Below are 55,207 nucleotides of genomic sequence, written 5' to 3'. Positions count from 1 at the left end.
TCGCCACGGTCGAGGGCATTGGCGGCGATGGCCTGCTGGCGGTTCGCGACCTGGGTGGCGAGTATTTTCGCTATGACGAGTCGGCCCGGACGCTGACCGGGGAGGATAGCGGCGACCAGTATACGCTGGGCCAGCGCCTGTCGCTGCGACTGGCGGAGGCCAATCCGGTATCCGGTGCGCTGCGCTTCGAACTGCCCGAAGGCGGCGGGGGCGGCGCGCCACCGGAACGCGACGGCAGGCGCGGGCGCGGCCATCCCCGCGTGCTGAAGCGGCGCGGACGCCCCGGCAATATCCGGCACAACGGGCGCCGGCGTTAATAGCCTCTTTGCCCCGGCGATGCTATCGGCAGGCCGGGGCATCGGGGGCGTGATGAGCAAGGCGAAACATTCGAGACGCAGGATCGTGCAGGCACTGGTCGGGGCCGGCGCGACGCTGCCGGCGCGAGCGGTCGCGCTGGATGGCGGGGCGGATGCGCGGATGCTGCGGCGCATGGTGCGTTTCGGCGCCGTGGTGGAGGCCAAGCCCGGCCTCTATTATCTCGACGCGCAGCGACTGGAAGGCTTTCGTGGCGCATTGCGGCGGCGAAGGGCCGCGCTCTGGGCGGCGCTGTCGGGCATGATCGGCACGATCATGACGGTGTTGCTGATGTCCGCGATTGCGGAATAGCCGCACCGGCGAAGGCCCGGAGGACAAGGCGTTTTCCGATAATCAAGCGCGGTCGCCCTCACCCTTCCGCGGCTGTGCCGCTCCCTCCAGCATCGGGTCGGTCATGCCCCCGGCATGACCTGAACAGTGCGGGGCACTGTTCACCCGATGCTCCCACCGGGAGAGGGAAAGACGCCGAAGGCGGCAAAGGGTCAGAGCAATCAGGCCCGAATTTCGCCGGGGCCGGTTTGCCGATCAGTAAGCGCGACCGATCAGGATGCGCTCCACCGCAGGCGCGCCGGTGAAGATGCACGGGCCGTCATCGCATCCCGTCTGACCCGCGGGCGCATTGCGGATCGTCAGCTTCAGCGCCTTCAGCCGCTCCACCACGGTATCGAGTGCGGCGCCGGTCGGCTTGGACCAGCGCACGTCGACCCAGCCGGGGTTCTTCGCCGCCTCGGCGAAATGCGCCTCGACGCCGGCCCAGTCGTCGATGGGGACGATATTCGCGCGCAGCTTCTCGACCGACTGGGCATGCAGCGTCGCCTGGATATCCTCCAGCATCGCCGCGGCATCGCCGACAAAGGCGTCGCGCGCGACGACCTGCGAGTCGAGCTTGCCATCCTCGCGGTACAGGCGATCGCGGCGGATGACCGAGACGTTGCCGCCGGCCACGTCGCGGCCACCGATCTCGATGACGATCGGCGCGCCCTTCTTCACCCAGCCCCAGCGCTTGGTCGCTGCCTTGGCAGGCCGTGCATCGACCATCGCGCGGATCGGCTCGCCCAGTGCGGACTGCTTCACCAGTTGCGCCTGCAATTCGCGGGCATAGTCGACGATCGCGGCATCCTCGGGCTGGTCGCGCAGCATCGGAACGATCACGACCTGCCACGGCGCGATCATCGGCGGCACGCGCAATCCGTCATCGTCGCCGTGCACCATGATGACCGCACCGATCATCCGGGTCGACACGCCCCAGCTCGTCGTGTTCGCCAGTTCCAGCTGCCCTTCGGCATTCTGGAAACGGATGTTCTGCGCGTGCGCGAAGTTGGTGCCCAGGAAGTGGCTGGTACCCGCCTGCAGCGCCTTGCCGTCCTGCATCATCGCCTCGATCGACCAGGTCTCGATCGCACCGGGGAAGCGTTCATTCTCCGGCTTCTCACCGGCGATGACATGGACGCCCAGGCAATCCTCCGCAAAGGAGCGGTAGACCTCCAGCATCTTCAGCGTCTCGCCCTTCGCTTCCTCGGCGGAGGCGTGGGCGGTATGCCCCTCCTGCCACAGAAATTCGGCGGTGCGCAGGAACATGCGGGTGCGCATTTCCCAGCGCACGACGTTCGCCCACTGGTTGATGAGCACGGGCAGGTCGCGCCACGACTGCACCCAACGCGAAAAGGCGGTGCCGATCACCGTTTCGGAGGTGGGGCGCACGACCAGCGGCTCCTCCAGCTTCGCCTCCGGATCGGGCATCAACCCGCCCTTGCCGTCCGGGATCAGGCGGTGGTGCGTGACGACCGCCATCTCCTTGGCGAAACCCTCGACATGCTCGGCCTCCTTTTCGAAATAGGAGAGCGGGATGAAGAGCGGGAAATAGCAATTCTCGTGCCCCGTCGCCTTGATCCGGTCGTCGAGCAGGCGCTGGATACGCTCCCAGATGCCATAGCCCCAGGGCCGGATGACCATGCAGCCGCGCACGCCTGAATCCTCGGCCATGTCGGCCTCGGTGATGACGGATTGATACCAGGCGGCGAAATCCTGCTCGCGGGTGACGGAAAGCGCGTGTTTCATGGGGGTGCCCCTATATCAACCGCGGTATTTCGCAACCGGGGTTCCTTCCTCCTGCCCCCACGGCTAGGGCACCGCCATGCCCGGCGATCGAGTTCTTGCTGGCATCGCATTGCGGTTGCTCGCCATCTTCTTCCTGTCCACCATGTCTGCGCTGGTAAAGCTGGCGGAAAGCCGCGGCGCGACGCTGTTCGAGACCATGTTCTGGCGACAGGCGTGCGCCCTGCCCGTTGTGCTCGCCTTCGTCGCGCGCGGCCCGGGCGGGCTGGGGTCGCTGCGCACCACGCGGCTGCGCGGGCATCTCGCGCGATCGATGGTCGGCGTCGTCGGCATGGTCTTCACCTTTGGCGCGGTGCTGCTGCTGCCGCTGGCGGAGGCGACGACCTTTCAGTTCACTGTGCCGATCTTCGCCACGATCCTGGGGGCGCTGGTGCTGCGCGAGCGGACCGGCATCCAGCGCTGGAGCGCGGTGCTGGTCGGCTTTGCCGGCGTGCTGGTGGTGGTGCAGCCGGGCAGCAACGATGTGCCGGTGGGCGGCGCGATCGTGGGGTTGCTCGCCGCATTGTTCGTCGCGCTGGTCGCGATCCTGCTGCGCCAGTTGCGCGACGAGCCATCGGGAACCACGGTCTTCTGGTTCTCGACGCTGACGCTGCCGCTGATCGCCATCCCCTATGCCTTCCATCTGAAGGCGCATGATCTGCTGACCTGGGCCAATCTCGCCGCGATCGGCATCGTCGGCGGCATGGGCCAGTTGGCGCTGACCGGCGCGGCGAAGATGGCGCCCGTCTCCAGCGTGGTGCCGATGGATTATTCGGGGCTGATCTGGGCGACGCTCTATGGCTGGCTGCTGTTCGGCATGTTGCCGACGCCGATGACCTGGGTGGGCGCGCCGATCATCATCGCCAGCGGCCTGTTTATCGTGTGGCGCGAGCAGCGTCTGGGCAAGCAGCAGACGGCCACGGCCGCGCCGGAGGATTGAGGGATCCCCGCGCCGCCGCCCACGAGGGACGGCGGCGCCGGCTCCTTATTCCGCGGCCTTGGCGAGCGTTTCCTTCCAGACCAGCACCGGCTTGCGGGCGGCCTGCGTCTCGTCGAGCCGGGCACGCGGCGCGAAGTGCGGCGCGGTCTTCAGCGAGGCGTCGCCCGCCTTGGCCCGCTCCGCCACCGAGCGCAGCGCGCCGATGAACTGGTCGAGCGCGGCCTTCGACTCGGTCTCGGTCGGCTCCACCAGCATCGCACCGTGCACCACCAGCGGGAAGTACATGGTCATCGGGTGGAAACCCTCGTCGATCAGCGCCTTGGCGATGTCGATCGTCGAAAAGCCGTCCGCCAGCCCTTCGTCGGAGAAGATCGCCTCATGCATGCACGGACCGCTGTTCGCGAAGGGCGCGTCCAGCGTGTTCTCCAGGCTGCGCAGCACGTAATTGGCGTTCAGCACCGCGTCCTCGGCGACCTGGCGCAGACCGTCCGCGCCGTGGCTGAGGATATAGGTCAGCGCGCGGGTGAACATGCCCATCTGGCCGTGGAAGGCGACCATGCGGCCGAAGCTGTCGGCATGATGCTCGTCCGCCGTCTCCTCCTCGACCAGGCGGAAGCCTTCGCCGGTCTTCTCGACAAAGGGCAGCGGGGCGAACGGGGTCAGCGCTTCGGAGAACACCACCGGCCCCGAACCCGGCCCGCCGCCACCATGCGGGGTGGAAAAGGTCTTGTGCAGGTTGATGTGCATCGCATCGACGCCGAGGTCGCCCGGGCGCACGCGCCCGACGATCGCGTTGAAGTTCGCCCCGTCGCAATAGACATAGCCGCCCGCGGCATGGACCGCGTCGGAAATGTCCTTCAGGTCGCGCTCGAATAGGCCGCAGGTGTTCGGGTTGGTGATCATCACGCCCGCCACGTCGGGGCCGAGGCGAGCCTTGAGCGCCTCGCTGTCGACCCGGCCATCGGCGGTCGCGGGAATATCCTCGACCTTGAAGCCCGCGAACGCCGCGGTCGCCGGATTGGTGCCGTGCGCCGATTCGGGAACCAGGATGACCTTGCGATGCCCCTCGCCCCGCTTCTCCAGCGCCGCCTTGATCGCCAATATGCCGCACAGTTCGCCATGTGCGCCCGCCTTGGGGCTCATCGCGACCGAGGTCATGCCGGTCAGCGTCACCAGCCAGTGGGCGAGCTGATGGATCACCTCCAGCGCGCCCTGCACCGTGTCGACCGGTGCCAGCGGGTGCACGTCGGAGAAGCCGGGCAGGCGCGCCATCTTCTCGTTCAGCCGCGGATTGTGCTTCATCGTGCACGATCCCAGCGGGAACAGGCCGAGATCGATCGCGTAGTTCTGGCGCGACAGGCGCGTATAATGGCGCACCGTTTCCGGCTCGGACAGGCCGGGCAGGCCGATCGCGGCGTCGCGCGTCAGGCCGCCGAGGCGGCTCGCCGCCTTGGGCGCGGGCACGATATCGACGCCCGTCGTGTCGGTGGACCCGATCTCGAAGATCAGCGCCTCTTCGAGCATCAGCGCCTTATTGCCGGTGAAGGTGGCAGGCGCGCCGCCGTCCTTGGCCTCGGGTGCGCTGGGCTTCCAGCCGCTCTGGTTGATCGTCATGCCAGCACCTCCTGCAGCGCGGTGGCCAGGGTTTCGATATCCTCCGCGGTCGTCGTCTCGGTGACCGCGATCACCAGGCCGTTCGCCAGCGCGTCTTCGCCCGGATACAGCCGGCCGAGCGACACGCCGGCCAGCACGCCGCGCTCCGCCAGCGTGCGGACCACGGGGCGCGCCTCGACCGGCAGCGTCACGGTGAATTCGTTGAAGAACGCATCGTTGACGAGCGACACGCCCGGCACCTGCGCCAGCCGCTCCGCCGCGTGTACCGCCAGGGCATGGTTGAGGCCGGCCAGATCGCGCAGCCCCTTCTCGCCCAGCAGCGTCATGTGGATCGAGAAGGCAAGCGCACACAGCCCCGAGTTGGTGCAGATGTTCGACGTCGCCTTTTCCCGGCGGATATGCTGCTCGCGCGTGGACAGCGTCAGCACGAAGCCGCGCTTGCCGTCCGCATCCACCGTCTCGCCGCACAGCCGCCCGGGCATCTGGCGGACATATTTGTCCTTGCACCCGAACAGCCCGACATAGGGTCCGCCGAATTGCAGGCCGACGCCCAGCGACTGGCCTTCGCCTACGACGATATCGGCGTCCATCTCGCCGGGCGAGCGGATCGCCCCCAGCGCGACGGGCTCGGTAACGACCGCGATCAGCAGCGCCTTGTTCGCATGGCACGCATCGGCCAGCGGCGTCAGGTCGGCGATGCGCCCCAGAATGTCCGGATACTGCACGACGACGCACGACGTATCGCCGTCGATCGCCGCGATCAGCGCGTCGATATCGGTCTCGGCGGTCAGCGTCGGCGCGGACGTTTCCAGCGCGTCGCCAGTATATTTCGCCATGGTCTTCGCGACCGAGACATAGTGCGGATGCAGCCCCGAGGACAGGATCGCCTTGCCGCGCTTGGTGATGCGGCGCGCCATGCCGATCGCCTCCCAGCAGGCGGTCGAGCCGTCATACATCGAGGCGTTGGCGACGTCGGTGCCGAGCAGGCGTGCGACCTGCGTCTGGAACTCGAACAGCATCTGCAACGTGCCCTGCGCGATTTCCGGCTGATAGGGCGTATAGGCGGTCAGGAACTCGCCGCGCTGGATCATGTGGTCGACGCTGGCGGGCACATGGTGCCGGTATGCACCGCAACCCAGGAAGAAGGGCACCTCGCCGGCCACCGTGTTCTTGCGGGCCAGCGCGGTCATGTGACGCTCGACCGCGAGTTCGGAGGCGTGGTTCGGCAGGCCCGCGATCGGGCCGGACAGGCGCGCGGCTTCGGGTACGTCGACGAACAGATCGTCGACCGAGGACGCGCCGATGACCGACAGCATCGCGCCGCGGTCGGTATCGGTAAGGGGCAGGTAGCGCATCGATGGACTCCTCCCCTCCCAAATGCGGGAGGGGTCGGGGGAGGGCATGGCGGCGGGGGTGGAAGGGCCTTGATCCCCCCTCCCCCGGCCCCTCCCGCAAGCGGGAGGGGGGATCAGGAATTACAGCTTGGCGACGAAGTCGGCGTAGGCGGATTCGTTCATCAGCGCGTCCAGCTCCGACGGATCGGACAGCGTGATCTTGAAGAACCATCCCTCGCCCTCGGGATCGCTGTTCACCAGCGCGGGCTCGTCGGCGAGCGCGGGATTGCCCTCGACCACCGTGCCGGAAACCGGCGCATACACGTCCGACGCGGCCTTGACCGACTCGACCGTCGCGGCCTCGTCACCCTTGGAGAGCGCACGGCCTTCCTCGGGCACGTCGACGAACACGATATCGCCCAGCGCACCCTGCGCATAGTCGCTGATCCCGACGATGCCGGTCTCGCCGTCGACGTCGATCCACTCATGATCCTGCGTGAAATAACGGCTCATCTTACTTGGCTCCTGCACGAACGTAGCGATGGGGGACGAAGGGCATCGCCGCGACGGTCGCGTCGTGCAGCTTGCCCCGCTGGATCAGCTTCACCGCCGTACCGGGCGCGGCCAGTTCGGCTGGAACATAGGCCATGGCGATCGGGGCACCCAGCGTCGGCGCGAACCCGCCGGAGGTGACGCGGCCGATCACCGATCCGTCCTCGGCCACCACGCTGGCCCCTTCGCGCACCGGCTGGCGGCCGGCAACGGTCAGGCCGACGCGGCGGACGGCCGCGCCGTTCTCGCGCTCGGCCAGGATACGCTGCGCCCCTGCGAAATCGGCGGCCTCGCGGCGACGCTTGGAAAGCGCAAAGCCCAGATCGGCCATCACCGGCGTCGTTTCCGGATCGAGGTCGTGGCCGTAAAGCGGCAGGCCCGCCTCAAGGCGTAGCGAGTCGCGGGCGCCAAGGCCGATCGGCTTCACCTCCGGCTCGGCGCACAGCGCATCGGCCAGCGCCGCGACCGCCTCGGCCGGCACCGAAATCTCGAATCCGTCCTCGCCGGTATAGCCCGAACGGCTGATCCACAGCGGCGTGCCGTTCCAGTCAAAGGCACCGGCGGTCATGAACACCAGCCGCTCGACACCCGGCACCAGACGCGCCAGCGCATCGACCGCCTTCGGCCCCTGCAGCGCCAGCAGCGCCTGTTCGTCGAGCAGGTTCAGCGTCGCATCGTCGGGCATCTGGTCGAGCAGATAGGCGATGTCGTCATATTTGGTCGCGCCGTTGACGACGATGTACAGTTCCTCGCCATCCTCGCCGGTGCGGCGCGTGACCATCAGGTCGTCGAGAATGCCGCCTTCTTCGTTCAGCAGCAGCGAATAGCGCATCTTCGACTCGCCCAGCCCGGTCAGGTCGCCCGGCAGCACGGTCTCCAGCGCCTGCACCACGCCTTCGCCGGTGAAGACCAGCTGGCCCATATGGCTGACGTCGAACAGGCCGGCGGACTGACGCGTCCACAGATGCTCGGCCATGATGCCTTCATACTGGATGGGCATTTCGTAGCCGGCAAAGGCGACCATGCGGCCGCCCTTTGCCCGATGCCAGCCGTCCAGCGGCAATGTCTGGATGATGTCGACGCCCTCGGGCGCGTCCTCGACGTTCAGGTCCTGCGTGTCGGTCACGGGCCGTCTCCAAAAGGGGCGATACGGCGCAGCCCCGATGGCGGCGCCCGATCCGATCCCCCTCTGTCACGGAACCTGAGAGCTTTCCCCCGGTTCTGCGACCGGAGTTACCCCTTCGGTGGCGACATGCCAATGACGGGCTGCCGCGCTTTCCAGAGTATCGATGGCCCGCGCGGTCCTTTGGCCTGAGAGATTCCGGGGTGGTTGCTCCTTCGGCGGCCTCGCACCGGCCTGAAAGGCCGAGAGGCGCTCTCCCGCGCGTACCCATGCCGGTTGCCCGACATCGACGCCGCCGCTCTGGCAACGGCGCCGATTCAAGTCAATCGCGTTTCGCCAAGAGGCTGTTTCTTTGAAAACGCGTCAAAGCACGTTTCGCCGGTGCCGGTCAGCGCGTCGCGTTGTAGCGCAACTGGTCGTCGGTAAGCTGGAAACCGACCAGCGCCTCGAACGAGGAACGCAGCACCGCCGCGCGCACCTCGGGCTGGGTCAGCGGATCGACGGCGGCATCCTCGTCGCCCGCCTTGCGCCGCCGGGTCAGCTTGTCGCGCACGTCCTGCGGAAGGGTGGCGGCGGCGCGCGACACGGTGGTCGTCGCCTGCCCGGCGACCGATCCGCGCGGCTGGCCTGCGTCGAAATGCACGTTCACCCGCCCGATCCGCTTGGCGACGACGTTGCTGCCGCCGCGCACCACGGTGATGAAATAGGGCAGCGTCACGTCACGCGCGCCATCGGTGGCGGTGCGCCGTGCATCCACCTGGAAGGTGACGGTGGTGACGATATCGTCGCCGACATCGGCGCAGGTGGAGCGGACGTTGGTCATGTTCGCCACCACGTCGATCGCGCCGGCGTCCCGCGCATTGGCGGAGGTGAACAGCGTCACGTCGCCGGTGCCGGCCGGCACGCCCACCACCGGGCAGGCGGAGCGCACCGCGGTGATGCCGCCCGAGGCGTCGATCTCCCCGGTACGGGCGCAGCCGCCAAGCACGAGCGCCAAGGCCGCAGAAACGAGGATCGATGCTTTCACGAGGGGAACGCCTAAGCTGTGGAACCGGGATGGGCCCTGATAACCGGCTTGGAGGCACGCAAGCAATGGCGTAGAGCGCTTGGCCATGACCGACACGATTTCCCAGGACACGGGCAAGCCGGCGCTGGCGCTGCTGATCGCTGCCCCGCGAGGCTTTTGCGCAGGCGTGGACCGCGCGATCCGCATCGTGGAACTCGCCATCGAGAAGCATGGCGCGCCCGTCTATGTCCGGCACGAAATCGTCCACAACAAGTTCGTGGTCGACAGCCTGAAGGCCAAGGGCGCGGTATTCGTGGAGGAGTTGCACGAGGTGCCGGACGGCGCGCACGTCGTCTTCTCCGCGCACGGGGTGCCCAAATCGGTGCCGGCCGACGCGCAAGGCCGTGGCCTCGACTATTTCGACGCGACCTGCCCGCTCGTCTCCAAGGTCCATCGTCAGGCCGAACGGCTGGTCGATCATGGCCGCCACATCGTGTTCATCGGCCATGCCGGCCATCCCGAAGTCATCGGCACCTTCGGGCAGGTGCCGCCGGGATCGATGTCGCTGATCGAGACGGTGGCAGATGCGGAGGTCTTTGCGCCTGCCGACCCAGCGAATCTCGCCTTCCTTACGCAGACGACGCTTTCGGTCGACGACACCGCCGCGGTCGTCGCGGTGCTGCAACGCCGTTTCCCGATGATCCAGGCGCCGCGTGGCGAGGATATCTGCTATGCCACCTCCAACCGGCAGGCGGCGGTAAAGGCGATCGCGGCATCCTGCGATGCGATGCTGGTGATCGGCGCACCCAATTCGTCCAACTCGGTACGCCTTGTCGAGGTCGCCGAGCGCGAGGGCACGCCCGCCATGCTGATCCAGCGCGCCAACGAGCTGGACTGGACCTTCCTCTACGGCGTCGGCACGCTTGGCATCACCGCCGGCGCCTCCGCCCCCGAACTGCTGGTCCGCGAACTGGTCGAACGCCTGTCGACCCGCTTCGACGTCACCGAGCAGGAGGTGGAGACGAACCGCGAGACGATCGCGTTCAAGCTGCCGCGCGCCCTCGACGCCGCCTGACTCCATGGCAGTCTATACGACGGTATCCGCCGAGGCGCTGACCGCGTTTCTGGCGAAGTTCGACCACGGCGCGCTCGTCTCCGCCAAGGGGATCGCCGAAGGGGTGGAGAATTCCAACTATCTGGTCGACACCACCACCGGCCGCTTCATCCTGACGCTGTACGAGAAGCGGGTTTCGGCCGACGACCTGCCCTTCTTCCTGGCGCTGCTCGACCATCTGGCCGATGACGGCAATCCGGTGCCCCGCGCCCTGCCCGATCGCAGCGGCGTGGCCATTCACGAGCTGGCGGGTCGTCCGGCCTGCCTGATCGAATTCCTGCCCGGCGTGTCGGTGACGCAGCCGACGCCGGTCCAGGCGCGCGCCGCCGGTGCCGCGATGGGGGCGATGCATGACAGCCTGTCGGGCTTCGCCGCGACGCGGCCCAACACGCTGGGCCCGGATGGCTGGCGCGACCTGCATGCGCGGTGCGGTGCTGATCTGGATGCGATCCATCCCGGCCTGTTCACCGATACGGCCGCCGCGCTGGAGACGGTGATCGCCCGCTGGCCGACCGCGTTGCCCGTCGCCGCGATCCATGGCGACCTGTTTCCCGACAATGTGCTGATGCTGGACGACCGGGTGACCGGGCTGATCGACTTTTATTTCGCCTGCACTGATATCCGCGCCTATGACCTGGCCGTCATGCACACCGCCTGGGCCTTTGACGGCACCGGTGCGCGCTTCGATGCGGATGTCGGCACGGCACTGGTCGAGGGCTATGCCAGCCGCTTCGCCCTGTCGGGTGCCGAGCGTGCCGCGTTGCCGGTGCTGGCACAGGGCGCCTGCCTGCGCTTCATGCTGACCCGCGCCTGGGACTGGCTGAACACGCCGGCCGATGCACTGGTGACGCGCAAGGACCCGCTCGCCTATTGGCGGCGCTATCAGGCCTATGCGGCGGGTGCGCTGTGAGCGAGGCAGCCCTGACCGCGGTCGAGATCGCCACGGACGGCGCGTGCAAGGGCAATCCCGGCCCCGGCGGCTGGGGCGCGCTGATCCGCTCCGGCACCCATGAAAAGGAATTGTCGGGCGGCGAGCCGAACACGACCAACAACCGCATGGAATTGATGGCGGCGATCGAGGCGCTGAACGCGCTGAAGCGCCCCTGCGCGGTGACGCTGTCCACCGACAGCCGCTACGTCATGGACGGCCTGACCAAGTGGATCCACGGCTGGAAGCGCAATGGCTGGCGCACCGCCGACAAGAAGCCGGTGAAGAACGCCGAGCTGTGGCAGGCGCTGGTCGCGGCGGCCGAACGGCACGAGATCAAGTGGCTGTGGGTGAAGGGCCATGCCGGCCACCCGGACAATGAACGCGCCGACAAGCTGGCCAGCGACGCCGCCAGGGCGATCGGCGGCCGCTAACCCCCGAACCGGCGGGCGGCGTAGCGGTCCGCATCCAGATCGTCCGGCACCGCGCCACCCATCAGCACCGCCGCCGCCAGCGCGGCGCCCGCAGGCGCGGTCTGGATGCCGAAGCCGCCCTGCCCCGCGCACCAGAAGAAGCCCGGCACGCCCGCATCGAAGCCATAGACCGGCAGGCGATCGGGCGCGAAGCTGCGCAACCCGGCCCAGCGCCGCTCCACCGCCTCGACCCGCCAGTCCACCGCCCCCTCCAACCGGTCGATCGCCACCGCCACATCCATATCCTCCGGCGCAGCATCGCACGGCTCGCTCGGTATCTCGTCATGCGGGCTCAGCCACAATCGTCCGACGGGCTCCGGCTTGAAGTAGAAGCCGCCGTTCACGTCCACCACATGCGGCAGGCCGGCGGGCACGGGCGGCGCGGTGCGCAATTGCACCATCGTCCGGCGATAGGGCGCGATGCCGATCGGCCGCGCACCGGCCACCCGTGCGACCTGGTCCGCCCAGGCGCCGGCCGCGTTCACCAGCACGCGCGCCGCATGGGTGCCGCCCGGCGTCTCGATCGTCCACACCCCGCCCCGACGTTCGGCACCGCGCACCGCCGCGTCGGTCGCCAGCGTGACACCCGCATGGCGTGCCTGCGCCAGATACAGGGCATGCAGCCCGCCCACATCGATATAGGCGCAGCTCGGCTCGATCACCCCCAGCGTCCAGTCGGGGCGAAGGCCCGGCACCCGCGTCGCCGGATCGACGCGGTGGAGTTCGACGCCGCTGCCCTCGAAGGACGCGAGGAACCGGTCGATCGCCGCGCCGTCCTGCGTGCGGCCGATATGCAGCGATCCCAGCGGCTGGAGGAAACCGCCCGCCTGCAGCGCCGGGCCGGACGCGGTGGTCAGCGGCTGGATGCCGGGTCCGCCATAGGTTTCCGACCAGAACGCCGCCGAGCGCCCGGTCGCATGACGGCCGGGCATATCCTCCGCCTCCAGCAGCAGCACACGCGCACCGCCGCCGATCGTCGCGGCCAGGCTGGCCCCCGCGATGCCCGCGCCCGCAATCGCGATGTCGTAGATCACGGTGCCACCCGATCGAGAAAACCGTCGATCGCGGCATAGGCGCGCGCACGGACGGGAGCGATCTCGCGCAGGATCTCATGCGCCGACTCAGGCCCGAAACGCACCACCTCGGCATGCGGCAGGCGGGTCGCGACGGCCGCCGCCATGCGCGCATCGACCAGCCGGTCGGCATCGGCCAGCACGAATTGCACCGGCGTCGTGATCGCCGACAGCCGCGGATCGGCGCGCAGCGCGGCGGTGGCGGCGAAAGCCTGCGCCACCCAGGACCAGCTCGGCGACCCCAGGCAGAGTTGCGGATTGTCCCGCCGCCAAGCCTGTTGCTCGGCGAAACAGGTGATGTCGTGGGTCAGCCGCTGCTGGCGTTGTCGCGCAGCGCGCGCACTCTCTCCGCGGCGCCATGCCGGGCGGCGCGGGTCGCCCCACCCCGCCATCCATGTCGCCAGCCGGTGGCCCAGCACCGCCCCCATCGGCGCACGCAGGCCCAGCATCGGCGCGACCAGCACCGCGGCATCGGGCGCGAATCGCCCCTCGGCCAGTGCGCGCAGGGTCAGGAACCCGCCCATCGAATGCCCCAGCACGGCGTGCCGGGCGCCCGGCCGGTGCCAATCCCGCCAGAAGGCGGCCAGATCGTCGACCAGTGTCCCGAAATCCTCGATATGCCCGGTATCATCCTCGGCAAGCCGCCCCGATCCGCCCTGCCCGCGCCAGTCGAACGCCGTGATGCTCCACCCTTGCGCGTGGAAATGTTCGAACGCGTCCAGATACTTTTCGAACATGTCCGCCCGGCCGGTCTGAAACAGCAAACGGCGGCGATCGTCGGCGGCCGGCCAGTCGAAGCGGCGATGGCGCCAACCGTCCGGCGCGGTCCATTCGCCGACGCGTGCGTTCGGATCGAGCTTTCGGCGGGGGGCAACCGGCATCATCCGCCCCGGTTACGTTTTCGAAAGCCCGCCCGTCTATACCCCTGATCCATGGGGTGGGATTTACCACGGGTCGCGCTGATCGCGCTTCTGGCGCTGCTGCTGCTGGCAGCGGGCATCCAGGATGCGCGTACGCGCGAGATCGGCAACGGCAAGAACGCCGCGATCGCACTGCTCGCGCCCTTGTGGTGGTGGGCATGCGGGCTGTCGCCCTGGCCCGACATGGCCGCGCAACTGGCGATCGGGCTCGGCCTGTTCATCGTGTTCGCGCTGGCCTTCCGCTTTGGCATGATGGGAGGCGGCGACGTCAAGATGATCGCCGCCTTGGGCCTGTGGCTGCCGGTGCAACCGCTGGTCCGGATGCTGGTGGTGATGGCGCTGGCGGGCGGCGTGGTGACGCTGCTGATGCTGATCGAACATCGCTGGCTGCGCCCGCGCGATACCGGCGGTCCGGTCGAGGTTCCGTACGGCGTGGCCATCGCCATTGCCGGCCTGCTCACCCTTCGCGAACCGATATTTAACCAGTTTCCGGGTACTTAAATCCTAATCCTCACGCGAACCCGTCGCGGCCACGCGTCCGAAAAGGCTCAAAGAGAATATGGACAGCCGTAAGATCATTCTGTTGGTGGGCGCGCTGGTGGTGGCCGCCGTCACCGCCTTCTTCGCCCGCACGCTGATCGCCGGCAGCGCCGCGCCACAGGCGACCGCAGCCGCCGCCGCGCCGGTGATCGACGGCCCCGAAGTGCTGGTCGCCACCCGCGCCCTGCCGGTGGGCACGATCCTTGACGCCAGCGCGCTGCGCTTCCAGCCCTGGCCCAAGGAGCTGGTCGACGGCGCCTATTACCTGAAGGCACAGACCGACCTGAAGGCGTTGCAGGGCACCGTCGTGCGCAACGCGATCACCGCCGGCCAGCCGGTCACGCAGGGCGCCCTGGTGAAGCCCGGCGACCGCGGCTTCCTGGCGGCGGCGCTCGGCCCCGGCATGCGTGCGGTCACCGTGCCGGTATCCGCGCAAGGGTCGGTCGCCGGCTTCGTCTTCCCCGGCGACCGCATCGATCTGGTGCTGACGCAGGAAGTGGCAGGCGGCGGCGATGGTCCCGCGCTGAAAGTGTCGGAAACCGTGATGCGCAACGTCCGCGTCCTCGCCACCGACCAGCGCACCGACAATCAGGTGGGCGAGGACGGCAAGACCGAGGTCCGCACCTTCTCCACCGTCACCGTCGAATCGACGCCCAAGATGGCCGAGCAGATCGCGGTCGCGCAGACGCTGGGCACCTTGTCGCTGTCGCTGCGCTCGATCGCGGACAATCCCGCCGAGCTGGAAGAGGCGATCGCCTCGGGCGCGGTGAAGGTGCCCGACGGCGCCGATCCGGCCGCCGAAAAGGCGATGATGCTGCGCGTCGCCAGCCAGCCACAGGCCGGCAGCAGCAGCTATGCCACCGGGGCGGACGTGTCGCGCTACCAGCGCAGCACCGTGCCCGGCCGCGCAGCCGGCCAGATGGGTGGCGACGCGCCGGCCGTCGGCGTGGGGGGCGGAACGGGCGGCGGCACCGTCGCCACCACCGGTATCCCGAGCGGCCCGGTCATCCGCGTCGCCCGCGGCAACAACGTGACCGCCGTGCCGGTCCTGGGGAAGTAATCCGATGCGTGCTTGCCTGAACGCCCCGATGTTGAGACCCGCGATGTTCGCGCTGGCGGCAACCCTGCCCGCTGTCGCACAGGCGCGCCCGGCCGACCCCGCTCCTGCTGCTGCGGCGGCCGGGAGTGGCGGCGCCGTCATGCAGGTGAACACCGGCCGTGGCCGGCTCATCACCCTGTCCCGGCCGATGAGCGACCTGTTCGTCGCCGACGACTCGATCGCGGACGTGCAGGTCCGCTCGCCTACCCAGCTCTATGTCTTCGGCAAGAAGCCGGGCGAGACGACGATCTCCGCCACCGCGCGCGGCGGCGCGGTCGTCTATGCGACCACGGTGCGTGTCGGCAACAATCTGGACTCGGTCGGGCAGATGCTGCGCCTGACCATGCCGGAGGCGAACATCGTCGCCACCCCGATGAACGGCCTGATCCTGCTGACCGGCACCGTCGCCGCGCCGGAGGACGCCGCGGAAGCGGAGCGGCTGGTACAGGGCTTTGTCGGCGATACCACCAAGGTGCTGTCGCGCCTGAAGACCGCGACGCCGCTACAGGTGAACCTGCAGGTGCGCATCGCGGAGGTCAGCCGCAGCTTCGTCAAGAATATCGGCGTGAACCTGCTCAACCGTCACAGCACCAGCGGCGGCCTGCTGTTCGGGATCGACTCGGGACGGACGACGGGATCGTCGATCGCGAACGCCACCAACGCGGCCGGCCAGATCACCGGAACCACCTATACCGTCGCCAGGGGCCCAGACCGCACCACCTTGGGTCTCGGCGGCCGTATTCTGGGCATGGACCTGCTCGCCGCAATCGACCTGGGCGAAACATTGGGCCAGGTGACGACGCTTGCCAATCCCAATCTGACCGCGCTGTCGGGCGAGACCGCAACCTTCCTGGCCGGCGGCGAGATCCCGATCCCGCTCGCCTCCGGCTTCGGCGCCGTGAACGTCGAGTTCAAGCAATATGGCGTCAGCCTCGCCTATACGCCGACGGTGCTGTCCGACGGGCGCATCTCGCTGCGCGTCCGGCCGGAGGTGTCGCAGCTTTCGTCCGCCGGTGCGGTGACGATCGGCGGTACCACCATCCCCGGCCTCACCACCCGCCGCGCCGAGACGACGCTGGAACTCGGCTCGGGCCAGAGCATGATGATCGGCGGGCTGCTGTCGAACAGCAACGACAACTCGGTCGACAAGACGCCGTGGCTCGGCGACCTGCCGCTGATCGGCAGCCTGTTCCGCTCGAACGCGTTCCGCCGCAGCGAAACCGAACTGGTCATCGTCATCACCCCCTATCTGGTGAAGCCGGTGAACAACCAGGCCGACATCGCGCTGCCCACCGACGGCGCGCGCACCCCGCGCGACATCGACCGGGTCATCAAGGGCGAGCTTGGCACCGGCGCCAGCGGCGAGCGCCGCCCGGTGCCGACCATGGCGCCGCCGCGCCAGTCCGCGCCCGCCATCGGCCTGTCCGCCCCCGCCACGGTGGCACCGCCCGCCGCCAAGCCTTCCAAGCCGGCCAAGGGCGTCCCCGCCCCCGGCTTTTCCAACTGATCGGTCCGGGATGCGACACGCCATGACCCACACCCTTACCCTGACATCCACGCTGGCCGCGGCGCTGCTGCTCGCCGGCTGCACCGGCACGCAGAATCGCGGCGTCGAATCGGTCCACCAGCCGGTGGTCGACCGCAGCGATTATGCGCTCGACCTGGGCGTGATCGGCGGACGGCTGGCGGCTGGCGAGGAAGAGCGGCTGGACGGCTGGGCGCGCACCCTGCGCCTGGGCTATGGCGACCATGTCGCGATCGACGATCCCGCGACCGAGGCGCCGGGCGCCCGCGCCGAGGTGGCCGAACTGGTCGCACGCTACGGCCTGCTGCTCGACGAGGCGGCAGCCTCCTCGCAGGCACCGGTCACGCCCGCCACGATCCGCGTCGTGGTCAGCCGGACGCGCGCGGCGGTGCCGGGCTGCCCCGACTGGTCGCGCGACAGCAGCCTGGACTGGAACCAGAACACCTCGTCCAACTATGGCTGCGCGACCAATGCCACGCTGGCCGCGATGGTCGCCAACCCCGCCGATCTGGTCCGGGGCCATGCCGGCCGTGAAACCGCGGACCCGGCGCAGGTCTTCAAGAGCATCGACCTGTATCGCAAGGCCGTGCCCACCGGCGGCGGCGGCACCACGGTGGGCAGTGCCGGCGGCGCTGGTGGCGGTGGCGGCGGTGCCAGCGCGGGGGGCAGCCGCTGATGAACGCTCCCTGGAAACCCGGCGCCATCACCGGGCGCGATCCCTTTGTCGCCTATGTCTGCGACGAGGCCACCGCCGATGCGGTGCGCCCGATCGTGACCGAACAGGGCTGGTCGCCGGACAAGGTGCACAAGGGCGGCCTGCGCAACGCGATCCAGTCGCTGTCCGTGTCGGCCAGCCCGCAGATCCTGCTGGTCGACCTGTCCGAATCAGGCGATCCGCTCAACGACATCAATGCCCTGGCCGAGGTGTGCGAGCCGGGCACAGTGGTGATCGCCGCCGGTCAGGTGAACGACGTCCGCCTCTACCGCGACCTGCTGGCCAGCGGCATCCAGGATTATCTGCTGAAGCCGTTGCACCGCGACATGCTGCGCGACGCCTTCGCCCATGCCCAGGCCCTGCTCAGCGCCCCCAAGCATGTCGAGGGGGGGAGCGAGCATCCGCATTGTGCGGTGGCGGTGATCGGCGCGCGCGGCGGGGTCGGCGCCTCCACCGTCGCCACGTCGCTCTCCTGGCTCCTCGCCGAGAAGGAAAAGCGCTCCACCGCGCTTCTCGACCTGGACGTGCATTTCGGCACCGGCGCGCTGGCGCTCGATCTGGAGCCGGGCCGCGGCCTGACCGATGCCATCGAAAATCCCAGCCGCATCGACGGCCTGTTCATCGAGCGCGCCATGGTGCGCGCCTCGGAAAAGCTCGCCGTGCTGTCGGCGGAGGCGCCGATCAACAGCCCGATCATCACCGACGGATCGGCCTTTCGCGCGCTGGAAGAGGAAATGCGCGGCGCCTTTGAATGCATGGTGATCGATCTGCCGCGCGGCATGCTGGTCCAGCATCCGCAACTGCTCGCCGACGTGCAGACCGTGGTGCTGGTCACCGAACTGACGCTGGCGGCGGCGCGCGACACCATCCGCCTGCTGTCCTGGCTGAAGGCGAACGCAACCCAGACGCAGGTCGTCGTGCTGGCCAACCGCATGCACCCCGCCGCGCAGGCGGAGATCAGTCGCAAGGACTTCGAAACCTCGATCGAGCGGCGCATCGACCATGTCATGCCCTTCGACCAAAAGCTGGCGGCGCAGGCGGCCAAGCTGGGCAAGACGCTGGCGGAGGCGGGCAAGGCGAGCAAGACCATCGCTCCGCTCGCCGAGATCGCGGGCAATCTATGCTTTGCGGCGGCGGAAAGCGCCGCGCCGGGCACGGCCAAGGGGATGAAGGGCGGCCGCGGGCCATCGCTGATGGCGCGGTTCGACTTCAAGGGCCTGATGGCCAAGCGCCCGCCGCGCAAATGATCCGTTCCTGCCCCCAGTCCCGGTTCCCTGGTGGAGCGCCGCGATGACCGACATGCTGCCTTTCATCATGGTCATGGTCGGCATGGCGATCGTCCTGGCGATGATCGTGATGGCCTTTGCCGGCCCCTCCCCGGCCCGCGCGCAGGCGCGCCGCATGGCGCAGCTGCGCGAGCGGCATTCGGAGGTGGCGGTGATCTCCTCCACCCAGATGCGCCGCATCACCAATGCGCGCGACACGCGGATGGACGAGGCGTTCGGCCGCATCCTGCCCAACCCCGCGCTCCTCGCCAAGCGGCTGGCGATGACGGGCAAGGACTGGACGGTGGGCCAATATGGCATGGTCAATGCCGGCGTGACGCTCGCCATCGCGGTGTTGATGCTGGTGGAGGGGATGCCCTTCCTGCTGGCGCTGTTCGCCGCGATCTTCATCGGCGTGGGCATTCCGCATTTCGTCATCGGCAAGCTGATCCAGCGCCGGGTCGGCCAGTTCACCGCCAAGTTTCCCGACGCGATCGAGCTGCTGGTCCGCGGCCTGCGCTCGGGGCTTCCCATCACCGAGACGATGAGCGTCGTCGCGCAGGAGGTCGAGGGCCCGGTGGGGGAGGAATTCCGCACCATCACCGACAAGATGAAGATCGGCCGCTCGATGGACGTGGCGCTTCAGGAAACCGCCGACCGGCTCGGCACGCCCGAGTTCCAGTTCTTCGTCATCACCATCGCCATCCAGCGCGAGACCGGCGGCAACCTGGCCGAAACCCTGTCCAATCTCGCCGACGTGCTGCGCAAGCGCGCGCAGATGAAGCTGAAGATCCGGGCGATGTCGTCGGAATCCAAGGCATCGGCCTATATCGTCGGCTCGCTGCCGTTCATCGTCTTCGGCCTGATCTTCATGGTCAATTCGGCCTATCTGATGAACTTCTTCACCGACGAGCGGCTGATGATCGCGGGGCTTGGCGGCCTGCTGTGGATGGGCATCGGCGTCTTCATCATGGCCAAGATGGTCAGCTTCGAGATCTGAGGGACGATCATGGCCCCCACCACCCCCACCATCCTGGGCATCGACGTGCTCTGGGTCGCGACGATCCTGTCGGGCGTCGCCGCCTTTGCGGTGATGGTCGCGATCTACGCGGTCACCACCTCGCGCGATCCGATGACCAAGCGCGTCAAGGCGCTGAACGACCGGCGCGAACAGTTGAAGGCGGGCATCACCGCCTCCACCAAGCGCCGCGCCAAGCTCGTCCAGCGCAACGACACCGCCGACCGGATGCGCGCCGTGCTGCAATCCCTGTCGGTGTTGCAGGAGGAACAGGTCAAGGCCGCGCAGATCAAGCTGCTGCAGGCCGGCATCCGTTCCAAGGAATGGGCCGTCGCCGTCATCTTCGGCCGGCTGGTCATGCCCATCGTGTTCGGTGGCCTCGCCCTGCTCTGGGTGTACGGCACCGAAGGCTTTGCCGACTGGTCGCCCTTGAAGAAATACATGCTGGTCGCCGGCACCTTCATCCTGTCGTACAAGGCGCCCGACCTGTTCCTGAAGAACAAGATCACCAAGCGGTCCGATGCGATCCGCAAAGGCCTGCCCGACGCGCTCGACCTGCTGGTGATCTGTGCGGAGGCGGGCCTGACCGTCGATGCTGCCTTTCACCGCGTCGCGCGCGAGCTTGGCCGCGCCTATCCCGAACTGGGCGAGGAATTCTCGCTGACCGCGATCGAGCTCGGCTTCCTGACCGACCGGCGTCAGGCGTTCGAGAATCTGGCGATGCGCGTCGATCTGGATGCGGTGAAGGGCGTGGTCACCACCATGATCCAGACCGAGAAATACGGCACGCCGCTGGCCTCCGCGCTGCGCGTGCTCTCCGCCGAGTTTCGCAACGAGCGGATGATGCGCGCCGAGGAAAAGGCCGCCCGCCTGCCGGCGATCATGACGGTGCCGCTGATCCTGTTCATCCTGCCGACGCTGTTCGTCGTCATCCTCGGGCCGGCCGCCTGTTCGATCAAGGACTCGCTGATCAGCGGAAGCTGAAACCGACGCGCGTCCGGGTCGTTGACCACCCGTAACAGGAGGTTGGCGATGCTGTTTTCGACACCCACGCAATATGCGGTGCTGGCACTGCTCTTCGTCGGCGGCTGGCTGCTGGGGCTGGCCAGCCATCCCGGCGGCCGCAAATGGCGCGAACGCTACACCGCAGAGCGCGATGCCCATGCCACGGTCCGCAAGGAACACGACGCCCGCCTCGACGCGGCCAACGCACGCATCGCGGAACTGGAGCGGGAGAATAACCGCCTCGCCCATGCCGCGCCCGCGGCAACGGCGGCACCGATAGCGCCGGCGGCCGGCGCCCCCATCTCCACCGCGCACGTACCGCCCCGCCCCGTCGCCGCCAGCGCAGCCCGCCCGGCCTTTGGCGGAGAACGCCGCGGCTGGTTCGATTTCGGCGACCGCACCCGCCGCTAGTCCCCCCTCGCCCCTCCGGGGAGCATCAGGTAAACAGCGCCCCGCGCTGTTTAGTCCATGCCGGGGGCATGGACGACCTGATGCTGGAGGGGCCCACCGCGCAAGCGGTGGGAGGGTGAGGGGCCGCCAAGCAGCGCTGCACTGCTGGTATACCCCTCACCCTTCCCACTGCCTTTGGCAGCGGGCCCCTTCCCTCTCCCCGGAGGGGAGAGGGAGATCAGCCCTACTTCTGCAACGCCGCCTGCGCCGCCGCCAGGCGCGCGATCGGCACCCGGTACGGGCTGGCCGAAACGTAATCGAGCCCCACCTGCTCGCAGAACGCGATCGACGCCGGATCGCCACCATGTTCGCCGCAGATACCCAGCTTGATGTCGCCGCGCGTCGCCCGGCCACGTTCGGCGGCCAGGCTGACCAGTTCGCCCACGCCCTCCACGTCCAAGCTGACGAACGGGTCCTTGGCGTAGATGCCCTGCTCGACATAGGTGCTGAGGAAGCGCGCGGCATCGTCGCGGCTGACGCCCAGCGTCGTCTGAGTCAGGTCGTTGGTCCCGAACGAGAAGAACTCGCCCACCTCGGCGATTTCACCCGCCTTCAGCGCGGCGCGCGGCAGCTCGATCATTGTGCCGACCAGATAGTCGACCTCGCGCCCCCGCTCGGCAAAGACCAGCTTGGCCGCCTTGTCGACCACCGCCTTCATCAATTCCAGCTCGCGCCGCGTCGCGACCAGGGGGATCATCACCTCCGGGATCGGCGCCTCTCCGGACTTCTCGGCCACGTCGATCGCCGCCTCGAAAATCGCCCGCGCCTGCATCTCGTAGATTTCCGGATAGGTCACGCCCAGCCGGCAACCGCGATGCCCCAGCATCGGATTGAACTCGTGCAGTTCGTTCGCGCGGCGCTTCAGCGTATCGATGTCCAGCCCGGCGGCCTGCGCCACCTCCGCGAACTCGGCTTCCTCATGCGGCAGGAACTCGTGCAGCGGCGGATCGAGCAGGCGGACGGTGACCGGCAGGCCCGCCATCACCTCGAAGATCGCGGTGAAATCGCTGCGCTGTTCGGGCAGCAGCCGGTCCAGCGCGACCCGCCGCCCCTGCTCGTCCGATGCCAGGATCATCTGGCGCACCGCGGTGATGCGGTCTGCCTCGAAGAACATGTGCTCGGTGCGGCACAGCCCGACGCCCTCCGCGCCGAACTCGCGCGCGGTCTTGCAGTCGAGCGGCGTTTCCGCGTTCGCGCGCACCTTCAGGCGGCGAACCGCGTCGGCCCATTCCATCAGCGTGCCGAAATCGCCGGCCAGTTCGGGCTGCACGGTCGCGACCTCGCCCACCATCACCTCGCCGCTGGCGCCGTCGATGGTCAGCGTGTCGCCCTCGCGCACTTCACGGCCGGCGCAGCGCAGCACCTTGTCCTTGGCCGAGATCGCCAGCGATCCTGCGCCGGACACGCATGGCCGCCCCATGCCGCGCGCCACCACCGCGGCGTGGCTGGTCATGCCGCCCCGCGCGGTCAGGATGCCCTTGGCGGCATGCATGCCGTGGATATCCTCCGGGCTGGTCTCGACGCGGACCAGGATCACCGACTCGCCCGCCGCCGCGCGCTTTTCCGCCGTGTCGGCGTCGAACACCACCTTGCCCGATGCCGCGCCCGGCGATGCCGGCAGCCCCTTGGTCAGCACGTCGCGCTTCGCCTCGGGGTCCAGCGTCGGGTGCAGCAACTGGTCGAGGGCCGCCGGGTCGACGCGGGCGATCGCCTCCTCGCGGGTGATCAGCCCTTCGTTCGCCATGTCGACCGCGATCTTCAGCGCCGCCTTGGCGGTGCGCTTGCCCGACCGGGTCTGGAGCATCCACAGCTTGGCCTGCTCCACCGTGAACTCGATGTCCTGCATGTCCCGGTAATGGGTTTCGAGCTGGTCGAACACCGCGGCCAGTTCGCGGTAGACCTCCGGCATCGCTTCTTCCATCGATGCGGGCTTGGCGCCGGCTTCCTCGCGCGCGGCCTTGGTCAGATATTGCGGCGTGCGGATGCCCGCCACCACGTCCTCGCCCTGCGCGTTGATCAGGAACTCGCCATAATAGGCGCGGTCGCCCTTGGACGGATCGCGCGTGAACGCCACGCCCGTCGCCGAGGTGTCGCCCATGTTGCCGAACACCATCGCCTGCACGTTGACCGCGGTACCCCAATTGGCGGGGATGTCGTTCAGCCGGCGATAGACCTTGGCACGTTCCGACTGCCACGAACCGAACACCGCGCCGACCGCACCCCACAACTGATCGTGCACGTCCTGTGGGAAGGGCTTGCCCCACTGCTCCTCGACCAGCGCCTTGTACTGCGCGACCAGCGCCTTCCAGTCGGCGGCGCTCATTTCGGTATCGAGGGTGAAGCCGTTATCTTCCTTGGCGATCTCTAGCGCTTCCTCGAACGCGCCATGATCCAGTTCCAGCACCACATCGGCATACATCTGGATGAAGCGGCGATAGCTGTCCCACGCGAACCGCTCATCATCCGCCGCCTTCGCCAGACCCTCGACGGTGTCGTCGTTCAAGCCGAGGTTCAGCACCGTGTCCATCATGCCCGGCATCGACACCCGCGCACCCGACCGCACCGACACGAGCAGCGGGTTGGCCGGATCGCCAAAGCGCTTCTCGGTCACCGCCTCGATATGCGCGATCCCCGCCGCAACCTCGTCACGAAGCTCCTGCGGAAACTGCTCGCCTTCCTCGTAATAGCGCGTGCACATCTCGGTCGAGATGGTGAACCCCGGCGGCACCGGCAGGCCGATCGACGCCATTTCGGCCAGATTGGCGCCCTTGCCGCCCAGCAGGTTCTTGTCCCCCTTGCCGCCATCCGAAACACCGCCGCCGAACCTGTAGACGTAGGTCATTGTCTTTCCCCTGTTTCGTTTCGTGGTCGCCCAAGAGGGGGCGTATCAGCCTTCAATCCGTGAGAAGTCGGCAACATTGTGCACCGCGGCACGCACCCGCGCCAGCAGGTTCAGGCGAGCCGCCCGGCGCGCAGGATCGGCGTCGTTGACCGTCACCTGGTCGAAGAACGCATCGATCGGCGCACGCAAGGTGGCAAGGGCCGCCATCGCCCCCTCGAAATCCTCCCGCGCCACCGCCTCGCCGGCGCGCGGCTCGGCGGCATCGAGCGCGGCGATCAGGTCGCCCTCGGCCTGTTCGGGTGCGTAGGACAGCGCGGTCGCCTCGACACCGGTCACACCTTCCTTCTTCAGGATGTTGGCCGCGCGCTTGTACCCGGCCAGCAGGTTCGCGCCGTCCTCCGTCCCGACAAACGCCTGCAACGCCTGCACGCGGGCGAGCAGCCGGACCAGATCGTCCTCACCGCCCAGCGCGAACACCGCATCGATCAGGTCATGCCGCACGCCCGCCTCGCGCTGCTGCACCTTCAGGCGGTCGGCGAAGAAGTCGAGCACATCCCGGCTCACCGCGCTCGCCAAGCGAAAACGAAGTCCGTTGTCGAGGATCAGCGCGATCACGCCCAGGGCCGAACGGCGAAGCGCGAACGGATCCTTGGAACCGCTGGGCTTCAGATCGGCACCGAAGAAGCCGGTGATGCTGTCCAGCTTGTCCGCAAGGCTGACCGCCACCGTCACCGGTGCGGTCGGCACGTCGTCGCCCTGCCCGACCGGCTTGTAATGGTCGCGCACCGCCTCGGCGACGCGGGCGTCCTCGCCCTGTGCGGCGGCGTAATAGCCGCCCATCAGGCCCTGCAATTCCGGAAACTCGCCGACCATGCCGGTGACGAGATCGGCCTTGGCAAGCCGCGCCGCACGCTCGGCCAGCGCCGCCAACTGCTCCCTCCCCCCTGCGGGGAGAGAGGGCGTTTCGGCACCCACAATGCCCTCTTCCACCAGCCAGCGCGCGAGCTTCGCCACCCGCTCCACCTTGTCGGCGACGGTGCCCAGCTTCTCGTGGAAAACGATCTTTTCCAGCTTCTCCGCCTGCTCGGCAAGCGGCGTCTTCAGATCCGTTTCGTAGAAGAACCGCGCATCCGACAGGCGCGCGGCGAGCACCTTGCGGTTGCCCTCGACGATCTTGGCGCCGCCGTCGCTCGCCTCGATATTGGCGGTGCAGACGAACGCATTGGCCAGCTTGCCCGCGCCGTCACGACAGACGAAATATTTCTGGTTCACCCGCGCGGTGAGCTGGATCACCTCGGGCGGCACGTCGAGGAACGCCTCGTCGAAGCGGCCGAGCAGCGGCACCGGCCATTCGGTCAGGCCAGCATTTTCGGCCACCAGTCCCTCATCCTCGACCAGTTCCAGCCCGGCGTCGCGCGCCAGCGCCGCGGCACGGCTGCGGATCAGCGCCGCCCGCTCGTCCTGATCGACCAGCACATGCGCCGCGCGCAGTTGCTCGACATAGCCGTCCGACCCGGTCAGCGTGATCGCCGCCGGCGCATGAAAGCGGTGGCCGCGCGTCTCGGCGCCGCTGACAATCCCGGCGATCTCGACCGGCACCACCTGTTCGCCGAACAGCGCGACCAGCCCGTGGAGCGGCCGCACCCAGCGCAGCGACTCGGTGGATTGCGAGGCATCGCCCCAGCGCATCGACTTGGGCCATGGAAAGGCGCGGATGATCGCCGGGATCGCCTCGGCCAGCACCTCCGCGGTCGCGCGGCCCGGCTTCTCGGTGATCGCGAACAGCACGCCGTCGCGCTCCACCAGTTGCTCGCGCGTCAGCCCGGTCTTGCGCAGGAAGCCCTCCAGCGCCTGCGGCGGCGCCGCGGCACGCGGCCCCTTCACCTCCTCCGACACCGCCTCCGTCGCATCGGGCAGCCCCTTCGCGATCAGCGCCAGCCGGCGCGGCGTGGCGTAGGTGATCGTCTCGCCCGCGCTCAAGCCGGCCTTGGCCAGTTCGGCGGCGAACAGGCGGGCGAGATCCTCGCGCGCCTTGGCCTGCATGCGGGCGGGAATTTCCTCGGAGCGAAGTTCGAGAAGAAAGTCGCTCATGCCGCCCACCCGTTCTTCTCCATCCATGCGCCGCACGCGCCCTTCGCCAGATCGCGGACCCGCCCGATATAGGCCTGCCGTTCCGCCACCGAGATCACGCCGCGCGCTTGCAGCAGGTTGAAGGTGTGGCTGGCTTTGATCGCCTGTTCGTATGCCGGGATCGGCAAACCGCGCGCTAGGCTGTTCTCGCACTCGGCCGCCGCCTTGCGAAAGGCGTCGAACAGCGTGTCGGTGTCCGCCACCTCGAAGTTCCACGTGCTCATCTGGCGCTCATTCTCCAGGAAGACGTCACCGTAGGTCACGCCCGCATCGTTGAACGCCAGGTCGTACACATTGTCGACGTCCTGGATGTACATCGCCAGACGCTCCAGCCCATAGGTCAGCTCGCCCGCCACCGGCTTCATGTCGAAACCGCCCATCTGCTGGAAATAGGTGAACTGCGTCACCTCCATGCCGTCGCACCAGACTTCCCAGCCTAGCCCCCAGGCGCCCAGCGTCGGGCTTTCCCAGTCATCCTCGACGAAGCGGATATCGTGCTTGCCCATGTCCACGCCGATCGCGGCCAGACTGCCCAGATACAGGTCCTGCAGATCGCTCGGGCTCGGCTTCAGGATCACCTGATACTGGTAATAATGCTGCAACCGATTGGGGTTCTCGCCATAGCGGCCATCGGTCGGCCGGCGGCACGGCTGGACAAAGGCGGCGTTCCACGCATCCGGCCCCAGCGCGCGCAGCGTGGTGGCGGGATGAAACGTGCCGGCGCCCATCTCCATGTCATAGGGTTGCAGGATCACGCATCCGCGGTCGCTCCAATAGTCATGGAGGGTAAGGATCATGCGCTGGAAGGATAGAGGCTGGGTCACGAGCGTGGCTTTGGCGGATGGGTCCACAAGGGTCAAGCGAGTGGCACCGCGCGCGCGGAAGGGCTAGATACCGCTGCCACGACCCACCCGAGGAGACCCGGTTTGCTACTGCGTTCGTTCCGCGCGACCCTGACCTCGATCGCCCTGCTGCTCGCGCTGCCGGCCTGCGCACAGTCCAGTCCCACCCAAGCCAAAGCCGCCAACGACGCCGATCCGGCGCTGTGGATGGTCAAGGATGCGGACACCACCGTTTATCTGTTCGGCACCATCCATGTGCTGAAGCCCGGCCTGTCCTGGTTCGACGAGGCGGTGAAGACGGCGTTCGATAAATCCGGCGAGCTGGTGCTGGAGATGGTGCAGCCCGATCCCGCCGCCATGCAGCAGATCGTCGCCACCACCGGCATCAACCCCACCGGCCCCACGCTGACCGAGCAACTGCCCGAGGCCAAGCGTCCCGCCTATCTGAAGGCGCTGACCGAGGCGGGCCTGCCTTCCGCCGCGTTCGACCGGATGAAGCCCTGGCTGGCCGCGGTCAGCCTGTCGCTGATGCCGATTCAGAAGCTCGGCTATGACGCGTCGAACGGCCCGGAAACCGTGCTGGCAAGCGCCGCCAAGTCCGCGAACAAGCCGGTGATCGGCCTGGAAACCGCCGAACAGCAGATCGGCTATTTCAACGGCCTGTCGCAGCCGGCCCAGATGCAGTTCCTGGTGTCCACCGTCGATGAACTGCCCGAAGCGGGCAAGACGATGGCGACGATGGTCGACAACTGGTCGCATGGTGACCCGGAGGCCCTCGCCAAGACGATGAACGAAAGCCTGAAGGACTCGCCCGAGGTCGCAAAGGTGCTGCTCACCGAGCGCAATGCACGCTGGGCGAAGTGGATCGCGAACCGCATGAACAAGCCCGGCACCGTCTTCGTCGCGGTCGGTGCCGGGCACCTCGCCGGGCCCGACAGCGTCCAGGCGCAACTGGCCAGGGCAGGCGTGAAGGCGGAACGCGTCGCCTATTGAGGCCCCGCGATTGCCAGCGCGCGTGGTTTCGGCTATGCGCGCCGGCTTCCGGCCATGGTCATCCCTGGAGGCGTGGGCGGAAAAGCACATCCATTCGTTTTCGGAGCATATCGCATGAGCGACACCATTACGCTCGCAGCCGAGACGCGTGACCGGGCTGGCAAGGGAGCCTCCCGTTCGCTGCGCCGTGAAGGCCGCGTCCCCGCCGTGATCTACGGCCAGAACAAGGAGCCTGCCGGCATCCATCTCGAAGAGAAGGAACTGGTCAAGGCTCTCATGACCGGTCACTTCTTCAACTCGGTCGTGATGCTGAACGGCGAGCGTACCCTGCCCAAGGACGTCGCGTTCCACCCGGTCACCGACCGTCCGCTGCACGTCGACTTCCTGCGTATCGGCGAGCATTCGACCGTCACCGTCGCGGTGCCGGTGGTGTTCACCGACGAGGACGAGTCGCGCGGCCTGAAGCAGGGCGGCGTGCTCAACATCACCCGTCACGAGGTCGAGCTGGTCGTCGACGCCGCCAACATCCCGGCGGAACTGACCATCTCGCTCAAGGGTCGCGAGATCGGCGATTCGATCCACATCTCCGACGTGGCGCTGCCCAAGGGCGCGCAGCCGGCGATCGAGGATCGCGACTTCGCGATCGCCACGATCGTGCCGCCGACGGTTCCGACCGCCGCCGACGAGGCCGCGGATGCCGATGCCGGTGCCGCTGGCGACGATACGGCCGAGGGCTGATCGTCCCGGTCCCTCCGGGGGTCGCCGACGGAAAGGGGGGCAGGTGGCGGCAACGCCCCTGCCCCTTTTTCGTTCTACCCGTTTGTCTAGAGTAGCCGTCGAGTAGCAGCAAAGCTGCGTATCGAGACGGCGTATCGAGAGACAGGTTGGCGCTCGGAACGGTACCTCGATACGAGTTCTCGATACGTCCCTGCGGGACTACTCGATCTCTACTCGGCACGAACGGGGGAGAAATGGCGTCATCTCAGGCGACCGCCCACCAACCAAGGAGATCGCAGCGTGCAAATCTGGGTCGGACTCGGCAATCCGGGGCCGCAATATGCGATGCACCGGCACAATATCGGCTTCATGATGCTGGACGCGATGGCCGAGATCCACGGCTTCGGCGCGGTCAAGAAGCAGTTCCAGGGCTGGACGCAGGAAGGCCGCATCGGCACGCACAAGGTGCTGCTGCTGAAGCCTGCCACCTTCATGAACGAAAGCGGCCGCTCGGTGGGCGAGGCGCTGCGCTTCTATAAACTCGGGCCCGACGCGCTTACCGTCTTTCATGACGAACTCGATCTCGCCCCCTTCAAGGTGAAGGTGAAGACCGGCGGCGGGACCGCGGGCCATAACGGCCTGCGCTCGATCGACCAGCATCTCGGACCCGATTTCCGCCGCGTCCGCCTCGGCATCGGCCATCCCGGCCACAAGGACCGGGTGACCGGCTACGTCCTCGGCAACTATGCCAAGACCGAGATCGAGCCGCTGTCTGACCTGCTCGGCGCCGTCTCGGCGGAGGCCGGCTGGCTGGCGGATGGCGACGACACCCGTTTCATGAACGATGTCGCGCTTAGGATGGGTCAGGCATGAGCACTCCCGGGACGATACGCCGCCTGTTCGCCTCGCTGCTCTATGAGGGCCGGATCGACGATGCCGATCTGATGGCAGATCTGGAGGATAGCTGCCTCGCTCTTGCCAAGGACGACCGCGCCGGGCGCCGCTGGTCGAAGGAGCATGGCTATCGCGGCTATACCAGCTATGCCTCGCTGAACGACCTGCCGGTCCGCGATCCGGTGTTCGCGGACCTGAAGAAGAAGCTCGACCGCCACGTCGCGGCCTTTGCGCAGGAATGTGCCTTCGATCTCGGCGGGCGCAAGCTGAAGCTGGACAGCCTGTGGGTCAACGTCCTGAAGCCGGGCGGGCATCATTCCGCGCACATCCACCCGCACAGCGTCGTCTCGGGCACGCTTTATGTCGCGATGCCGCCGGGTTCGGGCGCGTTGAAGCTGGAGGATCCGCGCCTGCCCATGCTGATGGCCGCCCCGCCGCGCCGCCCGGACGCACCCGACGATCTCGCCACCTTTGCCACTGCGCAGCCGGAGCCCGGCACGGTCCTGCTCTGGGAAAGCTGGCTGCGCCACGAGGTCGTGTCCAACGCCGCCAGAGGCGAGCGGATCAGCGTCAGCTTCAACTACAGGTAGTTACGCAGGCGAAAAGGTTCCATCGATTCGGCGTTGATATGCCACGTTTCGTCGCGGCCTACTCGTCTCCTTAGCATCTGGCATGATTAACGGGCGCCACGCATGGCGCCCTGCCGTGCGGACCAGCGCAGAGAAATCGCACGACATGTTGGAAGCCGTTGTTTTCACCTATGGAATGCTCGCCAGTTTCGTCCTGTCGGGCGCGACTCGCAATGCCAAGGCGCGCCGCGCCAATCCGCGTATGCTGCAATATGTCGGTTATGTGCTGATGAGCTTCTCCGCCGCGCTCGGCATCATGCTGCTCGGCTATGCAGCGATGATGAGCCTGTCCGGCTAAGCATTGAGGTGAGGCGCCGGCGTCGCTAGAGCGGCGCTTTCGCCTCTCTCCACAGGAACGACGCATGGGTTTCCGCTGCGGCATCGTGGGCCTGCCGAATGTCGGCAAGTCCACCCTCTTCAACGCGCTTACCGAGACGGCCGCTGCGCAGGCCGCCAATTATCCCTTCTGCACGATCGAACCGAATGTCGGCAACGTCGCGGTTCCCGATCCGCGTCTCTACACGCTGGCCGAGATCGCCGGCTCGGCCAAGATCATCGAAACGCAGCTCGCCTTTGTCGACATCGCCGGGCTGGTTCGCGGTGCGTCCAAGGGTGAAGGGCTCGGCAATCAGTTTCTCGGCAACATCCGCGAGGTGGACGCGATCGTCCATGTGCTGCGCTGTTTCGAGGATGGCGACGTCACCCATGTCGAGGGCAAGGTCGATCCCATCGCCGACGCCGAGACGGTCGAGACCGAGCTGATGCTCGCCGATCTCGAAAGCCTGGAGAAGCGCGTCCCCAATCTCGTCAAGAAGGGACAGCAGGGCGACAAGGAGGCCAAGATCGGCGCCGCCGTGCTCGGCCAGGCGCTGGAGCTGCTCCGCGACGGCAAGCCCGCCCGCCTGACCCAGCCCAAGGATGCCGAGGAGGAGCGCGTCTTCGCCCAGGCGCAACTGCTCACCGCCAAGCCCGTTCTTTACGTCTGCAATGTCGAGGAAGCGAACGCGGCGAACGGCAATGCCCATTCGCAGGCCGTCTTTGCGAAGGCCGCGGCAGAAGGCGCGCAGGCCGTCGTCGTCTCCGCCGCGATCGAGGCCGATATCGCCACCATGCCGCCCGAGGATCGCCCCGAATTTCTCGGCGAGCTCGGCCTGTCGGAAACCGGTCTCGCCCGCGTCATCCGCGCCGGCTACACGCTGCTCAACCTGCTGACCTTCTTCACCGTCGGTCCCAAGGAAGCGCGCGCCTGGACCGTCCATGCCGGCGCCAAGGCGCCGCAGGCGGCAGGCGAGATCCACACCGATTTCGAACGCGGCTTCATTCGTGCCGAAACCATCGCCTTTGACGACTATGTCGCCTGCAAGGGCGAGGCGGGCGCCCGCGACGCTGGCAAGCTGCGCCAGGAAGGTAAGGAATATGTCGTCCATGACGGCGACGTGATGCTCTTCCGCTTCAACGTCTGACGAACCTCTCCTCTCCGAGAAGAGGGGCGTTGGCGCGCCCCCTACATCTGCTGTTCTGCCTAACCCCCTCTCCCCTCCGGGGAGAGGGAGGGGCCCGCTGCCGCGAGGCAGTGGGAGGGTGAGGGGCCGCCCAGCAGTGCAACGCTGCGTACCCTGCTCCCTCTCCCCTCCGCCCAGCAACGCAACGCTGCCAGGCAACCCCGCTTCCGCCTGTCACATTTCCCCGCTACGCGCTTGCGCCATCATGCGGAAAATCCTCCCCCTTCTCGCCAGCCTCGCCCTCGGCGCCTGCGCCTACCCGGCACACCCGCCCGCCCTCGCGTCGGTGACGCAGCCTGCCCCGCCCCCCGCGGCGAACGAACAGCGCAGCCCCGTCACCATCCTCGTCTCCATCGACGGCTTCCGCCCGGATTATCTGAACCGCGGCGTCACCCCTCACCTCTCCGACCTGGCCAGAACCGGCGTGTCCGCATCGATGCGCCCGTCCTTCCCGTCCAAGACCTTTCCCAATCACTGGACGCTCGTTACCGGCATGGTTCCCGATCGCCACGGTATCGTCGCCAACGGCTTTACCGATCCCGCGCGGCTGACCGAACCCTTCACCATGGCCTCGGACGATCCTTTCTGGTGGAACGCCGCCGAGCCGATCTGGGTCACCGCCGAGAAGGCCGGCATCCGCACCGCGACGATGTTCTGGCCTGGCTCCAACGTCGCCTGGGGCGGCACGGCGGCGCAAGCATGGCCGCATCGCATCACCGGCGGCACCCGCCCGACCGATTGGCAGCAATTCAACCAGCAAGTGAACGACCGCCAGCGCGTCGACGCCGTGATCGACTGGCTGCGTCGCCCGGCCGAAACCCGCCCACGCCTGCTCACGCTCTATTTCGACGAGGTCGATACCGCCGGCCACCAGAACGGCCCCGATGCGGCCGAAACGACCCAGGCGATCGCCGCCGTCGATCGGGCGATCGGCCAGCTGGTCGAGGGGCTGGCCCGCCTGAACCAGCCCGCCAACCTCGTCATCGTCGCGGATCACGGCATGGCCGCGACCAGCAGCACGCGCACGATCGCGCTCGATACGCTTCTTGACCCGGCCGATTACGTCCTGAACGACAGCGGCCCCTACGCCACCTTCACGCCTGCGCCGGGCCATGAGGCGGCGCTTGCCGCCCGCCTGCTCGCCCGGCATCCCCATATGCAGTGCTGGCGCAAGGAGGCGATGCCGGCCCGCTTCCGCTATGGCCGCAACCGCCGGATCCCGCCCTTCCTGTGCCTCGCCGAGACCGGCTGGACGATCAGCGCCAAGGCGCCCGATCGCCCCACCAGTGGCGGCACGCACGGCTATGACCCGGCCGATCCGACCATGGCGGCACTGTTCATCGCCCACGGCCCCGCCTTCATCCCCGGACGACGCCTCGCCCCCTTCGACAACCCGGCGGTCGCCCCCCTCCTGCGCGACCTCATCGGCCTGCCCCCCGGCCAGGGACTCGACGGAACCGACGCCCCGTTCCAAAAGGTGTTGCGGCAATAAGCGAGGGAGGTGTGGATGCAGTATTTCGAGGACATCGCGGTCGGCGACCGCGCCAGCTTCGGTCGTTACCCCGTCCAGCGCGACGAGGTGATCGCCTTTGCCGAAAAATATGATCCGCAACCCTTCCACCTGTCGGACGAGGCCGCCGCCAAAACCCATTTCGGGCGGCTGGCCGCCAGCGGCTGGCACAGCTGCGCGATGATGATGGCGATGATCGTCGAACATGGCAGGGACCATCGCCAGGCCGGGCTCGGCTCCCCCGGCCTTGACGAGCTTCGCTGGCTGAAGCCCGTTTATCCCGGCGACACGCTACGCTGCGAAAGCGAGGTGCTGGCGGCCCGCGCCTCCGAGAGCCGCCCTGCCATCGGGCTGCTCAAGACGCGGGTGACGGTGTTCAATCAGGACGATATTGCTGTGCTGTCCTGCATGTCCAACATCATGATCGCCCGCCGCCCGGACTAATCGGCTCAGCGGCGGCCCCGCCAGTTACGGCCACGATCCCCGCGATAGCCGCCGCGATTCACCGCACGGTTCTCGCGGCGCAATTCGCGGCGATCCTGCCGCACGTCGCTGCGATATTCGCGCCGGGCATCGCGGCGTCCCTGCTGGAACTGATCGCGCGTGATCAGCCCGTTACGATAGGCCTGACGATTCTGCCGCAGGTCGCCGCGATAGTCGCGGCGTTCGCGGCGGACGTCGCGGCCGAAATCGGCCCAGTTGTCGCGAATGGCATCGTTGCGGAACCCGCGGCGCTGGCCCTGCCAGTAATTGCGCTGACGATCGTTCCAGCGGAACGGCCGGCGGTCGCGATCATAGACGTAGATGCCGGTGCCCGGATAATAGAAGTCGTTGTACCAGCCATAATAGGACGGCACGTAACCGCCGCCGAAGCCGCCGCCATAGGGATAGGCGTCGTAATAGCCCCGGCCATACCCCAGCGACGTGCCGCCATAGCCATAGCCGTCGGCACAGCCCGACAATGCCGCCACGAACCCCATGGCCAGACCGGCCAAGCCCAGACGCTTCAACACCATCGAACCTCTCCCGAACACGAGGATGCGGCCAGGATACGCGCCGCCTATGGCGATGCAACTCGGCGCACTTCGATGTTGTTCCGGAAAGCCCGCGTCTACCCTCGCGCGATCGCGACCAGCGCGTCGATCACGCTGCTCCCGGCCAGTGGTCCGAACAACAGCATCAACAGGTTGAAGCCGATGACCCAGGTCAACACCTTCTCCTCGCGCCGGCTGATACGGCGCGGCGGCGGCGCCGGGGGCCAGGGCGGTGGTGGCGGCTGATCGCGAAAATCGACGAACATGGGGCAACTCCCGGCGGCCAGTCCTCTGCCCGCTGCGGGATCAACGCATCGTCGCGCGCGTCAGTGCCCGGGAAATGCGATCAGCGACGCCACCGCCACGCCGTCCGCCCGCAGCGCATCGGCCCCGCCCAGATCGGGCAGGTCGACCAGGAACTGCGCCTGCACCAACTCGGCCCCTGCCTTGGCCAGCAACCGCACCGCCGCCCGCGCCGTCCCCCCGGTCGCGATCAGATCATCGACCAGCAGCACCCGTGCACCCGGCGCACAGGCATCGGCATGGATCGCGATCCGATCCTGTCCATATTCCAGTGCATAATCCTCGGCGATCGTCGCCCCGGGCAGCTTGCCGTCCTTGCGGATCAGCAGCACGCCGGCGCGCAAAGGCGCCGCCAGCGCCGCGGCAAACAGGAAGCCGCGCGCCTCGATCCCCGCGACGAGGTCGATCGGCCCCGGCACCGCCGCGGCCATGCGGGCGATCGCGGTGGCAAAGCCATCGGCATCGAGCAGCAGCGTGGTGATGTCGCGAAACTGGATGCCGGGCTTCGGAAAATCCGGGATCGTGCGGATCAGCGCCTTCAGGTCGTCATTCTGGGCCATGTCCGCGCCCGTGGCAAAGCCGGCCGGGTCTGTCGAGCGCGAATATGCCAGACCGGGCCCGTTATGCCATCACGCACGGGCTTTGGGGCGGGGCACAGCGGCCCCGCCCGCTCAATGCTTCACGTCGCGCCAGACATTCTGATACGCGCCCCAGGCGAGGACGCAGAAGATCGCGATAAAGATCATCGCCGCGAAACCCGCCGCATGGCGCTTTTCCAGATTCGGCTCGGCCGTCCAGGTCAGGAAGGCGGCGACGTCCTTGGCCATCTGGTCGCGGGTCGCGGCGGTGCCGTCGCTATACTGGACCTGTCCGTCGCTGGTGATCGGCGGCGGCATCGCGATGTTCAGGTTCGCGAAGTACGGGTTGTAGTGCAGCCCTTCCGGCGTCTTCACGTCCGGGAATTCACGCAGTAGCGCGGCCGGCTGCGGCCGATAGGCATCGGGCCCGACCAGCGAGTAGATATAGTTGCCGCCGTCATGCCGCGCCTTGGCCATCAGCGACAGGTCGGGCGGCAGCGCATTGTTGTTCGCGGCGCGCGCGGCGACCTCGTTGGCAAAGGGCGAGGGGAAGCGATCGGACGGGATGTTCTTGCGCGTCGTCGCCTCGCCCGTCTCCGGATTGATCGTCGGCTGCTCGATCACCCACTGGTTGGCGATCGCCTTCACCTCGGGCTCGTTATAGCCCAGGGCCGCCAGGTCGCGGAACGCGACGAGGCGCAGCGAGTGGCAGGCGGCGCACACTTCCTTGTAGACCTGGAAACCGCGCTGCAACTGGCGCCGGTCGAACCTGCCGAAAATGCCGTCGGATGCCAGATGCGCCTCGCGCGGATGCAGGTGGAACTCCTCCTCCGCGGTCGGGGCGGGCGGCTCCGAGATCAGGCCGGAGACGCTGCCCCACAGCGCGATGGCGAGCACCAGCGTGAATGCGGCGCCGACCAGGAATGCGATCGTACGAACCATGATGTTGTCGGTCCCCTCTCCGGTTCGTGTCTTACGCGAGCGCGGTCTTGGCCGGGCTCGTGCCGCCATGCTTGGCCAGCACCGCCTCGGTGATCGAGTTGGGCAGCGGGCGCGGACGCTCCGACCGTGCGATCAGCGGCAGGATCACCAGGAAGTGCAGGAAATAATAGCCTGCGGTGATCTGGCTGAGGATGATGAAGAACGGCGTCGCCGGAGATCCCCCGCACCAGCCGAGCAGCAGCACGTCCACCACCAGGATCCAGAACGCGATCCGCGCCTTGGGCCGGAAGTTGTTCGACCGCACCGGCGACGAGTCGAGCCAGGGCAGGAAGAACAGCAACAGGATCGACCCGAACATCGCCAGCACGCCCCACAGCTTGGCCGGCAGGATGAAGTCGGCGGTGAAGGCGCGCAGGATCGCGTAGAATGGCCAGAAATACCATTCGGGCACGATATGCGCGGGCGTGGAAAGCGGGTTGGCCGGGATGTAATTGTCCGGATGGCCCAGATAGTTGGGGAAGAAGAACAGCAGGAAGGCGAACAGCGCCAGGAAGATGCCCAGTCCGAACCCGTCCTTGGCGGTGTAATAGGGGTGAAACGGCACCGTGTCCTGCTCGCCCTTCACGTCCACGCCGGTGGGGTTGCCCGAACCCGGGATGTGCAGCGCCCAGATGTGCAGGATGATGACGCCCGCGATCACGAAGGGCAGCAGATAGTGGAGCGAGAAGAAGCGGTTCAGCGCGGCATTGTCCGGCGCGTAGCCGCCGAGCAGCCAGATGCGGATGGTATCGCCGACCACCGGGATCGCCGAGAAGAAGCCGGTGATCACCTGCGCGCCCCAGAAGCTCATCTGCCCCCAGGGAAGGACGTAGCCCATGAAGGCGGTCGCCATCATCAGCAGGAAGATGGTCACGCCGAGCAGCCACACCATCTCGCGCGGCGCCTTGTATGATCCGTAATACAACCCGCGGAAGATGTGGATGTAGACGACGATGAAGAACATCGACGCGCCGTTGGCGTGCGCATAGCGCAGGAACCAGCCGGCATTCACGTCGCGCATGATGCTTTCGACCGAATCGAACGCCACCGCGCCGTTGGCGGCATAATGCATCGCCAGCACGACGCCCGTCACGATCTGGATCGCGAGCGCGGCGCCGGCAAGGACGCCGAAATTCCAGAAATAGTTCAGGTTGCGTGGCACCGGATAGCCGGCACCCACCGCGTTGTAGACGAGCCGCGGCACCGGCAGCTTCTCGTCCAGCCAGCGCATCAGCGGCTGCTTCGGCTCGTAATGCTTCGCCCAGGGAAAGCTCATCTGCCGCTCCTCAGCCGACCGTCACGACGGTGTCGGACGTGAATGCATAATCGGGCACCACCAGGTTGGTCGGTGCCGGGCCTTTGCGGATTCGCGCCGCGGTGTCGTAGGCCGATCCATGGCATGGGCAGAAATAGCCCCCGAACGGCCCCTTGTTCTCGCCCTCGCCGGCGCCCAGCGGCACGCAGCCCAGATGGGTGCAAACGCCCAGCGTGATCAGCCAGTTCTTCTTGCCCTCTTTGGTCCGCTCGGCCAGCGTCTGCGGATCGCGCAGCTCGGCCAGCGGCACCGCATCCGCCGCAGCGATCTCCGCCGGGGTCAGGTTGCGCACGAACAGCGGCTGCTTGCGGAAACTGGTCTTGATCGCCTGGCCCGGTGCGATCTTGGACAGGTCGATCTCGGTCGTCGACGCGGCCAGCACGTCGGCGGACGGGTTCATCTGGTTGATCAGCGGCAACACGATCGCCACCGCGCCGACGCCCGCAAAGGACACGGCCGCGATATTGATGAAATCGCGGCGGCGGGGATCATGCACCTCTTCGTGGAACGGCTCCGGCGCCTCGCCCGGTGGTATTACGTTGTCCGCTACCGCCATTCCCGATCCCTCAACCCGTTTGCATCTCGTCCGTCCGGCGGCCTGTCGCCACCGTCGACGCCCCTCCGTCCCCGCGGGAGGCACAAGGAGTGTTAGCCGCGCCCGCCCCGTTTTGCCAACTGCCAATTTCCCATGCGCGCTTTCCGCGGTGAATTCCGCTAGGGACGCGCCCATGCGGATCGCCCTTTTCGAACCCGATATCGCCGGCAATGTCGGCACCATCCTGCGCACCGCCGCCTGTTTCGGCGTCGGCGTCGACTTGATCGAGCCGATGGGCTTCGCCTATTCGGACCGCGCCCTCGCCCGCGCCGGCATGGACTATGCCCGCGCCGCGCAGGTGGCACGCCATGCCGACTGGGATGCCTTTCGGGCGGCGACCCCCGCACGGATCGTCCTGGCCACCACCGCCGGCGCCGTACCCCTGCCCGACATGCGCTTCACCGCCGACGACGTCATCCTGCTCGGCTCGGAAAGCGCAGGGGTGCCGCCGCATGTCCATGCGGCCGTGGACGCGCGCGTCCGCATTCCGATGCGCCCCGGCTTCCGCTCGCTCAACGTCGCCGCCTCCGCCGCGATCCTGCTGGCCGAGGCGCGGCGCCAGAGCGGGTGGGACAGGATGACCGATTGACCCCCGCCGCCCCGCCACCGATGACCCCCATGATGACTGCTATGATGAAGACCCGCCCGCTCGACCTGTCGCTCGATGCCGAACAGGACGCCGCCCGCATCTGGTTCGAATCCCTGCGTGATCGCATCTGCGCCGCGTTCGAGGCGATCGAGCGCGAGGCCGGCTCCGACGCCGCCTTCGACTATGTCGCATGGGACCGGCAGGACCCGTCGGGCACCCCCGGCGGCGGCGGCGTGCGCGGCGTGATGAAGGGCCGCGTCTTTGAAAAGGTCGGCGTCAACGTCTCCACCGTCGGTGGCACCTTCGAGGGCGAGTTCGGCAAGACGATCCACGGCGCAGGCGACGATCCCCGTTTCGTCGCCACCGGCATCAGCCTGGTCGCGCACATGGCCAACCCGCATGTGCCTGCGGTGCACATGAACACCCGCTTCCTGACCACCACGAAGCGCTGGTTCGGCGGCGGCGCCGACCTCAATCCGCCCTTGCCGGTGGCCGGGGACACCGCCGATTTCCACGCCGTGCTGCAGGCCGCCTGCGACGCGCATGATCCGGCGCATTATCCGCGCTTCAAGGCTTGGGCGGACGAGTATTTCTATATCCCCCACCGCCAGGTCCACCGCGGCGTCGGCGGCATCTTCTACGATCATCTGGAGGGCGCGTTCGACGCCAATTTCGCCTTCACCCGCGCGGTGGGCGAGGCGTTTCTGGACGTCTACCCCCGCATCGTCCGCCGCCGCATGCACGATGCCTTCACGCCCGAACATCTCGCCGAGCAGCGCCGCTGGCGCGGGCGTTATGCCGAGTTCAACCTCGTCTATGATCGCGGCACGCTGTTCGGGTTGAAGACCGGCGGCAATATCGATGCGATCCTGATGAGCCTGCCGCCGGTCGCCGAATGGGACTGACGCGGATCGCCGACGATCAACTCGCCACGATCGTCACCACGCTGGAGATGCGCGAGCGGCCCCGCCCGCGCCCCCTGCCCGATTCGCCGCTGCGGCTGGTGCCGTGGAACAGGCCCGATCCCGCCAAGTACCGCGCCCTGTTCGCGCGTGTGGGCGCGCCGTGGCTGTGGTTCTCCCGCCTTGCGATGGACGACGCGGCGCTGACCGCGATCATCCATGACCCCGGCATCGCCGTCTTCGCCGCCACCGACGCGCGCGGGATCGAGGTCGGCTTTCTGGAACTCGATCACCGCCATGCGAGCACGTGCGAGATCGGCTATTTCGGCCTGATCCCCGAACTGGCGGGGGCCGGCCATGGCCGCTGGCTGATGGCGCACGCGCTGATGCGCGCCTGGACGCCGGGCGTCACGCGGGTATGGGTCCATACCTGCACGCTCGACCATCCGAGCGCGCTCAACTTCTACCGTGCGCAGGGCTTCACCGCGACCGGCCGCACGATCGAGACCTTTCCCGATCCGCGCGTGCTCGGCCTGTTACCCCTGGATGCCGCGCCTCAGATTCCCCTGCTCGCCAGCCGGCGATAGGCGACCACCGCGATCAGCGCCTGTGCCACGGCGGTCGCCGCAACGACCGCCGCCGCACACGCCTCCACCACCGCCACGCCGATCGGATTGCCGCCGCCCTGCCCGCTCAGCCAGTCGCCCAGCCACAGGAACGGCTGCCCCGCCAGAAACCCGCCAAGATACGTCACCGACGCCAACCCCATCAGCCCCAGTCCCGCCCCCCGGCTCATCCTGAAACTGCGTTGGAGCGCACCCGCGGCCGACATCCGCCCCTCCGCGACCAGCGCCGGCCCGGTGACCAGCAGACGCCCGGCGACATACAGGCCCGGCACGATCCACAGCAGCATGCCCGCCCCCGTCGGCAGCGATACCAGCACCATCGCCAACAGGAAGCGCGGCCACAGCCGCGCCGCCCGGGCCAGTGCCTGGCCTACGGTCTGTTGCGGCGCCAGATACAGCAGCAGGATCGCGGCCGTGCCCAGAAAGCCGATCGCATAGGCGAGCAGATACCAGCCGCCATGCGCTGCGCCCCAATCGCTCAGCGCCTGCATCCACGCATCGGTCCGCGCGGCGCCTGCTTCCGCGCCGCTCTCGGGCATCGGCGGTTCGGGCACCAGCAGCGCCAGCGCGAATGCCGGCAGGAAATGAAACACGCCCGCGATGCGCAGCAACAGGTCCCGGTCACGCCGGAACAGGGCCCACGCGTCGCGCAACACGGCGACGGGATCGATGGTCATCAGAATGCCGGAGGCACGTCCTTCTGCAAATCAACGGTCGCGGGCGCCACGACGCCGGCGGTGGCGACATAGAGCCGCGCCACGAAGACATAGGCGATGGTCAGCAACACGGCGTTCACCGCCGCACCCGCGATCCCGGACAGTGCGACCGCGACGCCGCTGGACCCCAGCAGCAACCGGGCGACGACGCCCACTACGCCTTGCGCCGCAAGTAGCACCACCAAAAAAACGATGCCGAACAATATCATGACGCCAACCAGCTTCAGCGTCAGCCCCCGCGTCAATTGAATCGAACGGCGAATCGCGCCCAATCCCAGCCGCTCGTTCAGGACCACGGTATAGACCAGCATCAGCCGCGCACTGGCCCAGATCGCGAGTATTCCCAGGGCCAGCCCATAGAGCGCGATGAACGCCGCCGCACCGCCGGAGAGCCGGGGGATCGCCATCGTGTTGCCCTGCGTCGCGGCGGCCGCGGCGAAATCGAAGCCTCCCGCGATCAACGCGGCGAAGATGGGAACGAACAGCACCATGGCGATCACCGCGATCATCAGGGCGATGCCCAGCACGGGCAACAGGCGTGCCCAGCCCTGCCGGCTGGCATCGGCCCGCGTCGTCGCAGGGTGCGTCGCGACCGCCATCACCGCCATCTGCCCCCAGATCATCAGCACCGCCGCGGCCAGTGCGATCAGCGCGGTCAGCCCGCCGTGCAGCACATTGTTCTGGTCCACCACCAGCCCGACCAGCGTCTGGACGACGGACGGCAGGAAGAAGCCCAGCACCGCGATCGGCATCAACACGCCCGTGCGACCGCCCAGAACCTGCGTGGTGCTGTCCCAAATCGCACCGATCTTCACCGTCATGCCGTCCCCCGCTCTGGCCCTTGCCCTGGCGCCGTACGCTAGCGCACGCCGCTTGCTTTGACCATCGGCGTCGCGCCGACCGCGGCTGCCCGCATCTTGCATGTCGGGCCGGGTGCGCGCACAGACGCGGGCGTGACCGACATTTCCGATATCGAATGGCGGGTCAGCGGCGGCCTGATCCCCTACCCGCAAGGATTGGCCGAGATGGAGGCGCGCGCCGCGGCGGTGCATGACGGCTCTGCGCGCGAACTCGTCTGGCTGCTCGAACATCCGCCCGTCTATACCGCCGGGACCAGCGCCGATCCGGCCGAGCTGGTCGATCCGCGCTTCCCCGTCTTCGATACGGGGCGGGGCGGCCGCTACACCTATCACGGCCCCGGCCAGCGCACCGGCTATCTGGTGCTGGACCTCAACCGGCGCGGACGCGACGTGCGCGCCTTCGTCCATGCGCTGGAGGACTGGCTGATCGCTGCGTTGCGCGAGCTGGGTGTCGAGGCCTACAGCGTGTGCGGCCGGGTCGGCATCTGGACCCGCGACGGCGGGACCGAGGCCAAGATCGGCGCGATCGGGGTACGGGTAAAGCGCTGGGTGACGCTGCACGGCTTTGCCGTCAACATATCACCTGATCTCAATCACTTCGGCGGCATCGTGCCATGCGGCCTGCCTGATTATCCGGTGACCAGCCTGGCGGCGCTGGGTCGCGAGGGTTCGATGGCAACCTTTGATCGCGCCCTTGCGTTGACATTCCCGGCCTTCCTTGAAACTCTCGCTTTGGCCCGACAAAAGCAGGCTTGAGGGCCAGTCGGTATCCGGGTAATGTCCACCGAGATTTGGGTATTAAGGCCATCAAGCCGTTCCAAATCCTCTATCTAGGGAGCTTCCAATGCGTGCAATCATCTCCAAGGTCCTGACCGGCTCGCTCATCGCCGGCGCAGCACTGGCCGTTTCCGCTTGCGGCGGCTCGAACGAAGCCACGACCGAGAACACCATGGTCACCGACATGAACGCGACCGAGGGCATGGACACCATGACCGACAACATGACTGCCGTCGACGGCACCATGAACGGTGGCATGATGGCCAACGACACCATGGGCAACGACATGATGATGTCGAACGACACCATGATGATGTCGAACACCACCACCAACGCGATGTAATCATCGCCACGGGCCTTCGGGCCTTGGTGTGAAAAGGGCCGTCCGGGCGACCGGGCGGCCCTTTTGCCGTCTGGCGCACCGCCATCGGCCGTCAAATTCCCCTGCGTGCGCCATTATCCTTGCGCAACGATCGGCCATTCCCGCCGCTCCCCGCCTCATCCTTCGGAATCGCACGGTATTCCGCCGATTTCTATTGGGTCGCTTGGCGAAAAGCGGTATATTTTGCGGCGCTGAGGAGCACTCCGGGGGAAGGATCGGATCAAGATGATTGTGTTGCGTACCGCGCTCGCGCTCGGCGCGGCGTCGATGGGTTTGGCGGTGGCGGCGCCGGCTTCGGCGCAGTTCTTTTTGCAGTCGCGCGATTTTTCGGGCGCGCCGGTGCAGGGGGACGAGCCGGGGATTATCGGCCAGCCGCTTCCCGGGGCCACGCCGACCGAGCTTCGCGCCGGCCTGACCTGGACGATGCGCGCCGCGCTCAACGTGGCGGCCTTGCAGTGCCAGTTCGAACCGACGCTGGCCTCCGTCGCCAACTACAACGCATTGCTGGGCGACCATTCGGAGGAGTTGAAGAATACCTTCACCACCCTCGACAAGTATTTCCGCCGCAATGCCAAGACGGTGAAGGAAGGACAGATGGCGCTCGACCAGTTCGGCACGCGCACCTATTCCAGCTTCGCCACCGTGTCCGCCCAATATGGCTTCTGCCAGACCGCGGCCTCGATCGCGCGCGAAGCGGTGTTCGCGCCGCGCGGCGCGTTCGGCGATATCGCGTCGCGTCGCATGCGCGAGCTGCGCAACAGCCTGACGCCGTGGGGCGAACAGCGCTTCGCGCGCTATATCGGCCGCGACTATACCACCATGCCGCGCCTGGACCCGATCTGCTGGAACAAGAAGGCGGAATGGGTCACCAAGAAGTGCGGCCTGCAGAACTGGCCACCCGCCGGCGGCACCGGCCTCGCCGCGCGTCGATAACCGATCGTGAAAAGGGCCGGGGGCATCGCTCCCGGCCTTTTTGATTCAGCGCAGGCCGAGCAGCTTGTGCGTCTGCAACGACAGCCGCCAGCGCGGCCGCGCCAGCACCATGTCGACGCAGGCCTCGCGATTGGCGTCGGCACGTGGATCGTCCAGCGGCTGGAGCAGATGATGGGTGAACGCCCAATCCTCCAGCGCTGCCGGGTCCAGCCCTGCCTGTGGCCATACCAGCTTCAATTCGTCGCCCGCGCGCTGCACCACCACGCTGCCCGCCTTGGGGCTGATGCACACCCAGTCGATACCGGCATGCGCCGCGATGGTCCCGTTCGACTCGATCGCGATCGTGAAGCCTGCGCCATGCAGCGCATCGACCAGCGCATCGTCGATCTGGAGCATCGGCTCGCCCCCGGTCAGCACCACGAAGCGGTTGGCGACACCCTCGCCCCAGAAGCCCGCGACCGCGGCCACCAGCGCGCCGGCATCGGCGAACTTGCCGCCGCCCAGACCATCGGTGCCGACGAAATCGGTGTCGCAGAAGCGGCACACTGCGGTCGCCCGGTCCTGCTCGCGTCCCGACCACAGGTTGCACCCGGCGAAGCGCACGAACACCGCCCGGCGGCCGGCATGCACGCCCTCCCCCTGCAGGGTCAGGAACATTTCCTTGACGGCGTAGCTCATCGGCTCAGCCCTGCGGGCTTACCGCATAGGCGGTGGGATCGGCGATGCCCGCATCCGCAAAGCCCTTGGAGCGCAACCGGCAACTGTCGCACGCGCCGCAATGCAGGTCGCCCGGCGCCGGGTCGTAGCAGGACCAGCTCATTCCCAGGTCCAGCCCCAGCCGCGTGCCCTCGCGCACGATATCGGCCTTGGTCATATGTTGCAGCGGCGCCTGAATCTTGAACGGCTCGCCTTCCACGCCCGCCTTGGTGGCAAGCTCGGCGAGGCGCTCGAACCCGGCGATGAATTCGGGCCGGCAGTCGGGATAGCCGGAATAATCGAGTGCGTTGACGCCGATGAACAGGTCGCGCGCGCCCGCCGCCTCCGCCCAGCCCAGCGCCAGGCTCAGAAAGATCGTGTTGCGCGCCGGCACATAGGTGACCGGAATGCCCGGTTGCACGCCGTCCTTGGGCACCGCGATATCGGCGGTCAGGGCCGATCCGCCGAACGCGGACAGGTCCAGCGGCAGCACGATGTGCCGCTCGGCGCCCAGCGCGCGCGCGATGCGCGCGGCCGCCGCCAGTTCGACCTGGTGCCGCTGGTTATAATCGACCGACAGCGCCAGCAGGCGGTATCCCGCCGCGCGTGCCAGGGCTGCGGAAATCATCGAGTCCAGCCCGCCCGATACGAGCGCGACCGCAAGGGGTGCAGTTGATGTCATGATCCGCCCGCCGCTACGCCTGTTGGGCCATGCTTGCAACGAAAAGAAGGGCCGCACCGGCAGGGTGCGGCCCCAGAGAACCAGGCTCGAAGAACCCGATCAAGGGAGAAAGCGTGCTGAAAAACTTCAGGCACGCCAGCGCGTTAGCACGGCATTGGTGAAGGCGGAGTTAAGGTACGCTTTCGCACATACCCTTCCGCCCGATCAGGCGGGTTCCTCCACCGGCACCGGAAACTTCGTCGCGCAGAAGGCGCAATCGACGTGGATCATCCCGTCGGCATCCGCCATCTCGCGCCGTTCCTCCACCGAGAAGCGCGCGATCACGCCGGCGATATAGTCCGCCGTGCACCGGCATCCGCGCACGATCGGGGTCGAGGCCAGGACGCGCACGTCCTTTTCCTCGTTGAACAACCGCCAGATCAGCGTTTCCAGCGACACGCCCGCATCGGTCAGCTCGTCCGCGCCGATCGTGGTGCCCAGCGCCACCACATGGTCCCATTCGGGATGGTCCAGCCGGACGTGCAGCCGCTCGCGCCCCACCTCGCCCTCGGGCAGGTGCTGGAGGAACAGGCCGCCCGCCACCGTCCGCCCGTCCGCGTCCTTGGAGACACCGATGCGCACCAGGCTGGGGATCTGTTCGGACTGAACGAAATAGGCCTCCGCCGCATCGGCCAGCCGTGCGCCGTCGAGCGGCACGATGCCCTGATACCGCTCGCCCGTCGTCGCCAGGTCGAAGGTGATCGCCAGATAGCCCTGCCCGAAGAGCGCGAACAGCGTCGGCTCCGCCGGCAGTTCCGCCAGCCGCTCGGCATCATACTGGATATAGCCGCGCAACTCGCCGCCCCGGTAATCGCAGACCAGCAACTGCACCACGCCGGTGTCGCTGCGCGTCTGGATCGTCAACTGCCCGTCGACATCCTTCAGCGTCGCGCCGATCAGCGCGGTCAGCGTCAGCGCCTCGGTCAGCAACGCCTCGATCGCAGGGGGATAGGCATGGGCCGACAGGATCGTGTCCAGCACCGGCCCCAGCCGCACGACGCGGCCACGCGCGTGGCGTTCCGGGATGGTGAAGCCCAGCGTGCGGTCGAAATCGGGAAGCGTCGTGTCGTGCATCGGTCGGTCCTTGGCGCCGCGTCCATCCCCCCGCCGGTCGCAACCGGCGCGGCAGGCACGCGCACGCATGAAGGGGGGAAAAGTCTCGCCCCTAGATGGGACGCGCCCCCCGCCCCCGCAAGTTCAGCCGATCTGGCCCATACACCAGCGCAGCACCGCCTTTTGCGCGTGCAGCCGGTTCTCCGCCTCTGCCCAGATCAGCGACTGCGGACCATCGATCACGTCCGCGGTCACTTCCTCGCCGCGGTGCGCGGGCAGGCAGTGCAGGAACTTCGCATCGGCCTTGGCGAACGCCATCAGCTCGGGCGTAACCTGATAGGGCGCAAGCGCCGCCAGCTTCGCCTCGGCATGCGCCTGCCCCATCGAGATCCAGGTGTCGGTGACGACGATGTCCGCACCCTCGACCGCCTCGCGCGGGTCGAGCACCACGCGCGCGCGCCCCGACGCCGCGGTGATCGCGGCCTCGTGCGGCGCATATTCTGGCGGGCACGCCGCCACCACGTCGAAGCCGAGCAGCCCGCCCGCCTCCACGATCGAAGCGAGCACGTTGTTGCCGTCGCCCAGCCACGCGACCTTCATGCCCGACAGCGTCTTGCCCGCCTCCTGGATGGTCAGCAGGTCCGCCATGATCTGGCAGGGATGCGACGCATCGGTCAGCCCGTTGATCACCGGAACGGTCGCATAATGCGCCATCTCCTCGACCTTGGCATGGTCGTCGGTGCGGATCATGATCGCATCGGTATAGCCCGACAGGATGCGCGCGGTATCCGCGATCGACTCGCCCCGGCCCAGCTGCATGGTGCCGGCATCCATCACGATGGAGGTGCCGCCGAGCTGGCGGATCGCCATGTCGAAGCTGACGCGGGTGCGCGTCGAGTTCTTTTCGAACACCATCGCCAGCACATGGCCGGCCAGCGGCGCATCGGCATCGGCGCGCCCCTTGGTGAAGCCGGCGCGCGCCGCCTTGCGCGCCGCCGCATCGGCCAGCATGGCGACGACGCCATCGGTCCCCGCATCGGCGAGGTTCAGGAAGTGACGGAGGCTCATCGGATCAACTCCTTTTCGCCCCGGCCACGATCCGGGGCGAAACAATCATCATCAATCGTCGGCAACGGGCACATAGACCCGCGCGGCGTCGGACAGCTTGGTGGCGAACTCGGCGACATGGCTTTCGTCGATCACCAGCGGCGGCAGGATGCGCACCACATTCTCGCCGGCCGATACCAGCAACAGGTTATGCTCGTCGCGGCAATGCGCGACGAAGCGGCGGCTGTCGCTCTTCATCTTCAGGCCGAGCATCAGGCCATGGCCGCGCACTTCCTCGAACAGATGATCGTGATTGGGGATCATCTGCTCCAGCGTGGCGCGCAGCCGCTGGCCCATCGCCTCGACCTGCTCCAGGAAGCCCGGCTCCTGCAACACGTCCAGCACCGCCTCGCCTGCCGCCATGGCCAGCGGATTGCCGCCATAGGTGGAGCCGTGCGTGCCCGCGACCATGCCCTTGGCCGCTTCCTCGGTGGCAAGGCACGCGCCCAGCGGAAAGCCGCCGCCAATGCCCTTGGCCACCGCCATGATATCGGGCGTTACGCCGTACAGTTCATGGGCGAAGAACTTGCCGGTGCGGCCATAACCGCACTGCACCTCGTCCAGCACCAGCAACAGGCCGTGCTTGTCGCACGCCTCGCGCAGGCCGCGCAGGAACTCCGGGCTGGCGGGGCGCAGGCCGCCCTCGCCCTGGATCGGCTCCACCAGGAAGCCCGCGGTGTTGTCATCGATCAGCGCCAGCGCCGCGTCCAGATCGTCGAACGGGGCATAGGCGAAGCCCGGCAGCAGCGGCTCGAACCCGTCGCGCATCTTGGCCTGGTTGGTGGCGGAAATTGCCCCCAGCGTCCGGCCATGGAACGCGTTGTTGAAGGTGATCAGCGTGTGCCGCTCGGGATTGCCATTGGCATAGTGATAGCGGCGCGCGGTCTTGATCGCGCATTCCACCGCTTCCGCGCCCGAATTGGTGAAGAACACCGTATCGGCAAAGGTCGCATCCACCAGCCGCTGCGCCAGATGCTCGCCCTGCGGGCTGCCATACAGGTTCGACACGTGCATCAGCGTCGCCGCCTGATCGGCGATCGCCTTGACCAGCTTGGGATGGCCGTGGCCCAGCGCGTTCACCGCGATGCCGCTGGCGAAATCGAGGAACTGCTGCCCGTCCTCGCCATACAGGTACACGCCCTCGCCTCGGACCGGACGCACCCCGCACCGTGGGTAGACGGGCATCAGGGCGGTGATGGTCACGGGCGTGCTCCTTCAAACAGCAAGGGCGACCCGTGGTGGGCCGCCCGGAGCGGTGTGTTAGCGGAGATGGGATAGGGGAATCAACACCGCTACGAGGTGGCGGGCGTCGTGGCCGATGCCTGCTGCTGCGGCAGGCTGATATCGATCACCTCCACGCGGCGCTGCGACGAGCGGACGGGGATGCGGCTGCGCAAGGAATCGCGGCTCCGGCCGAAGGGCACGAAGTCCGCCACGAAACTGTATCGCTCCACCCGTGCCAGGCCATCTGCCGGAATCGAGGCCGGGGCATAACGTCGATCACGCAAGCCGCGCGTCGCGATCTCCACCCAGCGCGGATCCACCTGCTCGGCGCTGCGCAGCGTCTCCACTTCGGTCACGCGGCCGTCGGGCGCGATGTGGAACGCGACATCGGCCCAAAGCGGCGTATCGTTCGCCACGGTGCCGAACACCGCGTCCTGCATGTCGATGGGTGGATTATAGACCAGCACCGGGCCCTGTGCCGTGGGATCGGGTTCGATCTCGCGCAGCGCGGCCTGCACCACCGCATCGCGCTCGCGCTTGGGCGCCAGTTGCGCGCGCAGCACCCGCACGCCGTTGCGATAGGGCAGGAAAGCGGGCTCCTGCCGCGCCAGGATCGCATCCGCCGCACGCCGGGCGCTGGGCACATAGGATTTCACCATCGTCGCGATCACGCCGAGCAGCACCGCGGATCGTAACATCGCCTGCCCCTCTATATCGGGCATCCCCGACGCTTTGGCGCTCCTCGCCACCCAGGCATAATGATCCAGCGCGGCGAACGGGCGGCCTTCGCGGGCGAAGGCCTCGCCCACGCGCAGCCGTTCCATGAAGATACGCGGATCGTTCTCGGTCAGTCCCTTTTTCAGCGCATCGACCGCATCGATCGCTCCGATCCGCGCCGGGTCCGGAAGTCCGTTGACATTGGACAACAACGCCGTCGCGCGGTGCAGGTCCGCCACGTCGACAGGAAATTGCGCGGCATGGCGTGCGTTGCGTTTGCGCGCTTTCAACAGGGTCGCGCGGCTGCGTCGGTAATCGCCCGCAATGAACTGCGTCTCGGCCAGTGCCAGCGATCGCTGGATTTCCTCGGGCGGCGGGCACTGCCGGGCGATACACGCCGCCAGATCGTCGCGCAGCTTGGACAGTCGTTCACCCGTCACGACGATGCTGGGCGGGGCCGGCAGGGACTGCGGTGCAGATGAAGGTGGCGGAGCAGCGGTGGCCTGTGCGGCCCAGAACAGCGCAAGCATCATCATGTCGTGGCCCCTCCCGTGGCCGTCGGCCCACCTCCCCGGCGACCGACGCCGAATGGGCGCAAGCATCAGGCCATGAAGGGCCCGTCCGATCAAGCCCCTACTGCATTGTTTTCAGGCTTTCTTCGGTTCGTCTCCAGCAGTTGTCGCGTAGCGGCAAGGCCGCATATCGAGCCGGCGTATCGAGAGACAGGCTGCCCCACTCCCGGCCCCCTCGCGTAACCGTCGAGCAGCCGCGAACCTGGATACCCAGCCGCTGTACCGAAAAACAGGTTCCTCCCCTCCCCGTTCGTCTCGAGTAAGCGTCGAGTAGCAGCAAAGCTGCGTATCGAGATGCTGTATCGAGAGACAGGTGGCGCGAAAGCGATACCCGACGCCCCCCCTCAGGACGCTGAAGCCGACCCCTTCGCCGCATCCAGCCGCGCCTGAAGCAAATTGCGGCAATCGCGATTGAACCGCTCCGCCTTGGCCGCAAAAAAGCCCGCCGATCCGACCGCATAGGCCGATACCGCCACCGTGACCCAGGGCACCGCACGCCCGGCGACACCCGCCGCCTTGGCACCCTTGGCCACTCGCGCCGCCCCCGGCAGGCCCTTAGTCACCAGATGCCGCCCCGTCTTCATCAGCGTGCCGGCGCGCCTGGCGTCGGCAACGATCTCCATCCCCTTCATCACGCCCGCGGACTTGCGTGCCATGTCCGCCAGCTTGCCCGCGCCCTCATGCAGGTCGATCCCCGCGGTCGGGCGCAGCCGCGCGCGGTCCTCTTCCGATAGGCCATAGGCGTCGGCGATCTGCCCGATCAGCGCGTCCAGGCTTTCGCGTCCCACGGTGAACGCCTTGATACCCGCCGATCCCGTCTTCTTCGCGATCAGCCAGCGATTGGCCTTGTAGATGCGGTCCAGATCCTTGTCCGTCATGCGTCGATCACCTCTTCGTCCAGCCGGGCCGCATTCTCCTGGATGAAGGCGAAGCGGTGCGCGGGATTGTTGCCCATCAGCCGGTCGACCAGATCCTTCACCCCCGCCCGCTCCTCATATTCCTGCGGCAGGGTGATGCGGATCATGCTGCGCTTGGCCGGGTCCATCGTCGTTTCGCGCAACTGCTGCGGGTTCATCTCGCCCAGCCCCTTGAAGCGGGCGACCTCCACCTTCTTGCCGCGAAACGCGGTCCGCTCCAGTTGCGCGCGGTGCGCATCGTCGCGCGCGTAGAGCGACTTCGCGCCCGCGGTCAGCCGGTACAGCGGCGGCTGCGCCAGATACAGGTGCCCGCGCCGCACCAGATCGGGCATTTCCTGGAAGAAGAAGGTCATCAGCAGCGTCGCGATATGCGCGCCGTCGACGTCGGCGTCGGTCATGATGACCACGCGGTCGTAGCGGAGCTGCGTCGGGTCGCAATCCTTGCGCGTGCCGCATCCCAGCGCCTGGATCAGGTCGGCGATCTCCTGGTTCTGCAATATCTTGGTGCTGGTGGCGGACGCGACGTTCAGGATCTTGCCGCGGATCGGCAGGATCGCCTGGCTCTTGCGGTCGCGCGCCTGCTTGGCCGATCCGCCGGCCGAATCGCCCTCGACGATGAACAGTTCGGTGCCCTGCGGGCTGTCCGCCGAACAGTCGGTCAGCTTGCCGGGCAGGCGCAGCTTCCTTGCGCTGGTCGCCGTCTTGCGCTTGACCTCGCGCTCCTGCTTGCGGCGCAGGCGCTCGTCCATCTTCTCCAGCACATAGCCGAGCAGCGCCTTGCCGCGCTCCATGTTGTTGCTGAGATAATGGTCGAAATGGTCGCGCACCGCCTTCTCGACCAGCCCGGCCGCCTCCGCACTGGTCAGCCGGTCCTTGGTCTGGCTCTGAAATTGCGGATCGCGGATGAAGACCGACAGCATCACCTCGGAGCCGACCATCACGTCGTCCGCGGTCAGCTCCTTGGCCTTTTTCTGTCCCACCAGATCGCCGAACGCGCGCAAGCCGCGGACCAGCGCCTGGCGCAGTCCCTGCTCGTGCGTGCCGCCATCGGGCGTCGGGATGGTGTTGCAATACCAGCTATAGCTGCCGTCGCTCCACAGCGGCCAGGCCACCGCCCATTCGACGCGCCCCGCCTCGCCCGGAAAATCCTGGTTGCCGCTGAAGAAATCGGCGGTGGCGCATTCGCGGCTTCCCACCTGCTCCTTCAGATGGTCCGCCAGACCGCCGGGGAACTGGAACACCGCATCCGCCGGCGTATCGTCGGCGATCAGCTCGGGCGCGCAGTGCCAGCGTATCTCGACACCGGCGAACAGATACGCCTTGGACCGTACCAGCTTGTGCAGCCGCGCCGGCTTGAAGTGCAGCTCGGGCCCGAAGATCTCGGTGTCGGGGGTGAAGGCGACGCTGGTGCCGCGCCGGTTGGGCGCTGCGCCGACGCTCTCCAGCGGGCCCAGCGTCACTCCGCGCGAAAAGCGCTGGCGATACAGTTGCCGCTCGCGCGCCACCTCCACCACCGTGTCCGACGACAGCGCGTTCACCACCGACACGCCCACGCCGTGCAGGCCGCCCGAAGTGGCGTATGCCTTGCCGGTGAACTTGCCGCCCGAATGCAATGTCGACAAAATCACCTCCAGTGCCGACTTGTCGGGAAACTTGGGGTGCGGGTCGACGGGAATTCCGCGGCCATTGTCGACAATGGTAAGTCGGTTGCCCGGCTCCAGTTTTACCTCGATCCGCGTCGCATGGCCGGCCACCGCCTCGTCCATCGCATTGTCCAGCACCTCGGCCGCCAGATGATGCAACGCCCGCTCATCCGTCCCGCCAATATACATACCCGGCCGCCGCCGCACCGGCTCCAGCCCCTCCAGCACCTCGATCGACGAGGCATCATAGGCGGGGGCCGGGCGGGCCGAACCCGCAAAGAGATCTTCGGACATAACGAGAACTATAGGGTGCGATGCGCCCGAGTACCAGCGTCGCCCTTGCCCATCTTAGGTGTGGCATAGCCGCAACAGATTAATTTGAATTAGGTAGGTTCCGGATAAAACCCAGCAAAACGAACGTTCCGCCGCCCGAGTATCATGAAACCGGGAGACACCATGCGCATCGCTTTCACCGTGGCCACCGCCGCCCTGACGCTGGTCGCAGCGCCTGCCTTCGCACAGGACAGCTACAACCAGGGCGCCGAGACGACCGCCGATGCCCCCTTCGCCGGCGTCTATGTCGGCGGTAGCTTCGGCTATGACGTCCAGCCGAACGACCAGGGTTCGCGCCTGCTGTTCGATCGCAATCTGGACGGCCGCTTCGGTGACACGGTAACGCTGCCCACCGGCGCCAACGCCTTCTCGCCCGGCTTCTGCAAGGGCGCGGCGCGCAGCACCCTGTCGCCGCAGAACGCCGCCACCGGTTGCCGCAACGACAAGAACGGCATCGCCTATTACGCCCGCGTCGGTGCGGACCATCAGGTCGGCAACATCGTGTACGGCGTCGTCGGCGAGTTCGGCAAGGCCGAGATCAACGACAGCGTCAGCGGCTTCTCCACCACGCCCGCCAACTATGTCATGACCCGCGAGCTGGATTGGGAAGCCTCGATCCGCGGCCGCGTCGGCTATGCGGTCGATACCACGCTGTTCTACGGCACCTTCGGCCCCGGCTATGCCCGCATCGACCGCAGCTTCACCACCTCCAACACCGCCAATGCCTTTGCCCTGTCGGGTGATCGCAACCAGTTCGGCTTCCTCGGCGGCGGCGGCATCGAGCAGAAGCTCGGCCGCAACTTCTCGGTCGGCCTGGAATATATGTACCATCAGTATCAGGACGACGACGCGCGCGTCCGCGTGACCCAGGGTACGGCACCGGCGACCAACCCGTTCGTGCTGGCCCCCAACACCAGCGGCACCGACATTCGTCGTTCGGACGACAAGTTCCGCTGGCACTCGATCCGCGCGACGGCGGCGTTCAGGTTCTAAGGCGCAGGCGTGGGTGCCAGTCGGCACCCACGCCGAAGCCCGGACGGCGGCACACCGTGCCGACCGACGACGCGGCTTCGCCGCGGCGGGACCCGCAAAGAAAAACACCCGCCCGGAGCGATCCCGGCGGGTGTTTTCGCGTCTGCAATGGGCCCGTCATGGGCAAAAGCCCATGACGTCGGACGCGGCGATAGCCGCGCCGGCCGGGCGGACCACGGGTGCGCGAGCCGCCTTGGCGGCTCTTACCGGACCCGCGGGCCGCCGAACGGCAACGGCGGCGGCGGACGGCGATCACGCCGCGGCAACTGCGCCTGATAGGCATGCCCGCAATGCTGCACGCAATATGGGAAGCCCGGATTCACCTTCTGCCCGCAGAAATGGAAATCCGGCTCGCCCGGATGACCGAGCGGCCATTTGCAGATGCGGTCGTTCAGGTCGAGCAGCGTGGTCTTGCCCGCCATGTCGGCATTCGGCTTGGCCGGTACCAGGCGGCGCGGCGGCGCCGGGGTGGATGGCGGCTGCTGTTCACCGGGCGACTGGCGCACGAAGCCACCGGGGCCGACCGAACGCAACACCGGCTGCGGATCGCGCACCGGCTCCGGCGCCGGGGCGGTCTCGCGGACCGGCTCGGGTGCCGCCTCGCGCACCACCTCGCGGACCGGCGCCGGCTCGGCTGGTGCAGGCGGGGGCGGTGGTGCGGGCTCGGGCGGCGCGGCGGCGACCGGCTGCTCCTTCACCTCGGGCTCGTTCGGCTTCACCGGCGAGGGGCGCGCCTGCAGACCCAGCCGGTGCGCCTTGCCGATCACCGCATTGCGGCTGACCCCGCCCAGCGCCTCGGCGATCTGGCTGGCGGTCTGGCCCGCTTCCCACATCGTCTTGAGCGTCTCGATCCGCTCGTCCGTCCACGACATCAACACATTCCCTGCATTTTACCGCGCCTGCATCACGCCACCGGTTGCGGGCGACCCCGGCAGCGGTTACGCGCTTTGCCGATGAGCAGCCAGCCCCCAATCGGCGAAATCCAATCGGCGGTACAGCACGCCCCCGGCGTGCCCGTCATCCGGAACATCAACTGGGGGGGCCTTCGTACCCTCTATATCAAGGAGGTGCGCCGGTTCTTCAAGGTGCAGCTCCAGACGATCTGGGCACCGGCGGTCACCACGCTTCTGTACCTGATCATCTTCACCACCGCGCTCGGCGGCCGTCATGCGGTGCCGGTCGCGGGGCAACAGGTTCCCTTTGGCGACTTCATCGCACCCGGCCTGATCGTCATGGGAATGATGAACAACGCCTTCGCCAATGCCAGCTTCTCGCTGCTGGTCGGCAAGATCCAGGGCACCATCGTCGATTATCTCATGCCGCCCTTGTCCACCGCCGAACTGCTTGCTGCGCTCGTCGGTGGCGCGGTGACGCGCGCG

Annotated in this window: 58 protein-coding genes and 1 riboswitch (2 of these 59 running past the window's edge); of the genes, 30 read left to right on the top strand and 28 right to left on the bottom strand. The window is 67.6% G+C overall.

Features of this window, described 5'->3' with window-relative positions:
* Together GQR91_RS08620 and GQR91_RS08615 are read left to right on the top strand one after the other, a co-directional pair.
* Positions 1 to 317, top strand: partial view of a ribonuclease R family protein gene (locus tag GQR91_RS08620; protein WP_149682077.1) — the end only. Its footprint begins 1,912 nt before the window's first position; only the last 317 of its 2,229 coding nucleotides appear in the window; its start codon lies beyond the left edge, outside the window; the stop codon is at positions 315 to 317.
* Between the two features lie 52 nt (positions 318 to 369).
* Positions 370 to 666, top strand: coding sequence for a hypothetical protein (locus GQR91_RS08615; protein ID WP_149682078.1), 297 nt, complete (start codon positions 370 to 372; stop codon positions 664 to 666).
* Positions 667 to 900: 234 nt separating this feature from the next.
* Here GQR91_RS08615 and GQR91_RS08610 read toward each other — a convergent pair whose 3' ends face one another.
* A complete protein-coding gene (locus GQR91_RS08610) occupies positions 901 to 2,433 on the bottom strand; it encodes an aminoacyl--tRNA ligase-related protein (RefSeq protein ID WP_149682079.1) in 1,533 nt (510 codons plus the stop codon).
* Between the two features lie 76 nt (positions 2,434 to 2,509).
* On the opposite strand from GQR91_RS08610, the gene GQR91_RS08605 reads away from it, so the two are divergent.
* Entirely contained in the window at positions 2,510 to 3,409 is a 900-nt protein-coding gene (locus GQR91_RS08605) for a DMT family transporter (protein WP_149682080.1), read from the top strand.
* Positions 3,410 to 3,454: 45 nt separating this feature from the next.
* On the opposite strand, the gene gcvPB is transcribed toward GQR91_RS08605, so the two are convergent.
* The 5 genes from gcvPB to GQR91_RS08580 form a co-directional block, all read right to left on the bottom strand.
* Complete coding sequence (gene gcvPB / locus GQR91_RS08600) at positions 3,455 to 5,023, bottom strand: aminomethyl-transferring glycine dehydrogenase subunit GcvPB (RefSeq protein WP_149682081.1); 1,569 nt, start codon at positions 5,021 to 5,023, stop codon at positions 3,455 to 3,457.
* Positions 5,020 to 6,378: an aminomethyl-transferring glycine dehydrogenase subunit GcvPA gene (gene gcvPA, locus GQR91_RS08595; protein ID WP_149682082.1), complete on the bottom strand. Its 1,359-nt coding sequence runs from the start codon at positions 6,376 to 6,378 to the stop codon at positions 5,020 to 5,022. Before gcvPA ends, gcvPB begins: the two co-directional genes overlap by 4 nt.
* 120 nt (positions 6,379 to 6,498) lie before the next feature.
* Positions 6,499 to 6,870: a glycine cleavage system protein GcvH gene (gene gcvH, locus GQR91_RS08590; protein ID WP_112382158.1), complete on the bottom strand. Its 372-nt coding sequence runs from the start codon at positions 6,868 to 6,870 to the stop codon at positions 6,499 to 6,501.
* Between the two features lies 1 nt (position 6,871).
* The gene (gene gcvT, locus GQR91_RS08585; protein WP_149682083.1) at positions 6,872 to 8,035 is read right to left on the bottom strand and encodes a glycine cleavage system aminomethyltransferase GcvT; all 1,164 of its coding nucleotides are present in this window, start codon (positions 8,033 to 8,035) and stop codon (positions 6,872 to 6,874) included.
* Between the two features lie 163 nt (positions 8,036 to 8,198).
* Positions 8,199 to 8,302: riboswitch (glycine riboswitch) on the bottom strand.
* A gap of 118 nt (positions 8,303 to 8,420) precedes the next feature.
* Positions 8,421 to 9,059 carry a hypothetical protein gene (locus tag GQR91_RS08580; RefSeq protein WP_311732258.1) on the bottom strand — a complete coding sequence of 213 codons (639 nt, stop codon included), beginning with the start codon at positions 9,057 to 9,059 and terminating at the stop codon, positions 8,421 to 8,423.
* Positions 9,060 to 9,144: 85 nt separating this feature from the next.
* Between GQR91_RS08580 and ispH the strand changes: the two genes are divergently transcribed.
* The 3 genes from ispH to rnhA are packed head-to-tail and all read left to right on the top strand — an operon-like array spanning position 9,145 to position 11,514.
* The gene (gene ispH / locus GQR91_RS08575) at positions 9,145 to 10,113 is read left to right on the top strand and encodes a 4-hydroxy-3-methylbut-2-enyl diphosphate reductase (RefSeq protein ID WP_149682084.1); all 969 of its coding nucleotides are present in this window, start codon (positions 9,145 to 9,147) and stop codon (positions 10,111 to 10,113) included.
* 4 nt (positions 10,114 to 10,117) lie between these two features.
* Positions 10,118 to 11,062: a homoserine kinase gene (thrB, locus tag GQR91_RS08570; protein WP_149682085.1), complete on the top strand. Its 945-nt coding sequence runs from the start codon at positions 10,118 to 10,120 to the stop codon at positions 11,060 to 11,062.
* Positions 11,059 to 11,514, top strand: a complete 456-nt coding sequence (gene rnhA, locus GQR91_RS08565; RefSeq protein ID WP_149682086.1) for a ribonuclease HI — start codon at positions 11,059 to 11,061, stop codon at positions 11,512 to 11,514. The genes thrB and rnhA overlap by 4 nt, the downstream gene beginning before the upstream one ends.
* On the opposite strand, the gene GQR91_RS08560 is transcribed toward rnhA, so the two are convergent.
* Together GQR91_RS08560 and GQR91_RS08555 are read right to left on the bottom strand one after the other, a co-directional pair.
* Positions 11,511 to 12,587: an NAD(P)/FAD-dependent oxidoreductase gene (locus GQR91_RS08560; RefSeq protein ID WP_149682087.1), complete on the bottom strand. Its 1,077-nt coding sequence runs from the start codon at positions 12,585 to 12,587 to the stop codon at positions 11,511 to 11,513. The genes rnhA and GQR91_RS08560 overlap by 4 nt on opposite strands.
* The gene (locus tag GQR91_RS08555) at positions 12,584 to 13,510 is read right to left on the bottom strand and encodes an alpha/beta fold hydrolase (RefSeq protein WP_311732259.1); all 927 of its coding nucleotides are present in this window, start codon (positions 13,508 to 13,510) and stop codon (positions 12,584 to 12,586) included. Before GQR91_RS08555 ends, GQR91_RS08560 begins: the two co-directional genes overlap by 4 nt.
* 48 nt (positions 13,511 to 13,558) lie before the next feature.
* Here GQR91_RS08555 and GQR91_RS08550 point away from each other — a divergent pair, with 48 nt between their 5' ends.
* The 8 genes from GQR91_RS08550 to GQR91_RS08515 are packed head-to-tail and all read left to right on the top strand — an operon-like array spanning position 13,559 to position 21,124.
* Positions 13,559 to 14,047, top strand: coding sequence for an A24 family peptidase (locus GQR91_RS08550; protein ID WP_149682088.1), 489 nt, complete (start codon positions 13,559 to 13,561; stop codon positions 14,045 to 14,047).
* Positions 14,048 to 14,105: 58 nt separating this feature from the next.
* Complete coding sequence (cpaB, locus tag GQR91_RS08545) at positions 14,106 to 15,146, top strand: Flp pilus assembly protein CpaB (protein WP_149682089.1); 1,041 nt, start codon at positions 14,106 to 14,108, stop codon at positions 15,144 to 15,146.
* 28 nt (positions 15,147 to 15,174) lie between these two features.
* Positions 15,175 to 16,692 (top strand): type II and III secretion system protein family protein, encoded by a 1,518-nt coding sequence (locus tag GQR91_RS08540; protein ID WP_174236625.1) that lies wholly within the window; start codon positions 15,175 to 15,177, stop codon positions 16,690 to 16,692.
* 22 nt (positions 16,693 to 16,714) lie between these two features.
* Positions 16,715 to 17,386, top strand: coding sequence for a CpaD family pilus assembly protein (locus tag GQR91_RS08535; protein WP_174236626.1), 672 nt, complete (start codon positions 16,715 to 16,717; stop codon positions 17,384 to 17,386).
* The gene (locus GQR91_RS08530; protein ID WP_149682092.1) at positions 17,386 to 18,672 is read left to right on the top strand and encodes a P-loop NTPase; all 1,287 of its coding nucleotides are present in this window, start codon (positions 17,386 to 17,388) and stop codon (positions 18,670 to 18,672) included. The genes GQR91_RS08535 and GQR91_RS08530 overlap by 1 nt, the downstream gene beginning before the upstream one ends.
* 52 nt (positions 18,673 to 18,724) lie before the next feature.
* Positions 18,725 to 19,690: a type II secretion system F family protein gene (locus tag GQR91_RS08525; protein ID WP_149682360.1), complete on the top strand. Its 966-nt coding sequence runs from the start codon at positions 18,725 to 18,727 to the stop codon at positions 19,688 to 19,690.
* 9 nt (positions 19,691 to 19,699) lie between these two features.
* Complete coding sequence (locus GQR91_RS08520; RefSeq protein WP_170295645.1) at positions 19,700 to 20,692, top strand: type II secretion system F family protein; 993 nt, start codon at positions 19,700 to 19,702, stop codon at positions 20,690 to 20,692.
* 48 nt (positions 20,693 to 20,740) lie between these two features.
* On the top strand, positions 20,741 to 21,124 hold the full coding sequence (locus GQR91_RS08515; protein WP_149682093.1) for a hypothetical protein: 384 nt from the start codon (positions 20,741 to 20,743) through the stop codon (positions 21,122 to 21,124).
* A 223-nt stretch (positions 21,125 to 21,347) separates the two neighbouring features.
* Here the strand turns inward: GQR91_RS08515 and ppdK are convergent, their stop codons facing one another.
* Genes ppdK through GQR91_RS08500 form a run of 3 tightly spaced genes read right to left on the bottom strand, consistent with a single transcriptional unit; the run spans position 21,348 to position 26,932 of the window.
* A complete protein-coding gene (gene ppdK / locus GQR91_RS08510; protein WP_149682094.1) occupies positions 21,348 to 24,005 on the bottom strand; it encodes a pyruvate, phosphate dikinase in 2,658 nt (885 codons plus the stop codon).
* A 45-nt stretch (positions 24,006 to 24,050) separates the two neighbouring features.
* Positions 24,051 to 26,096, bottom strand: a complete 2,046-nt coding sequence (glyS, locus tag GQR91_RS08505; protein WP_149682095.1) for a glycine--tRNA ligase subunit beta — start codon at positions 26,094 to 26,096, stop codon at positions 24,051 to 24,053.
* Complete coding sequence (locus tag GQR91_RS08500) at positions 26,093 to 26,932, bottom strand: glycine--tRNA ligase subunit alpha (protein WP_149682096.1); 840 nt, start codon at positions 26,930 to 26,932, stop codon at positions 26,093 to 26,095. The genes glyS and GQR91_RS08500 overlap by 4 nt, the downstream gene beginning before the upstream one ends.
* Before the next feature lie 129 nt (positions 26,933 to 27,061).
* Here GQR91_RS08500 and GQR91_RS08495 point away from each other — a divergent pair, with 129 nt between their 5' ends.
* From GQR91_RS08495 to GQR91_RS08460, 8 genes are all read left to right on the top strand, one after another.
* Positions 27,062 to 27,970: a TraB/GumN family protein gene (locus tag GQR91_RS08495; RefSeq protein ID WP_235903987.1), complete on the top strand. Its 909-nt coding sequence runs from the start codon at positions 27,062 to 27,064 to the stop codon at positions 27,968 to 27,970.
* A gap of 114 nt (positions 27,971 to 28,084) precedes the next feature.
* The gene (locus GQR91_RS08490; protein ID WP_149682097.1) at positions 28,085 to 28,708 is read left to right on the top strand and encodes a 50S ribosomal protein L25/general stress protein Ctc; all 624 of its coding nucleotides are present in this window, start codon (positions 28,085 to 28,087) and stop codon (positions 28,706 to 28,708) included.
* Between the two features lie 279 nt (positions 28,709 to 28,987).
* Positions 28,988 to 29,560: an aminoacyl-tRNA hydrolase gene (pth, locus tag GQR91_RS08485; protein ID WP_112382142.1), complete on the top strand. Its 573-nt coding sequence runs from the start codon at positions 28,988 to 28,990 to the stop codon at positions 29,558 to 29,560.
* On the top strand, positions 29,557 to 30,171 hold the full coding sequence (locus tag GQR91_RS08480; RefSeq protein WP_149682098.1) for a TIGR02466 family protein: 615 nt from the start codon (positions 29,557 to 29,559) through the stop codon (positions 30,169 to 30,171). The genes pth and GQR91_RS08480 overlap by 4 nt, the downstream gene beginning before the upstream one ends.
* 145 nt (positions 30,172 to 30,316) lie before the next feature.
* On the top strand, positions 30,317 to 30,508 hold the full coding sequence (locus tag GQR91_RS08475) for a hypothetical protein (protein WP_149682099.1): 192 nt from the start codon (positions 30,317 to 30,319) through the stop codon (positions 30,506 to 30,508).
* Positions 30,509 to 30,572: 64 nt separating this feature from the next.
* Positions 30,573 to 31,673 (top strand): redox-regulated ATPase YchF, encoded by a 1,101-nt coding sequence (ychF, locus tag GQR91_RS08470; protein WP_112382140.1) that lies wholly within the window; start codon positions 30,573 to 30,575, stop codon positions 31,671 to 31,673.
* 244 nt (positions 31,674 to 31,917) lie between these two features.
* Complete coding sequence (locus GQR91_RS08465) at positions 31,918 to 33,204, top strand: alkaline phosphatase family protein (protein WP_149682100.1); 1,287 nt, start codon at positions 31,918 to 31,920, stop codon at positions 33,202 to 33,204.
* A gap of 15 nt (positions 33,205 to 33,219) precedes the next feature.
* Positions 33,220 to 33,666, top strand: a complete 447-nt coding sequence (locus tag GQR91_RS08460) for a MaoC family dehydratase (RefSeq protein WP_149682101.1) — start codon at positions 33,220 to 33,222, stop codon at positions 33,664 to 33,666.
* A 5-nt stretch (positions 33,667 to 33,671) separates the two neighbouring features.
* On the opposite strand, the gene GQR91_RS08455 is transcribed toward GQR91_RS08460, so the two are convergent.
* The 6 genes from GQR91_RS08455 to petA all read right to left on the bottom strand — a co-directional run bounded on the left by GQR91_RS08455 (position 33,672) and on the right by petA (position 37,989).
* The gene (locus GQR91_RS08455) at positions 33,672 to 34,238 is read right to left on the bottom strand and encodes a hypothetical protein (protein WP_149682102.1); all 567 of its coding nucleotides are present in this window, start codon (positions 34,236 to 34,238) and stop codon (positions 33,672 to 33,674) included.
* Positions 34,239 to 34,333: 95 nt separating this feature from the next.
* Positions 34,334 to 34,522: a hypothetical protein gene (locus GQR91_RS08450; RefSeq protein ID WP_112382136.1), complete on the bottom strand. Its 189-nt coding sequence runs from the start codon at positions 34,520 to 34,522 to the stop codon at positions 34,334 to 34,336.
* A gap of 60 nt (positions 34,523 to 34,582) precedes the next feature.
* A complete protein-coding gene (locus GQR91_RS08445) occupies positions 34,583 to 35,119 on the bottom strand; it encodes an adenine phosphoribosyltransferase (protein WP_149682103.1) in 537 nt (178 codons plus the stop codon).
* 111 nt (positions 35,120 to 35,230) lie between these two features.
* A complete protein-coding gene (locus tag GQR91_RS08440) occupies positions 35,231 to 36,079 on the bottom strand; it encodes a cytochrome c1 (protein WP_112382134.1) in 849 nt (282 codons plus the stop codon).
* Between the two features lie 31 nt (positions 36,080 to 36,110).
* Entirely contained in the window at positions 36,111 to 37,394 is a 1,284-nt protein-coding gene (locus GQR91_RS08435) for a cytochrome b (protein ID WP_112382133.1), read from the bottom strand.
* A gap of 10 nt (positions 37,395 to 37,404) precedes the next feature.
* A complete protein-coding gene (gene petA / locus GQR91_RS08430) occupies positions 37,405 to 37,989 on the bottom strand; it encodes a ubiquinol-cytochrome c reductase iron-sulfur subunit (RefSeq protein ID WP_174236627.1) in 585 nt (194 codons plus the stop codon).
* 172 nt (positions 37,990 to 38,161) lie between these two features.
* Here petA and GQR91_RS08425 point away from each other — a divergent pair, with 172 nt between their 5' ends.
* The 3 genes from GQR91_RS08425 to GQR91_RS08415 are packed head-to-tail and all read left to right on the top strand — an operon-like array spanning position 38,162 to position 40,106.
* Positions 38,162 to 38,617, top strand: coding sequence for a tRNA (cytidine(34)-2'-O)-methyltransferase (locus GQR91_RS08425; protein ID WP_149682104.1), 456 nt, complete (start codon positions 38,162 to 38,164; stop codon positions 38,615 to 38,617).
* A gap of 29 nt (positions 38,618 to 38,646) precedes the next feature.
* Positions 38,647 to 39,522, top strand: coding sequence for an oxygen-dependent coproporphyrinogen oxidase (gene hemF / locus GQR91_RS08420; protein ID WP_249042528.1), 876 nt, complete (start codon positions 38,647 to 38,649; stop codon positions 39,520 to 39,522).
* A complete protein-coding gene (locus GQR91_RS08415; RefSeq protein WP_149682105.1) occupies positions 39,513 to 40,106 on the top strand; it encodes a GNAT family N-acetyltransferase in 594 nt (197 codons plus the stop codon). Before hemF ends, GQR91_RS08415 begins: the two co-directional genes overlap by 10 nt.
* Here GQR91_RS08415 and GQR91_RS08410 read toward each other — a convergent pair.
* Together GQR91_RS08410 and GQR91_RS08405 are read right to left on the bottom strand one after the other, a co-directional pair.
* Positions 40,076 to 40,822 (bottom strand): hypothetical protein, encoded by a 747-nt coding sequence (locus GQR91_RS08410; RefSeq protein ID WP_149682106.1) that lies wholly within the window; start codon positions 40,820 to 40,822, stop codon positions 40,076 to 40,078. The genes GQR91_RS08415 and GQR91_RS08410 overlap by 31 nt on opposite strands.
* Positions 40,822 to 41,682: a hypothetical protein gene (locus GQR91_RS08405; RefSeq protein WP_149682107.1), complete on the bottom strand. Its 861-nt coding sequence runs from the start codon at positions 41,680 to 41,682 to the stop codon at positions 40,822 to 40,824. The genes GQR91_RS08410 and GQR91_RS08405 overlap by 1 nt, the downstream gene beginning before the upstream one ends.
* 132 nt (positions 41,683 to 41,814) lie before the next feature.
* Here GQR91_RS08405 and lipB point away from each other — a divergent pair, with 132 nt between their 5' ends.
* The 3 genes from lipB (at position 41,815) to GQR91_RS08390 (ending at position 43,813) form a co-directional block, all read left to right on the top strand.
* On the top strand, positions 41,815 to 42,477 hold the full coding sequence (lipB, locus tag GQR91_RS08400; RefSeq protein WP_112382287.1) for a lipoyl(octanoyl) transferase LipB: 663 nt from the start codon (positions 41,815 to 41,817) through the stop codon (positions 42,475 to 42,477).
* Positions 42,478 to 42,565: 88 nt separating this feature from the next.
* On the top strand, positions 42,566 to 42,841 hold the full coding sequence (locus tag GQR91_RS08395) for a hypothetical protein (protein ID WP_112382128.1): 276 nt from the start codon (positions 42,566 to 42,568) through the stop codon (positions 42,839 to 42,841).
* A 264-nt stretch (positions 42,842 to 43,105) separates the two neighbouring features.
* The gene (locus GQR91_RS08390) at positions 43,106 to 43,813 is read left to right on the top strand and encodes a hypothetical protein (protein ID WP_149682108.1); all 708 of its coding nucleotides are present in this window, start codon (positions 43,106 to 43,108) and stop codon (positions 43,811 to 43,813) included.
* Between the two features lie 45 nt (positions 43,814 to 43,858).
* On the opposite strand, the gene queE is transcribed toward GQR91_RS08390, so the two are convergent.
* The 8 genes from queE to parE form a co-directional block, all read right to left on the bottom strand.
* Positions 43,859 to 44,491 carry a 7-carboxy-7-deazaguanine synthase gene (queE, locus tag GQR91_RS08385; RefSeq protein ID WP_149682109.1) on the bottom strand — a complete coding sequence of 211 codons (633 nt, stop codon included), beginning with the start codon at positions 44,489 to 44,491 and terminating at the stop codon, positions 43,859 to 43,861.
* A 4-nt stretch (positions 44,492 to 44,495) separates the two neighbouring features.
* The gene (queC, locus tag GQR91_RS08380; RefSeq protein ID WP_149682110.1) at positions 44,496 to 45,191 is read right to left on the bottom strand and encodes a 7-cyano-7-deazaguanine synthase QueC; all 696 of its coding nucleotides are present in this window, start codon (positions 45,189 to 45,191) and stop codon (positions 44,496 to 44,498) included.
* Positions 45,192 to 45,395: 204 nt separating this feature from the next.
* On the bottom strand, positions 45,396 to 46,304 hold the full coding sequence (gene hslO / locus GQR91_RS08375) for an Hsp33 family molecular chaperone HslO (RefSeq protein WP_112382123.1): 909 nt from the start codon (positions 46,302 to 46,304) through the stop codon (positions 45,396 to 45,398).
* Positions 46,305 to 46,427: 123 nt separating this feature from the next.
* The gene (gene argF, locus GQR91_RS08370) at positions 46,428 to 47,351 is read right to left on the bottom strand and encodes an ornithine carbamoyltransferase (protein WP_149682111.1); all 924 of its coding nucleotides are present in this window, start codon (positions 47,349 to 47,351) and stop codon (positions 46,428 to 46,430) included.
* A 51-nt stretch (positions 47,352 to 47,402) separates the two neighbouring features.
* Complete coding sequence (locus tag GQR91_RS08365; protein ID WP_162843981.1) at positions 47,403 to 48,593, bottom strand: aspartate aminotransferase family protein; 1,191 nt, start codon at positions 48,591 to 48,593, stop codon at positions 47,403 to 47,405.
* A gap of 89 nt (positions 48,594 to 48,682) precedes the next feature.
* On the bottom strand, positions 48,683 to 49,867 hold the full coding sequence (locus GQR91_RS08360) for a hypothetical protein (RefSeq protein ID WP_149682112.1): 1,185 nt from the start codon (positions 49,865 to 49,867) through the stop codon (positions 48,683 to 48,685).
* Between the two features lie 380 nt (positions 49,868 to 50,247).
* Positions 50,248 to 50,781: a hypothetical protein gene (locus tag GQR91_RS08355; protein WP_149682113.1), complete on the bottom strand. Its 534-nt coding sequence runs from the start codon at positions 50,779 to 50,781 to the stop codon at positions 50,248 to 50,250.
* Positions 50,778 to 52,757, bottom strand: a complete 1,980-nt coding sequence (parE, locus tag GQR91_RS08350) for a DNA topoisomerase IV subunit B (RefSeq protein WP_149682114.1) — start codon at positions 52,755 to 52,757, stop codon at positions 50,778 to 50,780. Before parE ends, GQR91_RS08355 begins: the two co-directional genes overlap by 4 nt.
* A 162-nt stretch (positions 52,758 to 52,919) precedes the next feature.
* Here parE and GQR91_RS08345 point away from each other — a divergent pair, with 162 nt between their 5' ends.
* Positions 52,920 to 53,789 carry an outer membrane protein gene (locus tag GQR91_RS08345; RefSeq protein WP_112382118.1) on the top strand — a complete coding sequence of 290 codons (870 nt, stop codon included), beginning with the start codon at positions 52,920 to 52,922 and terminating at the stop codon, positions 53,787 to 53,789.
* 242 nt (positions 53,790 to 54,031) lie between these two features.
* Here the strand turns inward: GQR91_RS08345 and GQR91_RS08340 are convergent, their stop codons facing one another.
* Complete coding sequence (locus tag GQR91_RS08340; protein ID WP_149682115.1) at positions 54,032 to 54,700, bottom strand: GcrA family cell cycle regulator; 669 nt, start codon at positions 54,698 to 54,700, stop codon at positions 54,032 to 54,034.
* Between the two features lie 81 nt (positions 54,701 to 54,781).
* Here GQR91_RS08340 and GQR91_RS08335 point away from each other — a divergent pair, with 81 nt between their 5' ends.
* A protein-coding gene (locus GQR91_RS08335) for an ABC transporter permease (RefSeq protein WP_149682116.1) crosses the window boundary here: on the top strand, positions 54,782 to 55,207 show its start. It continues 426 nt past the right edge of the window; 426 of the gene's 852 nt are visible here — the first part of the coding sequence; its start codon is at positions 54,782 to 54,784; the stop codon falls past the right edge of the window.

It is taken from the genome of Sphingomonas carotinifaciens (assembly GCF_009789535.1).
GTDB lineage: Bacteria > Pseudomonadota > Alphaproteobacteria > Sphingomonadales > Sphingomonadaceae > Sphingomonas > Sphingomonas carotinifaciens.
The sequence above is the reverse complement of the archived record's forward strand: the minus strand, read 5'-3'. Positions and strand labels throughout refer to the sequence as shown.

Bases quoted from the DNA above. Each gene is read 5' to 3' on its own strand.
- queC (WP_149682110.1), bottom strand. From the start codon at position 45,191: ATGACATCAACTGCACCCCTTGCGGTCGCGCTCGTATCGGGCGGGCTG.
- GQR91_RS08535 (WP_174236626.1), top strand. From the start codon at position 16,715: ATGACCCACACCCTTACCCTGACATCCACGCTGGCCGCGGCGCTGCTG.
- GQR91_RS08550 (WP_149682088.1), top strand. From the start codon at position 13,559: ATGGGGTGGGATTTACCACGGGTCGCGCTGATCGCGCTTCTGGCGCTG.
- GQR91_RS08450 (WP_112382136.1), bottom strand. From the start codon at position 34,522: ATGTTCGTCGATTTTCGCGATCAGCCGCCACCACCGCCCTGGCCCCCG.
- ispH (WP_149682084.1), top strand. From the start codon at position 9,145: ATGACCGACACGATTTCCCAGGACACGGGCAAGCCGGCGCTGGCGCTG.
- gcvPA (WP_149682082.1), bottom strand. From the start codon at position 6,378: ATGCGCTACCTGCCCCTTACCGATACCGACCGCGGCGCGATGCTGTCG.
- cpaB (WP_149682089.1), top strand. From the start codon at position 14,106: ATGGACAGCCGTAAGATCATTCTGTTGGTGGGCGCGCTGGTGGTGGCC.
- GQR91_RS08540 (WP_174236625.1), top strand. From the start codon at position 15,175: ATGTTGAGACCCGCGATGTTCGCGCTGGCGGCAACCCTGCCCGCTGTC.
- GQR91_RS08360 (WP_149682112.1), bottom strand. From the start codon at position 49,867: ATGATGATGCTTGCGCTGTTCTGGGCCGCACAGGCCACCGCTGCTCCG.
- thrB (WP_149682085.1), top strand. From the start codon at position 10,118: ATGGCAGTCTATACGACGGTATCCGCCGAGGCGCTGACCGCGTTTCTG.
- GQR91_RS08405 (WP_149682107.1), bottom strand. From the start codon at position 41,682: ATGACGGTGAAGATCGGTGCGATTTGGGACAGCACCACGCAGGTTCTG.
- GQR91_RS08345 (WP_112382118.1), top strand. From the start codon at position 52,920: ATGCGCATCGCTTTCACCGTGGCCACCGCCGCCCTGACGCTGGTCGCA.
- GQR91_RS08480 (WP_149682098.1), top strand. From the start codon at position 29,557: ATGAGCACTCCCGGGACGATACGCCGCCTGTTCGCCTCGCTGCTCTAT.
- hslO (WP_112382123.1), bottom strand. From the start codon at position 46,304: ATGCACGACACGACGCTTCCCGATTTCGACCGCACGCTGGGCTTCACC.
- GQR91_RS08530 (WP_149682092.1), top strand. From the start codon at position 17,386: ATGAACGCTCCCTGGAAACCCGGCGCCATCACCGGGCGCGATCCCTTT.
- GQR91_RS08355 (WP_149682113.1), bottom strand. From the start codon at position 50,781: ATGACGGACAAGGATCTGGACCGCATCTACAAGGCCAATCGCTGGCTG.
- ppdK (WP_149682094.1), bottom strand. From the start codon at position 24,005: ATGACCTACGTCTACAGGTTCGGCGGCGGTGTTTCGGATGGCGGCAAG.
- queE (WP_149682109.1), bottom strand. From the start codon at position 44,491: ATGAGCTACGCCGTCAAGGAAATGTTCCTGACCCTGCAGGGGGAGGGC.
- GQR91_RS08465 (WP_149682100.1), top strand. From the start codon at position 31,918: ATGCGGAAAATCCTCCCCCTTCTCGCCAGCCTCGCCCTCGGCGCCTGC.
- petA (WP_174236627.1), bottom strand. From the start codon at position 37,989: ATGGCGGTAGCGGACAACGTAATACCACCGGGCGAGGCGCCGGAGCCG.
- GQR91_RS08610 (WP_149682079.1), bottom strand. From the start codon at position 2,433: ATGAAACACGCGCTTTCCGTCACCCGCGAGCAGGATTTCGCCGCCTGG.
- GQR91_RS08395 (WP_112382128.1), top strand. From the start codon at position 42,566: ATGCGTGCAATCATCTCCAAGGTCCTGACCGGCTCGCTCATCGCCGGC.
- GQR91_RS08605 (WP_149682080.1), top strand. From the start codon at position 2,510: ATGCCCGGCGATCGAGTTCTTGCTGGCATCGCATTGCGGTTGCTCGCC.
- GQR91_RS08500 (WP_149682096.1), bottom strand. From the start codon at position 26,932: ATGATCCTTACCCTCCATGACTATTGGAGCGACCGCGGATGCGTGATC.
- gcvPB (WP_149682081.1), bottom strand. From the start codon at position 5,023: ATGACGATCAACCAGAGCGGCTGGAAGCCCAGCGCACCCGAGGCCAAG.
- GQR91_RS08410 (WP_149682106.1), bottom strand. From the start codon at position 40,822: ATGACCATCGATCCCGTCGCCGTGTTGCGCGACGCGTGGGCCCTGTTC.
- GQR91_RS08520 (WP_170295645.1), top strand. From the start codon at position 19,700: ATGGCCCCCACCACCCCCACCATCCTGGGCATCGACGTGCTCTGGGTC.
- GQR91_RS08455 (WP_149682102.1), bottom strand. From the start codon at position 34,238: ATGGTGTTGAAGCGTCTGGGCTTGGCCGGTCTGGCCATGGGGTTCGTG.
- GQR91_RS08425 (WP_149682104.1), top strand. From the start codon at position 38,162: ATGCGGATCGCCCTTTTCGAACCCGATATCGCCGGCAATGTCGGCACC.
- argF (WP_149682111.1), bottom strand. From the start codon at position 47,351: ATGAGCCTCCGTCACTTCCTGAACCTCGCCGATGCGGGGACCGATGGC.
- GQR91_RS08555 (WP_311732259.1), bottom strand. From the start codon at position 13,510: ATGATGCCGGTTGCCCCCCGCCGAAAGCTCGATCCGAACGCACGCGTC.
- GQR91_RS08515 (WP_149682093.1), top strand. From the start codon at position 20,741: ATGCTGTTTTCGACACCCACGCAATATGCGGTGCTGGCACTGCTCTTC.
- ychF (WP_112382140.1), top strand. From the start codon at position 30,573: ATGGGTTTCCGCTGCGGCATCGTGGGCCTGCCGAATGTCGGCAAGTCC.
- GQR91_RS08390 (WP_149682108.1), top strand. From the start codon at position 43,106: ATGATTGTGTTGCGTACCGCGCTCGCGCTCGGCGCGGCGTCGATGGGT.
- GQR91_RS08460 (WP_149682101.1), top strand. From the start codon at position 33,220: ATGCAGTATTTCGAGGACATCGCGGTCGGCGACCGCGCCAGCTTCGGT.
- GQR91_RS08340 (WP_149682115.1), bottom strand. From the start codon at position 54,700: ATGTCGTGGACGGACGAGCGGATCGAGACGCTCAAGACGATGTGGGAA.
- gcvH (WP_112382158.1), bottom strand. From the start codon at position 6,870: ATGAGCCGTTATTTCACGCAGGATCATGAGTGGATCGACGTCGACGGC.
- GQR91_RS08615 (WP_149682078.1), top strand. From the start codon at position 370: ATGAGCAAGGCGAAACATTCGAGACGCAGGATCGTGCAGGCACTGGTC.
- GQR91_RS08475 (WP_149682099.1), top strand. From the start codon at position 30,317: ATGTTGGAAGCCGTTGTTTTCACCTATGGAATGCTCGCCAGTTTCGTC.
- GQR91_RS08415 (WP_149682105.1), top strand. From the start codon at position 39,513: ATGGGACTGACGCGGATCGCCGACGATCAACTCGCCACGATCGTCACC.
- GQR91_RS08440 (WP_112382134.1), bottom strand. From the start codon at position 36,079: ATGGTTCGTACGATCGCATTCCTGGTCGGCGCCGCATTCACGCTGGTG.
- GQR91_RS08490 (WP_149682097.1), top strand. From the start codon at position 28,085: ATGAGCGACACCATTACGCTCGCAGCCGAGACGCGTGACCGGGCTGGC.
- GQR91_RS08525 (WP_149682360.1), top strand. From the start codon at position 18,725: ATGCTGCCTTTCATCATGGTCATGGTCGGCATGGCGATCGTCCTGGCG.
- hemF (WP_249042528.1), top strand. From the start codon at position 38,647: ATGATGACTGCTATGATGAAGACCCGCCCGCTCGACCTGTCGCTCGAT.
- glyS (WP_149682095.1), bottom strand. From the start codon at position 26,096: ATGAGCGACTTTCTTCTCGAACTTCGCTCCGAGGAAATTCCCGCCCGC.
- GQR91_RS08435 (WP_112382133.1), bottom strand. From the start codon at position 37,394: ATGAGCTTTCCCTGGGCGAAGCATTACGAGCCGAAGCAGCCGCTGATG.
- GQR91_RS08445 (WP_149682103.1), bottom strand. From the start codon at position 35,119: ATGGCCCAGAATGACGACCTGAAGGCGCTGATCCGCACGATCCCGGAT.
- parE (WP_149682114.1), bottom strand. From the start codon at position 52,757: ATGTCCGAAGATCTCTTTGCGGGTTCGGCCCGCCCGGCCCCCGCCTAT.